Annotated in this window: 51 protein-coding genes and 2 tRNA genes (1 of these 53 running past the window's edge); 42 read left to right on the top strand and 11 right to left on the bottom strand. The window is 64.9% G+C overall.

All coding sequences use genetic code 11. The features are described from left to right. Window positions 1-17: 17 nt before the first annotated feature. The 7 genes from ABG80_RS02625 (at window position 18) to nagZ (ending at window position 5,709) form a co-directional block, all read left to right on the top strand. On the top strand, window positions 18-416 hold the full coding sequence (locus ABG80_RS02625; protein WP_235513726.1) for a DUF4845 domain-containing protein: 399 nt from the start codon (window positions 18-20) through the stop codon (window positions 414-416). 115 nt (window positions 417-531) lie between these two features. After that, window positions 532-1,329, top strand: a complete 798-nt coding sequence (rnc, locus tag ABG80_RS02620; RefSeq protein WP_083505747.1) for a ribonuclease III — start codon at window positions 532-534, stop codon at window positions 1,327-1,329. 109 nt (window positions 1,330-1,438) lie between these two features. Beyond that, window positions 1,439-2,416 (top strand): GTPase Era, encoded by a 978-nt coding sequence (era, locus tag ABG80_RS02615; protein WP_058086275.1) that lies wholly within the window; start codon window positions 1,439-1,441, stop codon window positions 2,414-2,416. 75 nt (window positions 2,417-2,491) lie between these two features. Next, a complete protein-coding gene (recO, locus tag ABG80_RS02610; RefSeq protein ID WP_235513725.1) occupies window positions 2,492-3,262 on the top strand; it encodes a DNA repair protein RecO in 771 nt (256 codons plus the stop codon). Continuing rightward, window positions 3,259-4,074 (top strand): pyridoxine 5'-phosphate synthase, encoded by an 816-nt coding sequence (locus tag ABG80_RS02605; RefSeq protein WP_083505745.1) that lies wholly within the window; start codon window positions 3,259-3,261, stop codon window positions 4,072-4,074. Before recO ends, ABG80_RS02605 begins: the two co-directional genes overlap by 4 nt. After that, window positions 4,071-4,484 (top strand): holo-ACP synthase, encoded by a 414-nt coding sequence (gene acpS / locus ABG80_RS02600; protein ID WP_058086208.1) that lies wholly within the window; start codon window positions 4,071-4,073, stop codon window positions 4,482-4,484. Before ABG80_RS02605 ends, acpS begins: the two co-directional genes overlap by 4 nt. A 154-nt stretch (window positions 4,485-4,638) precedes the next feature. Next, window positions 4,639-5,709: a beta-N-acetylhexosaminidase gene (gene nagZ / locus ABG80_RS02595; RefSeq protein WP_058086273.1), complete on the top strand. Its 1,071-nt coding sequence runs from the start codon at window positions 4,639-4,641 to the stop codon at window positions 5,707-5,709. A 39-nt stretch (window positions 5,710-5,748) separates the two neighbouring features. Here the strand turns inward: nagZ and ABG80_RS02590 are convergent, their stop codons facing one another. Then, entirely contained in the window at window positions 5,749-7,644 is a 1,896-nt protein-coding gene (locus ABG80_RS02590) for an AMP-dependent synthetase/ligase (RefSeq protein WP_152987422.1), read from the bottom strand. Window positions 7,645-7,831: 187 nt separating this feature from the next. Continuing rightward, window positions 7,832-10,714 (bottom strand): Rne/Rng family ribonuclease, encoded by a 2,883-nt coding sequence (locus tag ABG80_RS02585; protein ID WP_058086206.1) that lies wholly within the window; start codon window positions 10,712-10,714, stop codon window positions 7,832-7,834. Between the two features lie 767 nt (window positions 10,715-11,481). Here ABG80_RS02585 and ABG80_RS02580 point away from each other — a divergent pair. From ABG80_RS02580 to ABG80_RS02565, 4 genes are read left to right on the top strand one after another with little or no spacing between them, the layout of a single operon-like run. Further along, the gene (locus ABG80_RS02580; protein WP_083505743.1) at window positions 11,482-12,597 is read left to right on the top strand and encodes an RluA family pseudouridine synthase; all 1,116 of its coding nucleotides are present in this window, start codon (window positions 11,482-11,484) and stop codon (window positions 12,595-12,597) included. A gap of 26 nt (window positions 12,598-12,623) precedes the next feature. Further along, window positions 12,624-13,313 carry an HAD family hydrolase gene (locus tag ABG80_RS02575; protein ID WP_058086205.1) on the top strand — a complete coding sequence of 230 codons (690 nt, stop codon included), beginning with the start codon at window positions 12,624-12,626 and terminating at the stop codon, window positions 13,311-13,313. Then, window positions 13,306-13,686, top strand: coding sequence for a Rieske (2Fe-2S) protein (locus ABG80_RS02570; RefSeq protein WP_058086204.1), 381 nt, complete (start codon window positions 13,306-13,308; stop codon window positions 13,684-13,686). The genes ABG80_RS02575 and ABG80_RS02570 overlap by 8 nt, the downstream gene beginning before the upstream one ends. 18 nt (window positions 13,687-13,704) lie before the next feature. Then, window positions 13,705-14,655 (top strand): S49 family peptidase, encoded by a 951-nt coding sequence (locus tag ABG80_RS02565; RefSeq protein ID WP_083505742.1) that lies wholly within the window; start codon window positions 13,705-13,707, stop codon window positions 14,653-14,655. On the opposite strand, the gene ABG80_RS02560 is transcribed toward ABG80_RS02565, so the two are convergent. After that, complete coding sequence (locus ABG80_RS02560) at window positions 14,656-15,498, bottom strand: HDOD domain-containing protein (RefSeq protein ID WP_058086203.1); 843 nt, start codon at window positions 15,496-15,498, stop codon at window positions 14,656-14,658. 140 nt (window positions 15,499-15,638) lie between these two features. Beyond that, entirely contained in the window at window positions 15,639-16,220 is a 582-nt protein-coding gene (locus ABG80_RS02555; protein WP_058086202.1) for a chalcone isomerase family protein, read from the bottom strand. 210 nt (window positions 16,221-16,430) lie between these two features. Between ABG80_RS02555 and ABG80_RS02550 the strand changes: the two genes are divergently transcribed. Then, window positions 16,431-17,198, top strand: a complete 768-nt coding sequence (locus ABG80_RS02550; protein WP_058086201.1) for a type III pantothenate kinase — start codon at window positions 16,431-16,433, stop codon at window positions 17,196-17,198. 50 nt (window positions 17,199-17,248) lie between these two features. Here the strand turns inward: ABG80_RS02550 and ABG80_RS02545 are convergent, their stop codons facing one another. The 3 genes from ABG80_RS02545 to ABG80_RS02535 form a co-directional block, all read right to left on the bottom strand. Then, window positions 17,249-19,015, bottom strand: coding sequence for an STAS domain-containing protein (locus ABG80_RS02545; protein ID WP_058086200.1), 1,767 nt, complete (start codon window positions 19,013-19,015; stop codon window positions 17,249-17,251). Window positions 19,016-19,042: 27 nt separating this feature from the next. Further along, entirely contained in the window at window positions 19,043-19,747 is a 705-nt protein-coding gene (gene dksA / locus ABG80_RS02540) for an RNA polymerase-binding protein DksA (protein ID WP_200964242.1), read from the bottom strand. Window positions 19,748-19,931: 184 nt separating this feature from the next. Then, on the bottom strand, window positions 19,932-20,996 hold the full coding sequence (locus ABG80_RS02535; RefSeq protein ID WP_058086199.1) for a CobW family GTP-binding protein: 1,065 nt from the start codon (window positions 20,994-20,996) through the stop codon (window positions 19,932-19,934). A gap of 111 nt (window positions 20,997-21,107) precedes the next feature. Here ABG80_RS02535 and ABG80_RS02530 point away from each other — a divergent pair, with 111 nt between their 5' ends. The 6 genes from ABG80_RS02530 (at window position 21,108) to ABG80_RS02505 (ending at window position 28,419) form a co-directional block, all read left to right on the top strand. After that, entirely contained in the window at window positions 21,108-21,998 is an 891-nt protein-coding gene (locus ABG80_RS02530) for an HlyC/CorC family transporter (protein ID WP_058086269.1), read from the top strand. Next, window positions 21,991-23,577, top strand: a complete 1,587-nt coding sequence (lnt, locus tag ABG80_RS02525) for an apolipoprotein N-acyltransferase (protein WP_235513724.1) — start codon at window positions 21,991-21,993, stop codon at window positions 23,575-23,577. Before ABG80_RS02530 ends, lnt begins: the two co-directional genes overlap by 8 nt. 169 nt (window positions 23,578-23,746) lie before the next feature. After that, complete coding sequence (gene glyQ, locus ABG80_RS02520; RefSeq protein ID WP_058086198.1) at window positions 23,747-24,682, top strand: glycine--tRNA ligase subunit alpha; 936 nt, start codon at window positions 23,747-23,749, stop codon at window positions 24,680-24,682. Between the two features lie 3 nt (window positions 24,683-24,685). Continuing rightward, complete coding sequence (glyS, locus tag ABG80_RS02515; RefSeq protein WP_058086197.1) at window positions 24,686-26,866, top strand: glycine--tRNA ligase subunit beta; 2,181 nt, start codon at window positions 24,686-24,688, stop codon at window positions 26,864-26,866. A gap of 9 nt (window positions 26,867-26,875) precedes the next feature. Next, the gene (gene gmhB, locus ABG80_RS02510) at window positions 26,876-27,514 is read left to right on the top strand and encodes a D-glycero-beta-D-manno-heptose 1,7-bisphosphate 7-phosphatase (protein ID WP_058086196.1); all 639 of its coding nucleotides are present in this window, start codon (window positions 26,876-26,878) and stop codon (window positions 27,512-27,514) included. A gap of 5 nt (window positions 27,515-27,519) precedes the next feature. After that, the gene (locus ABG80_RS02505) at window positions 27,520-28,419 is read left to right on the top strand and encodes a M48 family metallopeptidase (protein WP_058086195.1); all 900 of its coding nucleotides are present in this window, start codon (window positions 27,520-27,522) and stop codon (window positions 28,417-28,419) included. Between the two features lie 42 nt (window positions 28,420-28,461). Here the strand turns inward: ABG80_RS02505 and ABG80_RS02500 are convergent, their stop codons facing one another. Beyond that, the gene (locus ABG80_RS02500; protein WP_058086194.1) at window positions 28,462-29,550 is read right to left on the bottom strand and encodes an MBL fold metallo-hydrolase; all 1,089 of its coding nucleotides are present in this window, start codon (window positions 29,548-29,550) and stop codon (window positions 28,462-28,464) included. 67 nt (window positions 29,551-29,617) lie between these two features. Here ABG80_RS02500 and can point away from each other — a divergent pair, with 67 nt between their 5' ends. Both can and aceK read left to right on the top strand, forming a co-directional pair. Beyond that, on the top strand, window positions 29,618-30,316 hold the full coding sequence (can, locus tag ABG80_RS02495; protein ID WP_058086193.1) for a carbonate dehydratase: 699 nt from the start codon (window positions 29,618-29,620) through the stop codon (window positions 30,314-30,316). A 5-nt stretch (window positions 30,317-30,321) separates the two neighbouring features. Continuing rightward, window positions 30,322-32,217 (top strand): bifunctional isocitrate dehydrogenase kinase/phosphatase, encoded by a 1,896-nt coding sequence (gene aceK, locus ABG80_RS02490; protein ID WP_083505757.1) that lies wholly within the window; start codon window positions 30,322-30,324, stop codon window positions 32,215-32,217. Here aceK and ABG80_RS02485 read toward each other — a convergent pair whose 3' ends face one another. After that, a complete protein-coding gene (locus tag ABG80_RS02485; protein ID WP_058086267.1) occupies window positions 32,218-33,042 on the bottom strand; it encodes an outer membrane protein assembly factor BamD in 825 nt (274 codons plus the stop codon). Between the two features lie 120 nt (window positions 33,043-33,162). Between ABG80_RS02485 and ABG80_RS02480 the strand changes: the two genes are divergently transcribed. From ABG80_RS02480 to ABG80_RS02390, 20 genes are all read left to right on the top strand, one after another. Next, window positions 33,163-34,272: an RluA family pseudouridine synthase gene (locus tag ABG80_RS02480; RefSeq protein ID WP_083505739.1), complete on the top strand. Its 1,110-nt coding sequence runs from the start codon at window positions 33,163-33,165 to the stop codon at window positions 34,270-34,272. Between the two features lie 339 nt (window positions 34,273-34,611). Further along, window positions 34,612-35,256 (top strand): SMC-Scp complex subunit ScpB, encoded by a 645-nt coding sequence (gene scpB / locus ABG80_RS02475; RefSeq protein WP_058086192.1) that lies wholly within the window; start codon window positions 34,612-34,614, stop codon window positions 35,254-35,256. Further along, on the top strand, window positions 35,253-37,328 hold the full coding sequence (rluB, locus tag ABG80_RS02470) for a 23S rRNA pseudouridine(2605) synthase RluB (RefSeq protein WP_058086191.1): 2,076 nt from the start codon (window positions 35,253-35,255) through the stop codon (window positions 37,326-37,328). The genes scpB and rluB overlap by 4 nt, the downstream gene beginning before the upstream one ends. A 110-nt stretch (window positions 37,329-37,438) precedes the next feature. Next, window positions 37,439-37,864: a nucleoside-diphosphate kinase gene (gene ndk, locus ABG80_RS02465; RefSeq protein ID WP_058086190.1), complete on the top strand. Its 426-nt coding sequence runs from the start codon at window positions 37,439-37,441 to the stop codon at window positions 37,862-37,864. A 44-nt stretch (window positions 37,865-37,908) separates the two neighbouring features. Further along, window positions 37,909-39,054 (top strand): 23S rRNA (adenine(2503)-C(2))-methyltransferase RlmN, encoded by a 1,146-nt coding sequence (gene rlmN / locus ABG80_RS02460; protein WP_058086189.1) that lies wholly within the window; start codon window positions 37,909-37,911, stop codon window positions 39,052-39,054. A gap of 54 nt (window positions 39,055-39,108) precedes the next feature. Further along, window positions 39,109-39,933, top strand: a complete 825-nt coding sequence (pilW, locus tag ABG80_RS02455; RefSeq protein ID WP_083505738.1) for a type IV pilus biogenesis/stability protein PilW — start codon at window positions 39,109-39,111, stop codon at window positions 39,931-39,933. Then, the gene (locus tag ABG80_RS02450) at window positions 39,926-40,921 is read left to right on the top strand and encodes a helix-turn-helix domain-containing protein (protein WP_058086187.1); all 996 of its coding nucleotides are present in this window, start codon (window positions 39,926-39,928) and stop codon (window positions 40,919-40,921) included. Before pilW ends, ABG80_RS02450 begins: the two co-directional genes overlap by 8 nt. Beyond that, entirely contained in the window at window positions 40,918-42,189 is a 1,272-nt protein-coding gene (gene ispG, locus ABG80_RS02445) for a flavodoxin-dependent (E)-4-hydroxy-3-methylbut-2-enyl-diphosphate synthase (protein ID WP_200964241.1), read from the top strand. Before ABG80_RS02450 ends, ispG begins: the two co-directional genes overlap by 4 nt. Window positions 42,190-42,234: 45 nt before the next feature. Further along, window positions 42,235-43,527, top strand: a complete 1,293-nt coding sequence (gene hisS / locus ABG80_RS02440; protein WP_058086186.1) for a histidine--tRNA ligase — start codon at window positions 42,235-42,237, stop codon at window positions 43,525-43,527. A 38-nt stretch (window positions 43,528-43,565) separates the two neighbouring features. Next, window positions 43,566-44,258 carry a YfgM family protein gene (locus ABG80_RS02435; RefSeq protein ID WP_058086185.1) on the top strand — a complete coding sequence of 231 codons (693 nt, stop codon included), beginning with the start codon at window positions 43,566-43,568 and terminating at the stop codon, window positions 44,256-44,258. 33 nt (window positions 44,259-44,291) lie between these two features. Then, complete coding sequence (locus ABG80_RS02430) at window positions 44,292-45,440, top strand: PQQ-binding-like beta-propeller repeat protein (RefSeq protein ID WP_058086184.1); 1,149 nt, start codon at window positions 44,292-44,294, stop codon at window positions 45,438-45,440. Window positions 45,441-45,525: 85 nt separating this feature from the next. Continuing rightward, window positions 45,526-46,863, top strand: a complete 1,338-nt coding sequence (gene der / locus ABG80_RS02425) for a ribosome biogenesis GTPase Der (RefSeq protein ID WP_058086183.1) — start codon at window positions 45,526-45,528, stop codon at window positions 46,861-46,863. Between the two features lie 78 nt (window positions 46,864-46,941). Continuing rightward, complete coding sequence (gene hfq / locus ABG80_RS02420) at window positions 46,942-47,181, top strand: RNA chaperone Hfq (RefSeq protein ID WP_058086182.1); 240 nt, start codon at window positions 46,942-46,944, stop codon at window positions 47,179-47,181. A 44-nt stretch (window positions 47,182-47,225) separates the two neighbouring features. Next, window positions 47,226-48,479, top strand: a complete 1,254-nt coding sequence (hflX, locus tag ABG80_RS02415; protein ID WP_083505737.1) for a GTPase HflX — start codon at window positions 47,226-47,228, stop codon at window positions 48,477-48,479. A gap of 158 nt (window positions 48,480-48,637) precedes the next feature. Then, window positions 48,638-49,840 (top strand): FtsH protease activity modulator HflK, encoded by a 1,203-nt coding sequence (hflK, locus tag ABG80_RS02410; protein ID WP_058086263.1) that lies wholly within the window; start codon window positions 48,638-48,640, stop codon window positions 49,838-49,840. 30 nt (window positions 49,841-49,870) lie between these two features. Then, a complete protein-coding gene (gene hflC / locus ABG80_RS02405) occupies window positions 49,871-50,761 on the top strand; it encodes a protease modulator HflC (protein ID WP_058086181.1) in 891 nt (296 codons plus the stop codon). 48 nt (window positions 50,762-50,809) lie between these two features. Continuing rightward, on the top strand, window positions 50,810-50,974 hold the full coding sequence (locus tag ABG80_RS21120; RefSeq protein WP_083505735.1) for a DUF2065 domain-containing protein: 165 nt from the start codon (window positions 50,810-50,812) through the stop codon (window positions 50,972-50,974). A gap of 68 nt (window positions 50,975-51,042) precedes the next feature. Continuing rightward, window positions 51,043-52,236, top strand: coding sequence for an ATP phosphoribosyltransferase regulatory subunit (locus ABG80_RS02400; RefSeq protein WP_058086180.1), 1,194 nt, complete (start codon window positions 51,043-51,045; stop codon window positions 52,234-52,236). A 33-nt stretch (window positions 52,237-52,269) separates the two neighbouring features. After that, window positions 52,270-53,625 (top strand): adenylosuccinate synthase, encoded by a 1,356-nt coding sequence (locus ABG80_RS02395; RefSeq protein WP_058086179.1) that lies wholly within the window; start codon window positions 52,270-52,272, stop codon window positions 53,623-53,625. A gap of 29 nt (window positions 53,626-53,654) precedes the next feature. Beyond that, window positions 53,655-54,176 carry a phosphoribosyltransferase gene (locus ABG80_RS02390; RefSeq protein ID WP_058086178.1) on the top strand — a complete coding sequence of 174 codons (522 nt, stop codon included), beginning with the start codon at window positions 53,655-53,657 and terminating at the stop codon, window positions 54,174-54,176. A 216-nt stretch (window positions 54,177-54,392) separates the two neighbouring features. Here ABG80_RS02390 and ABG80_RS02385 read toward each other — a convergent pair. Continuing rightward, window positions 54,393-54,477: transfer RNA gene (locus ABG80_RS02385), tRNA-Leu, on the bottom strand. A 71-nt stretch (window positions 54,478-54,548) separates the two neighbouring features. Here ABG80_RS02385 and ABG80_RS22375 point away from each other — a divergent pair. Further along, window positions 54,549-54,764 carry a hypothetical protein gene (locus tag ABG80_RS22375; RefSeq protein ID WP_160322415.1) on the top strand — a complete coding sequence of 72 codons (216 nt, stop codon included), beginning with the start codon at window positions 54,549-54,551 and terminating at the stop codon, window positions 54,762-54,764. A 24-nt stretch (window positions 54,765-54,788) separates the two neighbouring features. Here the strand turns inward: ABG80_RS22375 and ABG80_RS02380 are convergent. Further along, window positions 54,789-54,873: transfer RNA gene (locus tag ABG80_RS02380), tRNA-Leu, on the bottom strand. Window positions 54,874-55,035: 162 nt separating this feature from the next. Here ABG80_RS02380 and rnr point away from each other — a divergent pair. Next, on the top strand, window positions 55,036-56,529 hold the 5' portion of the coding sequence (gene rnr / locus ABG80_RS02375) for a ribonuclease R (RefSeq protein WP_083505755.1). It continues 897 nt past the right edge of the window; the window shows 1,494 of its 2,391 coding nt (coding positions 1-1,494); its start codon is at window positions 55,036-55,038; its stop codon lies off the right edge, out of view.

The following is a 56,529-nucleotide window of genomic DNA, read 5'->3' as shown; positions in this document are numbered from 1 at the left end:
TTTTCAGGATCACGCCCATGTTTCCTTCGACTGTCATGTCCTGTCAGCGTTCGGTCAAGCGGCTCCCGCGTGCTCAGCGTGGCATCACGATGATCGGCCTGCTGGCCTGGTCCTTCGTCATCTGTGTGGTCGCCCTGATCGGCATGAAGGTCACGCCCGCCTTGCTGGAGTACCAGACCATCACGGGCATGGTCAACAAGGCAGCCAAAGAGGGCGGCAGCACGGTGGCCGACATCCGAGCGTCTTATGACCGCGCCGCTCAGATCGAGTACGGTGTCGAGGCCATCAAGAGTGGCCGTGACCTGGACATCACCAAGGAAAACGAACAGATCGTCATCCGGTTTGCCTACGACAAGGAGATCGAGCTGGTCGATCCGGTCTACCTGGTGATCAAGTTCGAAGGGCAATCCAAGTGAGCCTGCAGGCCATCTTCGGATCCCTTGACGAACGGGCCTGGTTTCAGGCCCTTTGTCTTTGGGGTGTCTCCACGGGCCCGCGCTCTGGCGCGCTGCTCGCCTGATGGGGGCGCCGATGCCAACGCTGTCACCTGCTTTGCTGGCTTTGCAGCAGCGCTTGGGTCATGCCTTTGCCGAGCCAGGCCTGCTGCAGCGGGCGGTCACCCACAAGAGCTTCGGTGCCGATCACTACGAGCGCCTGGAGTTCCTGGGCGATGCAGTGCTGGAGTTGGGGGTGTCCACCTTGCTCTACGCGCGCTTCACGCAGGGCGCCGAGGGGGACCTGACGCGCGTGCGCGCTCACCTGGTGCGCCAGGACATGTTGCACCGGCTGGCGGTGTCCTTGGGCCTGCCCGAGGTCCTGCGACTGTCCGAGGGCGAAGCCAAAGGTGGTGGAGCGCAAAGGCCGTCCATCCTGGCCGACGCCCTGGAAGCCATCATCGGCGCCGTGTACGTGGACGCGGGTTTTGACGCCGCGCGCGCGCTGGTGCTGAGGTTGTTCGAGCCCGTGCTCGATGAAAGCGGCTCGCTCGAGGTCTGGGCCAAAGATGCCAAGACCGCCTTGCAGGAATGGCTGCAGGGGCGCAAGATGCCCGTGCCCACCTACGGCATCGAAGCAACGCGCGGCAAGGCCCACGAGCAGGTGTTCGTGGTGTCGTGCGCTTTGCCTGATCTGGGCATTCGGGTGAGCGGCGAGGGCACGTCCCGTCGGGCGGCTGAGCAGGCGGCGGCACAAGTCGCTTTGCAGCAGGCCATGGCCTTGCCGTCGGACCGTCTTGCCGCACCCAAAGCCGCGGCGAGTCAGGTGGTCGTGGTGCGCAAGCCGGCCAGGTCGCGCCCCGCCCGACCGCCAGGTGAACCCGACAAAGCCTGATCTCGCTCATCGTGGGGGGCGGCCGCAGCCCCATCCTCGCTCCGAACACCGCTACCAACCCGCCATGCCGAAAAAGCCCACCGAAGACCTCAACCCCTCGCTCGACCAGATGCTGGCCCAGTTGTCCACGGCCCGCTCTGGTGAAGGGGCGCAGGCCGTGCCGGCTTCCGAGCAGCGCTGCGGGCTGATCGCCATCGTCGGGCGGCCCAACGTGGGCAAGTCCACGCTGATGAACGCGTTGGTGGGGCAGAAGGTGTCGATCACCTCGCGCAAGGCACAAACCACGCGCCACCGCATCACCGGCATCTGCACCAAGGGCGACACGCAGTACGTCTTCGTTGACACGCCGGGCTTTCAGACGCGACACACGGTTCGCGGCACGGCGGCGCTCAACCGCAACCTCAACAAAACGGTGCAGGCCACGCTGTCCGACGTCGCCATCGTGCTGTTCCTGGTCGAGGCCGGGCGCTTCGGGCCCGACGATGCACAGGTGCTGGCCCTCTTGCCCAAAGACCGCCCGGTGCTGCTGGTGGCCAACAAGCTGGACATGGTCAAGAGCCGCGAAGAGCTTTTCCCGTGGCTGCAGGCCATGCAGGAGCGCTTCCCGTTTGCCGAGTACGTGCCGCTGACCGCCAAGCGAGAAGGCGACCCTGATCGACTGCTGGACATCGTCCGCCCCTACCTGCCCGAGCAAGGCTGGTGGTACGACGCCGACGCGCTGACCGACCGAACCGACCGGTTCCTGGCCAGTGAGATGATCCGCGAGAAGCTTTTTCGCCTGACGGGCGACGAGTTGCCCTACACCTCGACGGTGGTCATCGACCAGTACACCGACGAGCCGCCGCCTGCGGGCAAGCCCAAGTCCACGGGACTGGTGCGCATCGCCGCGACCATCATCGTCGAGCGCGAGCAGCACAAGGGCATGATCATCGGCGACAAGGGCGAGCGCCTCAAGCGCATCGGCACCGAGGCCCGCACCGAGCTCGAGCGCCTGATGGGCCGCAAGGTCTTCCTGGAGATCTGGGTGAAGGTGCGCTCCGGCTGGGCCGACGACGACGCCCGCTTGCGCACTTACGGCTACGAGTGAGGCCTGGTGACGGGGCCCCGGTCGTCGTTGCGCGGTGCTTCACACGGTGGCTCGAGGGGGCCATCGCCGGCCTATGTGCTGCACAGCCATGACTGGAGCGAGTCCAGCCTGATCCTGGACATGTTCTGCCGAGAGCAGGGCAGGGTGGTGGCCATTGCCAAGGGGGGCAAGCGGCCCTACTCACAGCTCAGGCCCGTGCTGATGCCGTTTCAGCGCATCACCGTGGGCTTTGGCTCCAAGCGCGGCGATGACGTCGAGGTGTTGCTGCTGAGGCAGGCCGAGTGGGCTGGCGGGCCGGCATTTTGTGGGGGCGGGGCCCTGTTGCCGGGCTTCTACCTCAACGAGTTGTTGATGAAGTTGCTGCCCCGGCAAGACCCACATCCGGTTCTGTTCGAGGCCTATGCCGACACCTTGCAGGCCCTGGCCGAGCCGGGTTTGCTGCACGCGGCGTTGCGGGCTTTCGAGTTGATCTTGCTGCGTCAACTGGGGCACCTGCCGGACCTGGCGCTGCAAACCCTTGATGGTCGGCCCGTGTTGGCAGGCGAGCCCTATGAGTTGCACCCGGAGCTGGGCGTGCGTCCCGCACATCACCTGGGTGAATCCACCGAGGGGCCCAACGTGCTCAATGGCAGCGTGTTGCTGGCGATGGAGGACGCGCTCTCGGATGGCTGGCTCAACGACCCAAGGCGCGTCAAACCCGGGCACTCGCCCTTGCCCAGCCTGATGGCCGCCTGTGTGCCAGCCTTGGTTGACCTCAAAGCGATCACGCGCTCGCTGCTTCACTATCATCTCGGCACGAACACGCTGCGCACCCGCCAGCTCATGATGGAACTCCAGCAACCATGACTTTCTCTGGCATGCACCTGACCGCTCACGATGCGCCCTTGCTGGGCGTCAACATCGACCACGTTGCCACGTTGCGCAACGCACGCGGCGGGCGCTTCCCCGACCCGGTCCAGGCAGCGCTGCTGGCCGTCGAGGGCGGGGCCGACATCATCACCTTCCACTTGCGCGAAGACCGCCGTCACATCCGCGACGACGACGTGGCGCGCCTGAAGGACGCCATCGGTGTGCCCCTGAACTTCGAGGCCGCGGTGACCGACGAGATGCTGGGCATCATCGAGCGCACGCGCCCCGAGCACGTTTGCCTGGTGCCGGAGCGTCGCCAGGAGGTCACCACAGAAGGCGGGCTCGATGTCATCGGGCAGTTCGAGCGCGTCAAGGACGCCTGCACGCGCCTGGCCGAAGCGAATTGCCGCGTGTCGCTGTTCATCGGTGCCGATCCGGCTCAGATTGACGCGGCGGCTCGCGCCGGCGCGCCTTGTGTGGAGCTCCACACTGGCCCCCTGGCGCATGCCTGGTGGGATAGCGATGCCGCAGCCTTGCAGGCCGAGCTGACGCGCCTGCGCCAAGGCTTGCTGCATGCGGCCAGCCAGGGCCTGCGAACCCATGCCGGCCATGGCCTGGCCCTGTGCCAGCCCGATCGGAAGGGCGACGACGCACCCAGCAGCACCGCTTTGGTGGCCGCCTTGCCTGACGTGCATGAACTGCACATCGGACACGCGCTGATCGGTCACTCGATCTTCGTGGGCATCAAACATGCCATTGCCGACTTCAAGGCCGAGGCCATCCGCGCCAGGCAGGCGGGGCGGGCATGATCGTCGGGATCGGCACCGACCTGTGCGACGTGCGCCGCATCCGCGACACGCTGGAGCGCCGTGGCGATCGCTTTGCCGAGAAGGTGCTGGGCGACCGCGAACTCGCCGTGTGGCGCGCCCGCACGGCCCGCTCGCCTGTGCGCGGCCTGCGCTACCTGGCCACGCGCTTCGCTGCCAAAGAGGCTTTTTCAAAAGCCATCGGTCTGGGCATCCACATGCCCATGACCTGGCGGCGCTGCGAGATCCTCAACGCCGAGAGCGGCCAGCCCCAGATCGTCCTGAACGACGAGCTGGCCACCTGGTTTGCTGCCAAGGGCTGGAAGGCCCACGTCACCGTCACCGATGAAGGCGATCTGGCTCAGGCCTTTGTCGTCGTCGAAACCGATCCTGCTTCGCCGGCAGTGCCTTGATCGGCACGCGTTATCAATTCGCCAGATCACACAGAACTCCGTCTGCCCCCCCCTCGCCAAGCCCATGTCCAAAGCCATCCAAGCCCCGAAAGCCGCCAAGGCGTCCAAGTCCCGTGCCATCGCCAAACCCTCGGCCGCAGGCGCGTTGGCCGACCTGCAGCACGCCCCTGTCGTGCTCGACATCGCGGGTCAGACCCTGAACGACGACGACCGCCGCCGCCTGGAACACCCGCTCACCGGTGGCCTGATCCTGTTCGCGCGCAATTGGGAGAGCCGCTCCCAGCTCACCGCTTTGTGCGCCGAGATCAAGGCCATCCGCCCTGACGTGCTGATCTGTGTCGACCACGAAGGCGGACGCGTGCAGCGCTTCAAGACCGATGGCTTCACCCACGTGCCGGCCATGCGCAAGCTCGGCGACATGTGGATGAGCGACGGCAAGGGCGGCGAGGGCGCAGGCGCCATGGCCGCCACCGACGCCGCCACCGCCTGTGGTTACGTGCTGGCCAGCGAGCTGCGCGCCTGCGGTGTCGACTTGACCTTCACGCCCGTGCTCGACCTCGATTGGGGCGAGAGCGGTGTCATCGGCGACCGCGCCTTCCACAGCGACCCGCGCGTGGCCACCGTGCTGGCCAAGGGCGTGATGCACGGCCTGCTGTTGGCCGGCATGGCCAACTGCGGCAAGCACTTCCCCGGTCACGGCTTCGTCAAGGCCGACTCGCACGTGGCCGTGCCGGTCGACAAGCGCTCGCTCAAGGCCATCCTGGCCGACGACGCCAAGCCGTATGAGTGGCTGAGCACCTCGCTGACCAGCGTGATGCCGGCCCACGTCATCTACCCCAAGGTGGACGCGTCACCGGCCGGTTTCTCGTCGCGCTGGCTGCAGGACATCCTGCGAGGCCAGTTGGGCTTCACCGGCGCCATCTTCAGCGACGACCTGAGCATGGAAGGCGCCAGCGTGGCCGGCAGCCAGACCCAAGGCGCCATCGCCGCGCTGAACGCCGATTGCGACATGGTGCTGCTGTGCAACCAGTCGCTCGACGGTGGCGCGCCGGTCGATGCCTTGCTCGATGGTTTGAGCGAAGCCCTGGCCCGTGGCGAATGGACGCCCAGCGCCGACAGCGAAGCGCGCCGCATCGACCTGCTGCCGCAGACCGCGCCCTTCACCTGGGACGAGCTGATGCACCACGCGCCTTACCTGCAGGCCCTCGCGAAGCTGCCACGCTGAACATCGCAGCGGGCAGGGCGGAGCAGCTCGCGAGTTGTCTCAGTCTCCGCTGCTGTAGAGCCTGTCCTGCAAGGCCGCGTGACGGTCGATCACCACCATGCGCTTGACCTTCAGCGTGGGGGTGAGTTCGCCTCCCTCGATGCTCAGCGGCTGGGTGAGCACGGCGAACTTGCGCACATGGGCCACGCGAGCCTGCGTGGCGTTGACGCGGTCGATCGCGCTTTGCAGTGCCGCCAGCACCCTGGGGTGATCGTGCATGGGCGCTCCGGCTGGCAGGCCTTCGCTGTTCGCCAGGGTCTTGAGGGCCTGCGCGTCCAGCGTCACCAGCGCCGTCAGGTAATGGCGGTTGTCGCCGCAAACCACCGCGTGCTCGATCAACTCGGCCTCCATCAGCGCCGACTCGATGTTGGCCGGCGCGATGTTCTTGCCGCCCGAGGTGATGATGATGTCCTTCTTGCGGCCGGTGATGTAGACGTAGCCATCCTGGTCGATGCGACCGACGTCTCCCGTGCGCAACCAGCCGTCATCGAACGCGTCGGCTGTGGCACCGGGTGAGCCCATGTAGCCCTGAAAAAGGTGTGGGCCGCGCACCTGCAGCTCGCCATCTTCGGCCACGCGGATTTCGGTGCCGGGCAAGGCCTTGCCGACCGAGCCGACGCGCGTGCTGCCAGGAAAGGACATGGTCGAGGGGCCGCAAACCTCCGACTGTCCATACAGTTCGCGCACGGGCAGGTCCAGTCCTGCAAAGAACCGCAGCTTGTCAGGGTGAATGGGCGCGGCGCCTGAGCTCAGGAAGCGGGCCTGGTCCAGCCCCAGGGCGGCTTGCACCTTGCTGTGGATCAGCTTGCGCGCCAGGCTCATCTGCAGGCCCAGCCACGGGCCACAGGGTTTGCCGGCGTGGTCGAGTTCGTGCCAGCGCTGACCAACGCCAATGGCCCATCGCGCCAGCGATGCCTTGGCGCCCGTGGCCTGGTTCAGCTTGGCCTCGATGCCCGCTTGCATCTTTTCCCACACACGCGGCACGCCAAAGAAGATGGTGGGGCGCACCTCCTTGAGGTGATCACCGAGCTCTTCGATGCTGCGCGCGTAGTACACACTCAAACCAGAGTGCGCCTGGTTGTGCATCGAACCCATCTGCTCGGCGATGTGGGCCAGGGGCAGGTACGACAGCATGCGGTCGCGTTCATCGACCTCGTAGAGCGAGGTCATGTTCTGACCCATCCACCACAGGTTTCCCTGGCTGAGGGCCACCGCCTTGGCAGGGCCGGTGGTGCCGGATGTGTAGATGAGCGTGCCAATGTCGGTGGGCAGGAGGCTGGCCAGGCGGTCGTTCAGCTGCTTGTCCAGTGCCGGTGTGCCCAGCGACAAAAAGGCATCCCAGCCCATGAGCTGGCGGCGTCCTTCGGGCGTGTTCAGCGCGCCATTGCCTGCTTGCTCTGGCGACGACAGCAGCACCACCGTGCTCAGGTGAAGCAACTCGGGGGCGACCTCTTCGACGGTGCGCAGTCGTTTGCTGTCATCGACCAGCAGCACGCTGGCGCGGCAGTGGTTGAGGATGTAGGCGATGTCCTGGCTGGAGCTGGTCCAGTAGATGCCTGCAGGCGTGGCGCCAATGGCCATGGCCGCAAATGCCATGGTGGCCCACTCAGGGCTGTTGAAGCCCAGGATCGCGACCGCGTCGCCGCGTTGAACGCCGAGTTGCAGCAATGCCCGGGCTGCCTGACGAACGGCCTCGCCGTATTGCTGCCAGGACGTGCCTTGCCAGGCGTCCGAGCCGCGCACGTGGTAAGCCGGGTGCTGACCCAGGCGACGAGCGGTCTCGAGCAGGATGCGGGGGGGAGGCACGAAGCCTTGCATCGGGTCCATGCCGAGGTGAGCCTGCCCTGCGGCGAGCGGTGCGGCGGCGATTCTGGCGTGCGCAGTCTTGGGGGGCAACGCGGTCTCCTGATGTTTGCCCCATTAGATTCAGTATTGACGTTAAGGTCAATTGCTTCGCGTATAGGTGAAACCCTTTGCTTTGCTGCCGTCGCAGAGGGGTGGCGCGGCCGGACAAAAGAAAAGCCCGGTCGTGGGACCGGGCTTTTCGGTGGGGCACGGAGCGCCGTTGGTGCTCAGGCCTGCGTCAGGCTTGCTGCTCGAAGGGCAGGCTCACCTGGCTGAGGTCCTTGCGGGTCTCGACCAGGACCAGCGGACCTTCGTCGAGCACCACGGCGGGCTTGCGCTCACGGGGCACGTGCACAGGCCGCGGCTCGTTGGCGATGGCCTCTTGCGCCGCCATGATTTTGTCTGCGTCAGAGTTCACCCATTCCAGGCCTGCGGCCTGGGCAATGCCCTGCAACTCGCTCAGCGGCAGCACATAAGGTGCTGCGGCCCGTGCGGGTTCCGGCGCAGCGACAGGCACCTCGATGGCCATTGCGGGAGCACTGACAGGCGCTTGGGAGGTGGCGACCGCCACATCGGGCGTTGCGGGCGCAGCGCTGTCTTGCGGGGCAAGGGGGGCGATGACCTCAGTTGGCGAGGCAGCTTGGGCTTCGAAAGCCTGTGTGGGCTGCGCACCTTCGGCGCCGATGCCGACATCTGCACCTTCCGCAACCTCGGCACGCTCGCGACGCTCGCCACCACGGCGACCGCGGTTTCGGCGGCGACGGCCTTCCTGGCCTTCGGAGGCGGCATCGCCTTCAACCTGGTTCTCGGAGGCGTCGTTGCCCTCGCTGTTCACGCCGGCATCTGCGTTCGCGGCTTCAGCTTCGTTGCCCACCGAAGACTCTTCGCGTTCACCGCGGCCACGGCCACCACGGCGGCGGCGACGGCCTTCGCGTTGTTGGTCGGCATCACCGGGCTGGCCTTCGGGGGAAAGCGACACGGCAGCTTCGGCACCTGTTGCGCCGGTTGCAGCCAGGCCCAGGGCCTGGGCTTCGGCGGCGATGGCCTCGCGGTTGATGGCCGGACGCTCGGTGTTTTCGCCACGGCGACCACGACCGCCGCGCTCGCCTCGTTCACCGCGCTCGGCGCGGTCGCGGCCACCATCGCGGCCTGCGGCGTTTTCGCTTTCGTTGCGCTCTTCGCGGGGGCCTTGGCGACGGCCACGGCCTTCGCCCTTGGCCTCGCTGCGCTCACCACGCTCGGAGCGCTCCCCACCGCGACCGCCTCCTCGGCCACTGCGGGCCTGGCCATCGCGACGGCCGCCACGGCCCTTGTCGTCCTTGCTTTCTGCGGGTGCGGGCGCAGCGACCGGCGTCACCACGGGCGCGGGGGCAGGGGCCTCGCCGCCAAAGCCCAACAGGCGCTTGACCCAGCCGAAGAAGCCACCCGAGGCGGGCACGGGGGCCTGAACCGGTGCGGGCGGCGCCAGCGGAGCAGCGGCCACGACAGGCACTTCTTCCTTCGGCGGGGCGATCGGGGCCGGTTGGTCGGGCAGCACACCCTTGATGACCGGCTCCTGCTTGGCCTTGGCCTTCTCGCGGCGGGTGATGCCCACCTCGTCGTCCGGCTCCTCGATCATCGTGTAGCTGGCCTGGATGTTTTCCAGACGCGGGTCGTCGTGACGCAGGCGTTCCAGCTTGTAGTTCGGGGTCTCGAGGTGCTTGTTTGGCACCAGCAGCACGGTCACGCGCTGTTTGAGCTCGATCTTGGTGATCTCGGTGCGCTTCTCATTCAACAGGAAGGAGGTCACTTCCACCGGCACTTGCACGTGCACGGCCGAGGTGTTGTCCTTCATCGACTCTTCCTGGATGATGCGCAGGATCTGCAGCGCCGAGGACTCGGTGTCGCGGATGTGGCCGGTGCCGTTGCAGCGAGGGCAGGTGATGTGGCTGCCTTCGCTCAGCGCCGGGCGCAGGCGTTGACGGGACATCTCCAGCAGGCCGAACTTGCTGATCGAGCTGAACTGCACGCGGGCGCGGTCGGTGCGCAGGGCGTCACGCAGGCGCTGCTCCACCTCGCGGCGGTGCTTGCTGTCCTCCATGTCGATGAAGTCCATGACGATCAGGCCGCCCAGGTCGCGCAGGCGCATCTGGCGGGCGATTTCGTCGGCCGCTTCCAGGTTGGTGCGGAAGGCGGTTTCCTCGATGTCGCTGCCGCGGGTGGCGCGCGCCGAGTTCACGTCCACCGACACCAGCGCTTCGGTGTGGTCGATCACGATGGCGCCGCCCGAGGGCAGGTTCACCGTGCGGCTGAAGGCCGTTTCAATCTGGTGCTCGATCTGAAAGCGTGCGAACAGCGCCGCGTCATCGCGGTAGCGCTTCACGCGGTTGGCCTGATCGGGCATGACGTGCAGCATGAACTGCTTGGCCTGCTCGTAGATGTCGTCCGTGTCGATCAGGATCTCGCCGATGTCGGACGTGAAGTAGTCGCGGATGGCGCGGATGACCAGCGACGATTCCTGGTAGATCAGGTAAGCGCCCTTGCCGGCGGTGGAGGCCTCGTCGATGGCCGTCCACAGCTTGAGCATGTAGTTCAGGTCCCACTGCAGCTCGGCAGCAGAGCGACCGATGCCGGCGGTGCGGGCGATCAGGCTCATGCCCTTGGGGTACTCGAGCTGATCCATCGCCTCCTTGAGCTCTTCGCGCTCATCGCCCTCGATGCGACGGCTGACGCCACCGCCACGCGGGTTGTTGGGCATCAGCACCAGGTAGCGGCCGGCCAGCGAAACGAAGGTGGTCAGGGCAGCGCCCTTGTTGCCACGCTCTTCCTTTTCGACCTGGACCAGGAGTTCCTGGCCCTCTTTGATGACGTCCTGGATCTTGGCCGAGCGGACGTCAGCGCCTTCCTTGAAGTACTGGCGCGAGATTTCCTTGAACGGCAGGAAGCCGTGGCGGTCTTCGCCGTAGTCGACGAAACAGGCTTCCAATGAAGGCTCGACGCGTGTGACGACGGCCTTGTAGATGTTGCCCTTGCGTTGTTCGCGACCTTCGATTTCGGTTTCGAAGTCGAGCAGTTTCTGCCCGTCAACGATGGCCAGGCGGCGTTCTTCGGCCTGCGTGGCATTGATCAGCATGCGCTTCATGGGTGCTCCATTTCTGCAACGGAGACAGCTCGGGATGGCACCGAGACATGTCTCCAGTCGCCCCCGACCCGAAGGTCAGCGGCAGCTTGCATGCGCGAGCAACGACGAAGAACCGAAGGAATTGCCTTGGACGTCAGGCCCGCCAGAGCGGGTCGGACGTCAGGGGCGCGTGTGCCGGGGTGAAGGACAGGGTCTGGCGACAGCCGGATGGCGTCCGCCGGCTCCATGCCTTGGGCATGGGGGCGCGGACATGGAAAGGGGCGGCTGCCTGGACGCCCACACGATGCGCCAGCCACCGGCCGCACAGCACACCAACGGCCGGATGGCGGGCGTCTTGCTGCGAGCGGGTGGAAAGGGCGGTGTGCGAAACAGTCCGGGACACGTGTGATTCACTCGACACGGGCCTCAGCGTGCGGCACCGGCAAGCCGGCGAAGCGGGCGCTGGGGCCCAACAACCTTGAACGTGGTTCGATCGACATTGGCTCTGACAGCCACTCGACCCGACAAATTCACACCTTGGGTGAACCTCTTCAGGGAGGGCGACTGCTGCATGGCCATACTGGTGGCGGGACACCCCGCCGGGCCCCATCGTGGCACCTGCAGCAACCGGCTCGTCGGTAAAATGCGGTTTGCTGCGGCAAGCGCCTGGGTGAGAGATTGACTGGCGAAACTCGCTGAACGCAGATTCCGCAAACAAACCCTCACACAAGACACACAACGTGGCTCAAACCATTATAGGTGCGAAAAAAGCAACCGGGCGCTCGGGAATGGCCGCGAAAAAGGCGGCACGAAAACCCACCGACGCAACCCCCTCCCGTCCTGTTGCCGAAACCCTGGCAGCCAGTTCTCCCCGCCCGCAATCTGTCGCCAGCGTCCAGCGCCTGGTCATTGACGAAGGCAGCGCCGACCAACGCCTCGACAATTTCCTCATCAAGGTGCTCAAGGGCGCCCCGAAAACCCTCGTCTACCGCATCATTCGCAGCGGCGAGGTTCGCGTGAACAAGGGCCGCGCCTCGGCCGACACCCGCCTGGCCCTGGGCGACGAGGTGCGCGTGCCCCCATTGCGCCTGACGGAAAAGCCGACCGACGAGGCCTCGGCTGTGCCCGCCCGAGAGTTCCCGGTGTTGTTCGAAGACGATGTCATGCTGGTCATCGACAAGCCGGCCGGTGTCGCCGTGCACGGTGGCAGTGGGGTGAGCTTCGGCGTGATCGAGCAACTTCGCCGAGCCCGCCCGCAGGCCAGGCTCCTGGCGTTGGTTCACCGCCTCGACAAGGAAACCTCGGGCGTGTTGGTCATCGCCAAAAAGCGCAGCGCGCTCGTCACCCTCCAGGATTGCTTTCGCCACCGCACAGCCCACAAGACCTACGCGGCGCTGGTTTGTGGCCAGTGGCCCGAAAAAAAGAAGGTGGTCGATGTGGCGTTGCACAAGTTCCTGACGGCGGAAGGCGAGCGGCGGGTCAAGGCCGTGGCGGGCGACGACGATGATGGCCGACGTTCGATTTCGCTGGTCTCGGTGGTCAAGCGCTTCGACGCTTTCAGCCTGCTCGATGTCACCATCAAGACCGGTCGCACCCACCAGATTCGCGTGCACCTGTCGCACGAAGGCCACGGCATCGTGGGGGACGAAAAATACGGTGACTTCGTGCTCAACAAGGCCCTGGCGCGTGGCGGCGAAGGTGCGGTGCCCGGGGTGGACCGACTGCGCCTGCCCGATGGCCGCTGGGACCGCATGTTCCTGCACGCCCGCTACCTGCGCTTGCCGCACCCCGTCAGCGGCGACGAGTTGACTTTTGAAGCGCCTTTGCCGCCTGCCTGTCTGTCCCTGCTGGCTGCCTTGACATCGGCCAAACCGGCAGCCAAGCCCGGGGTGTCACGCGGCTGAGCCCCGCAGGCGATACAGTCGCGAGCATGAGCTCTACCAACGGCACCGACAGCGGCCTGAGACCGCGCGCCTATGACCTGATCGTCTTCGATTGGGATGGCACCCTGTACGACTCCACGGCCCTGATCGTGCGCTGCATCCAGTCCGCCTGCGCCGACCTGGGGTTGCCTGTGCCTTCGTCGCAAGCTGCGGCTTACGTGATCGGCCTGGGCCTGCACGATGCCCTGGCCCATGTTGCGCCCACCCTGGCGCCCGAGCGCGTGCCTGAGTTGGGCCTGCGCTACCGGCACCACTACTTCAACCGCCAGCACGAGCTCAGTCTTTTCGAAGGCGTGCTGCCCATGCTGCAGGCCCTGAAAGCGCGAAATCATTGGCTGGCCGTGGCCACCGGCAAGTCGCGCTCCGGTCTGAACGAGGCCCTGGGGCATGTCGAGTTGCATGGCATGTTCGATGGCACCCGCACCGCAGACGAGACCGTCTCCAAGCCGCACCCGCGCATGTTGCTGGAGCTGATGGCCGAGTTCGGCGTCGAGCCTGAGCGCACCTTGATGATCGGCGACACCACGCACGACTTGCAGCTGGCGGTCAACGCCGGGGCGCACAGCATCGCCGTGAGCTACGGGGCGCACGAGCCGGCCGCTTTTGCAGATTACCCGACCCGCTTCGTTGCCCACGCCACGGCCGAGCTTCACGATTGGCTGGCCCGGCATGCCTGAGCCCAAGTGCCTCGAGCCGCAACCGCTTTGCGCCTCCGGCGAGCTCAAGGAGCGCGGTGACGCGGTCACCTTCGACATCCTGGAGTTCGGGCGCAGCGCCCAGGCCTTTGCCTTGCGCTTCAATGGGGTCGCGGTGGCCTACGTCAATCGCTGTGCCCACGTGCCAGCCGAGATGGATTGGCAGCCCGGCCAGTTCTGGGATCAGGAACGTCGCTTCATCATCTGCTCGGTGCACGGCGCGCTGTACGAGCCGCCCAGTGGGCACTGCGTCATGGGCCCCTGCCGCGGCGCACGGTTGCACGCCATTGAACTCAAGGAGGAAGGGGGCCAGGTGCATTGGTATCCTTCCGATCGCATCCAACCGCCGCTCTGACGACGGCCAACCCAGACCATGTCCATGGACACCCAAGATCCCAAAGCTCAGGCCCAGGCGGCCTTGTTCACCGACCTTGCTCGCGCCTACCTGGCGCAACAGAAGCGGGATGCCCGCTGGCGCTGGTTGTGGCGCCTGATCTGGTTGGGCGTCGCGTTCTCGGCGGCCTGGGCCGCTTGGGAGTCCGGCTCCGCTGCGCACACGCCGGTCACGCCTCACACAGCCTTGGTCGAGGTGCGCGGTGAAATCGCCAGCGAGACCGAAGCCAGCGCCGACAACCTCATGACGGCACTTCGCAGCGCCTTCGAGGACGCGGGCGCGCAGGCCGTCGTCTTGCGCATCAATTCACCCGGAGGCAGCCCAGTGCAGGCCGGGCTGGTCAACGACGAAGTGCGCCGACTCAAGGCCTTGCACAAGAAGAAGGTGTATGCCGTCTGCGAGGAAATGTGCGCCTCGGCTGCCTACTACATCGCCGTGTCGGCCGATCGGATCTTCGTGGACAAGGCGTCCATCGTCGGCTCCATTGGCGTGTTGATGGATGGTTTTGGCTTCGTCGGCACGATGGAAAAACTGGGCATCGAGCGGCGTTTGATGACCGCAGGCAGCAACAAGGGCATGCTCGATCCTTACTCGCCACTCAAGCCCGAGCAGGCCGAGTTGGCGCAGACCATGCTGGATCAGATCCACCAGCAGTTCATCAAGGTGGTGCGTCAGGGGCGTGGCAAGGCGCTCAAGGAAACCCCAGACACTTTCTCGGGCCTGTTCTGGAATGGCGAAGAAGCTGTGAACCAGGGTCTGGCCGATCAGCTGGGCAGCCTGGACCATGTCGCGCGCGACGTGATCAAAGCAGAAGACATCGTTGATTACACACAGAAGGAAAACCTGGCCGAGCGCCTGGCCAAACGTTTTGGTGCGGCCATCGGCGGCGGTGCCGTGCAGGCGATGCGAGGGGCCGCGGGCGTGCGCTGATCAGGCGTCCAATCCCCGGATGAGGCGATGGGCCGCTTCCGGGGCGATGTTGAGCAGTTGCCCGACGTCTCGGGCGTCGTCTGGCAACGCAGCCAGACAATGTGGGTCGTCCCAGCCGTGCTGCGTGTGGCGCGCGATGCGCACACCCAGCGTGACATTGCGCACCTTCGGGTCGTTGGCCAAACGCTCGTCAGAGCAATGGATCAGCAGATCCGGCAACTGCCAGCGCCGCATCAACTCTTGTGCGAGGTCGTCGATCCGGATGCCCAGCACCTCTTGCTGGACCGCAGCTGAGCGCAAGGTGTGATCGGTTTTGAGCCGATGGGTGATCTCCAGCATCAGCGAGGAGGCGTGACACCAAAGCAGCATCTCCGCGAATGCGTGCAGCAGGGCGGCCTCCTGGATGACGACGACGTCCTGGTCCTGGCGTTTGAGTGCGAAACCCAGGGCGAAATGGGCTGCTCGGCGCGAGCGTTGCACCACCTGCGCCAGGCCTTCGATGGCCTCTGGTCGATGGGCCAGCGCGGTCTCGACATCCAGTGGCTCGGAGAAGACGCTGAAAAACGGCCCCACGCCCAGCATGACCAGGGCGCCCACCAGCGTCTCGGGTGGCTCGACGCTCAGGCGGGTGCAATAGCGCGAGACGTGCACGAGCACCCTCAGGGTGGTCAGCGGGTCGTTTTCCAGGCTCTCGGCGATCGTGTGGGCATCCATGTTGCCCCGCGCTTCTTCGATCTCGCTCAGCAGGGCGATCTCGGAGGCCGATTCCGACAGGATGGGGATGTCCGCGTTCGCAAAGGCCTCCACCCAGGCTGCCAGGGTGGGGAGCGGCTGCTGGATCATGGTCGGGCCTTGGGTGAGTTTTGGGCTAGGTTAGCCTTTGCGGGCCCGACTGGTGCACCGAAATAAGGCAAAAGGCCGATGCAGTTCTCACCGCACCGGCCATTTCGCAAGGCCCCCTCATGCGCGAGCCTGTGTCTGGTTCACTTCGCGCTCAGCAAACCCGTCTTGAGGTCGTCGTCAACGGGCTTGGCGCCCAGCCAGATTTTGAGCAAGGCAGCATAGAAATCATCGCCCTGGATGTCCGAGCCCTTCTGAGCTCCGTCCACCAGCGTCCGGATGCCGGCGCCAGGCACGAGGTTGAGCTGGATCGCCGTGCCTTTCTTGACGGTGCCAAAGGACACCATCGTCTTGCGCAACTCGTCCAGCCGGCCTTGGAATCGGGCCACGTCGGCATCCGAGTTGTTCTTGTGAAAGCCTTTGATCATGGCGTCGGCGAAGTCTTCGCCGGTGAGGTCGCGCAACAGCACGATCTGCATGCTCTTGGCGCCGGGCTGGCTGAGCAATGCCTGCGCAGAAGCGTCGCGCTTGCCCACGTACAGGCCGGCGGCGTAGACGTCGATGATGACCTTCACTCGCACGCCCGCGCCATTGAGCTGCAAAGCTTGTCCAGCGACGGTGGTGGTATCGGCGAATTTGACGCCGCGCACTTCCACGGCGGCGTGGGCTTGGAAGGTGAGGGCGGACAGCAGGGCCAGGGCCCATGCGGGGATCAGCTTGAACATGCGGGTTCCGGTTGGCGGTTGATCGGGAAAGGCGTTGCGCCGCCGGGCCATCAGACATCACGCGTGGTCATATTTCACGACAGCGGCGAAGCGCGGGTGGGAGTATGCGCCATCTCTTGATGAGGCTTGCAAGCGGTTGTCACAGCCACCATGCGCGACAATGGCGCTCTGTCCTGTTTCTGTGGGCCTGCCGGGCCTGCGCCCTTTTCCATGTCCTTCCTCGTCATCGACATCGGCAACACCCGTTTGAAATGGGGCCTCTACGACCGACCCGCCCCTGGTTCCGATTTGCTGGCGCATGGTGCGGTGGTCCTGGAAGACATTGATCACCTCTGGGATGAACACTGGCGCCAGCTGCCGGTGCCTCGGGCGATGCTGGGCTGTGTGGTGGCTGGGGAGGCCATCAAGCGACGGGTGGAAGAGCAGCTCACCGAGGGCTGGGGTTTGCAGGCGCAGTGGGTGTCGTCGTCTCGCCTGGGTGGTGGGGTGATCAATGGATACGAGCACCCTCAACGGCTGGGCGCCGACCGCTGGGCAGCGATCATCGGCGCGCGCCAGCGGGCATTGTTGTGTGCCCCCAACGACGTGCCGCCTGTTCTGGCGGTGATGGTGGGCACCGCCGTCACGGTGGATGCCGTGGACGCGGGGGGACGCTTTCTGGGTGGGTTGATCCTGCCGGGCTTCGGCTTGATGTACCGGGCCCTGGAGAGTGGCACGGCTGGTCTGAAGGTGCCCACCGGCGAGGTGCGAGACTTTCCCACCAACACCAGTGATGCCTTGATGAGTGGCGGCACCGACGCGATCGCGGGCGCCATCGAGCGATCGCTCAGGCGCCTGCGGGTGCGCACCGGGCGCGATCCCCTGCTGATCATGTCAGGCGGGGCTGTGTCGCGGCTGACGCACGTCGAGGAACTCCAGCCCATGGTGGTGGAGAACCTGATTTTCGAGGGCTTGCTGACGCTGGCCGCTGCGCGTTGACCGGACCCTGGTGCGGCGCACAGGGGTGCGCGGCTTCCGGGGAAGCTGGGTCAAACCATCTGGAGCTTGACGGTGGCGTGCTCGTTGATGCCCATGGCGCCGAAGAACAGCGCCACCAACCTGTGCGGGTTCAGGAAGCACACCTGACGTTGCTCCGCACGACGTGAGAGCACCCAGTTCAGCAGGTCGCCAGCGGCGATGAAGTCGACGCGCAGCAGGTGGCTGCAATCGACTTCCAGCGAAACGCTGCCCCCGAGCTGATCGTCCAGGCGCTGCAGGGTGGCGCCGATGTCGCCCACCAGCTGGCCGGACAGGTTGAGTGCGGCCACCTGCACATAGGAGATCTCCTGGTGCAGTTGCGACTCGACGAAGCTCGTGGTGACATCGCTGACGTGCGACATGGGAGCCGTGGGTGCGCTGACCGCATCTTGTTGTTCGCGCACGGTGCAGCGTGTGGGCTCCCAGGATGGCGGCGACAGCTCGTAGGTGACGCAGTAGTCGATCGCAACCTCGTCGAACACCACTGGCTGGTTGACCATGCGAAGCAGGTCCAGGCGCAGCATCCAATGGGCGGGGTCGGCGTCGCGGCTGCCGGTGGGGGTCAGGTCTTCCAGCAGGTTCAGCAGGTGCGGCCCCCCCACCCAGATCAATTCCATGGGCTCCTTGGCCCATTGCTGCAGCAACTGGCTGAGTTGGTGCGCCGCTTCTGGGGTGACCTGGTTGACCCCTTGCCAATCGATGCGCCACGGGCGAGGCAACTGAAGCAGGGCCACGCGCAGCTGCGCAAGCGCTTCCGGGTCCACGACGGAGGGCGCGATCCAGCCCGGCTGGGGGGCGTCCCATTCGCGCCCTTCGGTGACAGGGCCGCTGCCTTCGTAGTCGGTCGATTCGAGCGTCTCGCTCAGGCTGGGGCGACCAGCCGAGGCATCCGTTGGCTCGGCGTGGGCCGATTCGGATTCGATCAAGTCGGCGACGCGCTGTGGCAGGGAGTACCACTGAGGGGCGGACACGCCGAATTGCTGCGCGTAGGACACAGCCAGGTTGTCGAATTTGTGGGGCAGGTCAAGGGCGCGGTAGAAATCGAACAGCACCAGCCAGGTGTCGGCGTGTTCGTGGCGGCTTGAGCCTGGGTGCACCAAATTGAGCAGGCACTGTTCGCACTGGTCGAAGTCGGCATTCGCGAAGGCAATGACGGCCTCGTCAAGCTCCGGGTCGTGGGCCATCTCGGTGACGTGAACGCCGATGCCGCCTGGCAGCGTGGCGCCGATGATGGGCAGGGCGGCTGCTTGAGGCGCGTACGCAGGTGTCTCCGCCCTGAGAGGCTCCATGACCGTCGGTGCATGTTCGACGAATGGCAGGGTGGGCGGGTTCAGCCGGTCAGGTGCGGTGATGGGCAGGTCAACCGATCCCCCGGGCACCGTGGGCAGGCCTGCAGCCTGTGACGGTGTCACGGGGGCGGGGCGGGCGCTGATGCCCACCATTTGCAGCTCGATCTCGTCGATCTTGGCCTTGACGGCGATGTCGGAGCGTGCGCCGCTTTGGGGGCGCGACTCCGGGTCGAGGTTGGAGGCGCCGCCGAGCGCCAGCGCGGCATCCGGGTTCAGCCCTTCCCGACGGATCTTGCGCAGCATGTCGAGCTCGCGCTTGCGCACGAAGTCGTTGCGTCGCTTGCGCTCGATCATCGCCTTGATCTCGGTCTTGGCGTAATCGCTTTCGCCGGCGTCAGAGGGGGGCGCGTCCAGGTCCGACCAATCCGTTGTCGGATTGGTGACGAAGCGCGCCACCTTGCGCAGGAAACTGCCGGATTCCTTGCTCATCTCGGTCCTGGTCGGATGTTCGGGGGCTCAGTCCCCGAACATCTTCTGCTTGAGTTCGCGACGCTGCTGGGCTTCCAGTGACAGGGTGGCGGTGGGGCGGGCCAGCAGACGACCCAGGCCGATGGGCTCCCCGGTTTCGTCGCAGAAGCCGTATTCGCCATTGTCGATGCGAACCAGGGCTTGCGAGATCTTCTTGAGCAGCTTGCGCTCGCGGTCGCGGGTGCGCAACTCCAGGGCGTGCTCTTCCTCGATGGTGGCGCGGTCGGCCGGGTCGGGCACGATGGAGGTGTCCTCGCGCAGGTGTTCGGTCGTTTCGCCGGCGTTGGACAGCAGGTCTTCCTTCTGGCTTTCCAGGCGAGCGCGGAAGAAGTCGAGCTGCTTGTCGCTCATGTACTCGGCGTCCGGCATGGCCATGAGTTCGGCTTCGCTCAGGTCGCGACCGGCCTTGGATTTCCAGGCGCTGGCGAGTTTGGTGTCGACCTTGGTGGTGGCTGCAGGCATGTCGTTTTGGGTGCTACTGGTTTTCTTGGCCGGCTGTTTGGCCGTGGCCACGGTACGGGACTTGACGTCTGCTTCGGCAGGGGCCGCTGCAGCTTGAGGAGATTCGGTGGCGACTCGGGAATCGGACTTGGCTGGGGCCGCCTTGCGCGCAGCGGTCTTGGCTGGAGCAGCCGACTTGGCGCCGGCCGACTTGGCGGCAGCCTTGGTGCCAGAGGCGGTGGTTTTCGTCACAGGATCCTCCTTCCCGAATTGCGTGATCCACAGACAGGGGGGTGACCGGATTCAGGCTCCTGGTGTGGGGCCTGCTCCAGACTGAAGTGCCAACCGTCGGGTTTGTCCACCCTTGGGAAGCGCGCGGATTGTAGCCATGGTCTTTGACTGGACTCCCCAGGCTATCCCTAGAAACCAAGCCTGATCAGGCCAGGCATTGATCCAGGCCTGCCTTGAACAGGTCCTGGGGGATGTCGATGCCGATGAAGACCATCTTGCTCTGTTTGGTCTCGCCGGGCGCCCACTTGGGGCCGGTGTCGCTGCCCATCAACTGGTGCACGCCCTGAAAGACCACCTTCTTGTCGATACCCTTGACGTACAGCACACCTTTGTAGCGCAGCATCCGAGGGCCGTAGATCTGCACCATGGAACCCAGGAAGTCCTCCAGTTTGGTGGCGTCGAAGGGCTTGCTGGCCTTGTAGACGAAGGACTTGACGTCGTCGTCGTGGGCGTGGTGGTGCGGGTGGTCGCAGTGCTCGCCGTGGGCGTGGTCGTGGCCGCAGTCATGGTCGTGGCCGTGCCCGTGGTCGTGCTTGTGAGCGTGACCATGGCCTTCGGTCAGGAAGTCCGGGTCGATGTCCAGCTTGGCGTTGAGGTTGAAGCCCTTGAGGTCGAAAACCTCTTTGATGGGCACCTCGCCGAAGTGCACGCGCTTTTGCGGTGCACGCGGGTTCATGTGCTTGATGCGGTGTGACAGGGCGTCGACTTGTGCGCCATCGACCAGGTCGGACTTGCTCATGAAGATCAGGTCGGCAAAGCCCACCTGACGGCGCGCTTCCTGGCGGGTGTCGAGTTGCTGGTCGCCGTGCTTGGCGTCCACCAGGGTGACGATGGCATCGAGCAGGTAGTGCTCGGCGATCTCGTCGTCCATGAAGAAAGTCTGGGCCACGGGGCCAGGGTCGGCCAGGCCGGTGGTTTCGATGACCACGCGCTCGAAATTCAGGGTGCCGGCCTTTTTTTGCTTGACCAGGTCGGACAGCGTTTCCCGCAGGTCTTCCCGGATCGTGCAACAGACACAACCGTTGCTCATCTGGACGATGTGCTCTTCGGTGTCGGCCACGAGGATCTCGTTGTCGATGTTTTCTTCGCCGAACTCGTTTTCGATGACGGCGATCTTCTGGCCATGGGCTTCGGTGAGCACGCGCTTGAGCAGGGTGGTCTTGCCGGCGCCCAGGAAGCCGGTGAGGATGGTGACGGGGATCAGGCTCATGGGGCTAGTGTAGGCCGGTTTGGGCCCACCCTGGCGGGTGTCACCAGGGTGCTGACGCCGCCCGGTGTCGATGGGTTATTCTTGCGGCATCCCAACCACGACACCCCTGCCGTGTCCGAACCTTCCCCTAGTCGACCGCCTCGGGTCGACCGGCGTCCCCTTGCGCGGGACCCCCGCAGCCTGTTTGTCCGCCTCGTCGAGTTCATCTCGCCAGGACCGGACTCCACGGCTGAACTCATCCGCACCCTGGCCGAAGCCGAGCACCGCGAGCTGATCGAGCCCGAGTCCCGGGTCATGCTCGAGGGCGTGATCCGCATGGCTGGCATGACGGCTGGCGACGTCATGGTGGCCGTGCGTCGCATGGACATGCTCGACATCGACGCGCCGTACGAGGAGCTGCTGGCGTCCGTCATCGACACGGGTCATTCTCGCTTCCCGGTCTACCAGGACAGCCGCGACAACATCATCGGCCTGCTGATGGCCAAAGACCTGCTCAAGTTGCAGCGCTCGCCGGACTTGAACCTGCGCACGCTGCTGCGGGCGCCTTACTTCGTGCCCGAATCCAAGGGGCTCAACGAGTTGCTGCGTGAATTTCGCTCCAACCGCAGCCACCTGGCCATCGTCATCGACGAGTTCGGCAAGACGGCCGGTCTCATCACCATCGAAGACGTGCTCGAGGAGATCGTCGGCGAGATCGAAGATGAGTTCGACGACGACGACGGCGAGTCGAGCATCTTCACGCTGGCCGATGGCAGCCAGCGGGTGGCGGGCGATGCGCTCATCGCCGATGTGAACGAGGCCTTCCAGGCACAGTTGTCCCAGGACGATTTCGACACGATTGGCGGCCTGGTGGCGCATGAGTTGGGGCGGGTGCCTCGCCGAGGCGAGGTGGTCGAGCTGGGTGGCTTGCGCTTCTCGGTGATGCTGGCCCGTGGTGGTTCCGTGCGTTGGTTCAAGGTGACGCCTGTCTCCGGGCCGGCCGATGCGGCCGAGCATGCCTGAGGTGGCGGGTTCGGTCTTTTTCGGGCAGGCGCGCGATCGGTTGACGGCGTCTCGCTGGTGGCTGGCCCTGCTCTCGGGTGGGCTCCAAGCCCTGGCCTTGTCGCCGTGGGTGGCTGGCTTGCATGCGGCCTTGCCGGCGGTGCTTCAAACGGCTGCAGCGGCTTGGCTGGTGTGCCTGCTGGCCGGGCAAACGAAGGTGCGCGCAGCGGCGTTGGTGGCCTGGCTGCACGCGAGTGTCTGGCTGGTGGGCGCGACGGGTTGGATGTTCGTCAGCCTCCACCACTTTGGTGGCCTGCCTGCCTGGTTGTCGGCGCTGGCGGTGGCCCTGCTTTGCCTGGCGCTGTCGGGCTACATGGCACTTGCCGGGGCCGTGTGGCAACGTTTTCGGTGCGGCTCGCCCTGGCGCGATGCGACGCTGTTCGGCGGGCTTTGGCTGCTGGCCGAGTTGGCGCGGGCGCTGATATTCACCGGCTTTCCCTGGGGGGCCAGTGGCTATGCCTTGATCGACACGCCCTGGGCCCTTCTGGCGCCCTGGGTGGGTGTCTACGGCTTGGGCTGCATCTGGGCCACGTTGGTGGCGTTGGCCGCTCTGGGCGCATTTGGCACGCCCCGGCACACGAAGGCCCGCTGGCTGATGCCCTTGCCCTTGCTGGGCTTGAGCATCGGGCTGGCCGCCTGGTCGCCTGCGCCACACACCCACCCGCATGGGCAACCCTTGAAAGTCGCGTTGCTGCAGAGCAATGTCGCCCAGGACGAAAAGTTCGATGCCCGGATGCTCGGCAACATGCTGGTCTGGCATGGGCAGCAGTTGCAGCAGGTGCAAGCCGACCTGGTGGTGGCGCCCGAAACGGCGATCCCGCTGCTGCCGGAGCAATTGCCCGAGGGCTACTGGGATGGCCTGCGTGCGATGTTCGGGTCAGGCCAAGGGCGCGCAGCGCTGATCGGGATGCCGCTGGGCAGCCTGGAATCGGGCTACACCAACTCGGTGGTGGGGCTGTCGCCGGAGCTGGCTCAGCCATATCGCTACGACAAGCACCACCTGGTGCCATTTGGTGAATTCATCCCGCTGGGCTTTCGCTGGTTCGTCAACATGATGAACATGCCTCTGGGGGACTTTTCTCGCGGCCCGCTCTCGGCACCATCCTTCGTGGTCAAGGGGCAGCGCGTTGGCCCCAACATCTGCTACGAGGACTTGTTTGGCGAGGAGCTTGCGAGTCGTTTCGTGCACGCGGAAACTGCCCCGACGATGCTCGCCAACGTGAGCAACCTGGCCTGGTTCGGTGACACGGTGGCCATCCATCAGCACCTGCAGATCGCGCGCATGCGCTCGCTGGAATTCCAGGTCCCGACCATTCGATCGACCAACACGGGGGCGACCGTTGTCATCGATCACCTGGGACGCGTCGTGCAACGCATGCCAGGGCAGACGCGTGGCGTGCTGTTGGCCGAAGTGCAGGGGCAAGCCGGCGTGACGCCATACGCCGCATGGGCGGGCCGGGCGGGGCTTTGGCCGCTCGTGGTGTTGGGTTTGCTGGTGGTGGTGTGGCGGGCGTGGCCCGCCCTGCGTTGCCGCCCCTGAGTGCAATGTGGCGCGCACCGAGTGCGCGGCGCCAACGATCTTCTTCACTAGAATCGGGGGTTTGGCTTTTCGCGTTCGCGCTGCCCAAGTCATGGGCGCGGTTTGCGTCATCCCCACACTGGTTGCTTGCGCAGGTCATGCCTGGGCGTGCAGCCCACAAGGTTTCAACATGCTGACCTTCCAGCAACTCATCCTCCGTTTGCAAAGCTACTGGGACGCCCAGGGCTGCGCGCTGCTGCAACCGTACGACATGGAAGTGGGCGCCGGCACCAGTCACACCGCCACCTTCCTGCGCGCCCTGGGCCCGGAGCCCTGGAAGGCCGCCTACGTGCAGCCCAGCCGTCGCCCGAAAGACGGCCGCTATGGCGAGAACCCCAACCGCCTGCAGCACTACTACCAGTACCAGGTGGTGCTCAAGCCCGCACCGGCCAACATCCTGGAGCTCTACCTGGGCTCGCTCGAAGCCCTGGGCTTTGACCTCAAGAAAAACGACATCCGCTTCGTCGAAGACGACTGGGAGAACCCCACACTGGGCGCCTGGGGCCTGGGCTGGGAGGTCTGGCTCAACGGCATGGAGGTGACGCAGTTCACCTACTTCCAGCAGGTCGGCGGCATCGATTGCAAGCCCATCACCGGCGAGATCACCTATGGTCTGGAGCGCCTGGCCATGTACCTGCAGGGCGTGGAAAGCGTGTACGACCTGGTCTATTCCAAGGACCCGGCTGGCAACGTCGTGAAGTACGGCGACGTGTTCCACCAGAACGAGGTCGAGCAGTCGACCTACAACTTCGAGCACAGCAACGTCGAGTTCCTGCTGGGTGCGTTCACCAATTACGAAACGCAGGCCCAGTACCTGATGACGCAGCAGCTGGCCCTGCCGGCTTACGAGCAGGTGCTCAAGGCCGCGCACACCTTCAACCTGCTGGACGCGCGTGGTGCCATCTCGGTGACCGAGCGCGCCGCCTACATCGGCCGCATCCGCAACCTGGCGCGCAGCGTGGCCGCGGCCTACCTCGACAGCCGTGCCCGCCTGGGCTTCCCGATGGCCCCAAAGGCCTGGGCCGACGAGGTCATCGAGCAACTGAACAACAAGAAGGCGGCTTAAAGCATGTCCGACACCCGCACCGCCAACCTGCTGGTTGAACTCTTCGTCGAAGAGCTGCCCCCGAAGGCACTCAAGAAACTGGGCGAGTCCTTCGCCTCCGTGCTGGCCGATGGCCTCAAGGCTCAGGGCCTGGCCTCGGCCGATGCCGCCGTCACGCCCTACGCCTCGCCGCGCCGCCTGGCTGTTCACGTGACGGGTGTGGTCGGCAAGGCCGCCGACCAGCCCGTGCAGCACAAGCTCATGCCCGTGACCGTGGGCCTCGACGCCAGCGGTCAGGCCACGCCCGCGCTGCTCAAGAAACTGGCTTCACTCGGCCTGGGCGTCGAGGTCGTGCCTTCGCTCAAGCGCCAACCCGATGGCAAGGCCGAGGCCCTGTTCCTCGACACGGTCAAGGCCGGTGCTTCGCTGACCGAAGGTCTGCAAAAAGCGCTCGATGAATCGCTGGCCAAGCTGCCGATCCCCAAGGTCATGACCTACCAGCTGGAGCAAGGCGATGGCGCCGGCTTCCAGCCAGGCTGGACCAGCGTGAACTTCGTTCGCCCTGCGCATGGCCTGGTGGCCCTGCATGGCGACCAGGTTGTGCCGGTGCAGACCTTGGGGCTGAAGGCCGCACGCGAAACCCATGGTCACCGCTTCGAGGCCAAGGTCTCGCCCGTGGTGCTGCGCGACGCCGACAGCTACGCCGCACAACTGCGCGACGAAGGCTCCGTGATCGCCAGCTTCACCGAGCGCCGTGCCGAAATCGCCTCGCAACTGAAGTCGGCCGCGGGCCGCGCCGGCAACCACCTCAAGCCGATTGAAGACGAGGCCCTGCTCGACGAGGTCACCGCGCTGGTCGAGCGCCCCAATGTGCTGATCGGTCGCTTCGAAGAAGCCTTCCTGGCCGTGCCGCAGGAGTGCCTCATCCTCACGATGAAGGCCAACCAGAAGTACTTCCCGCTGCTCGACGCCGACGGCAAGCTGACCCACCAGTTCCTGGTGGTCAGCAACATCCATCCGTCCGACCCGAGCGCGATCATCGAAGGCAACGAGCGCGTGGTGCGCCCGCGCCTGGCCGATGCCAAGTTCTTCTTCGACCAGGACCGCAAGAAGACGCTGGCATCGCGTGTGCCGGGCCTGGCCAAGGTCGTTTACCACGGCAAGCTGGGCACCCAGGGCGAGCGCGCCGAGCGCGTGCGCGCCATCGCCCACGCCGTGGTCAACCAGCTCAGCCTGCACACCGTTCCGTTCTCGGTCGACGACCAGGACCACTTCAAGGTGCTCGACAGCAAGGCCCAGGAAGCCGCGTTGCTGGCCAAGACCGACCTGCTGACCGACATGGTCGGCGAGTTCCCCGAGCTGCAAGGCATCATGGGTGGCTATTACGCCCGCCACGAAGGCCTGCGCGACGGCGTGGCCATCGCCATCGAAGACCACTACAAGCCGCGCTTCGCGGGTGACAGCCTGCCGCGCAACCACACCGGCACCGTGTTGGCCCTGGCCGACAAGCTCGAGACCCTGGTGGGCCTGTTCGGCATCGGCCAGTTGCCCACCGGCGACAAGGACCCGTTTGCGCTGCGCCGCCACGCGCTGGGCGTGATCCGCCTGCTCATCGAGAAGAACCTGCCGCTGTCGCTGCCCGAGCTGTTCGACGCAGCCGCCGCCCCGTTTGGCGAGCTGATCAACAAGCCGACCGAAGCCCTGCTGGGCTTCTTCGCCGACCGCCTGGCCGTGTCCCTGCGCGAGCAGGGCTACAGTGCCCAGGAGGTCGACGCCGTGCTGGCCCTTCAGCCAGCCCGCCTGGGCGACGTGCCGCGCCGCCTGGCTGCTGTGCGTGCGTTCGTTGCGCTGCCCGAGGCCGCTTCGCTGGCCGCGGCCAACAAGCGAGTCAGCAACATCCTGAAAAAGGTGGAAGGCGACGTCGAGGCCAAGGTCGACGCCGTGCTGTTCAAGGAGGCTGCAGAAGGCGCCCTGTACGAAGCCCTGCAAGCCGTGGCTCCGAAAGCCCAAGCGGCTTTTGAGCAAGGCGACTACACTGGGTCCCTGCAAGCGCTGGCGGCCCTCAAGGCCCCGGTGGACGCTTTCTTCGACGGGGTCATGGTCAACGCCGAGGACCCCGCCCTGAAAGCCAACCGCCTGGGCCTGCTGGCCACCCTGCATGCTGCGATGAACCAAGTTGCCGACCTGTCCCGACTGGCTGCCTGATCCACACACATGCTGTCTCGTCCCCACCCTGGTGAGGCCATCAAGCTGGTCATCGTTGACCGCGATGGCACCATCAACCATGAGCGCGAGGACTACATCAAGTCCGCCGACGAGTGGGTGCCCCTGCCTGGGGCCCTGGAGGCCATCGCCCGCCTGAATCACGCAGGCTGGCATGTGGTCGTGGCCACCAACCAGTCCGGCATCGGTCGGGGCCTGTTCGACATGGTCTCGCTCAATGCCATGCACGCCAAGATGAACCACATGCTGGCGCGCGTGGGCGGGCGGGTGGAAGCGGTGTTCTTCTGTCCGCACACCCCTGAAGACCATTGCACTTGCCGCAAGCCTTCGCCAGGGCTGTTTCAAATGATCGGCCAGCGTTTTGGTTGTGACCTGGCTGGCGTGCCCATGGTCGGTGATCTGCCTCGTGATGTGCTGGCTGCCCAGTCTGTGGGCTGCGAGCCTCACCTGGTTCGCACCGGCCAGGCTGCCACCATGAGCGAGGCGGAACTGCAAGATTTGCGTCGCCGGGTGCCTGACCTGACGATCCACCCTGATCTGTCTGCTTTCGCCGACTTCATCGTCCTGCGAGACCGGCGTGCCCACGGAGACGATGCGCCCGTGGCCACCCACATGGGAGAGTTGACTTGAGTTCGATGCCCGCTGCGCAGCAGTTGCAGCTCTGGGATGACGAGGCGCCCGCCGAGGGGCTCGCAGGCGACTCAGACCGATTGGGCCACCAGGCCGCCAACCACTGTGCCGAAGCCCGCGCCAGCGTGCCAGAGGCGGCCCTGCTTGGCAGCTTGCCGGTGTTTCGCCACCCTCGCGCGGTGCGTGAAATTCGCCTGGGCAAAGCCCTGGTGGGTTATGAATGCACCCGAGTGCAGCGGCGCAGCATTGGCATGGTCGTCAGCGACGAGGGCTTGTCTGTGCGGGCACCCAGCTGGGTGTCCTGGGCGGACATCGAGGTCGCCTTGCGTGCCAAAGAGCGCTGGATCTGCAACAAGCTGGTTGACCAACGGGAGCGCGCACGCCGCCAGGTGTCGGCGCAGATCGACTGGAGAGCCGGCTGCCAACTGCCCTTCATGGGTGAGCCGGTCACCGTCATCCTCGATCCGACGCAAACCGGGGCGCGCTTTCAGCCCGCGTCGCTCGATGCCGCGCCCTGCCGCCACACGCTCAGATTGGGCCTGCCTCACGATGCGGTGGGCACGCAGATCCGCGATGCCGCCGAGGCGTGGCTGCAGCGTGAAGCCCGGATGCTGTTTGCCGAACGCGCGGAGCACTACGCTCGCAAGCTGGGTGTGGTCGTCAAGCGTGTGAGCCTGTCGTCTGCGCGCACGCGCTGGGGCAGCGCCAGCGCCGACGGCTCCATCCGCCTGCACTGGCGGCTGATGCACTTCAGCCTGGACATCATCGACTACGTCGTGGCGCACGAGCTGGCCCACCTGCGCGAGATGAATCACAGCCCCGCTTTCTGGGATGTGGTGCGCTCCATCCTGCCGGAGTACGAGCCCGCACGCGATCACCTGCGTCGGGTGGTCATACCCGAGTGATCGAGCCGGGCCGCCGGGCTGTGCGCCCGTGCGTGCGCTGCTTCAGCGCGCTGCAAAGCGCCAGACGCCCGCCTGGTCCTGTTTTCGGCTGAGCTCCCCTCGGTGCCACAGGTGGTTGAGGTGAGCGATTGCCTCGCCCATGGCGAAGGTGGTCTGGTGCAGATCGAGTGGGCGTTTGAACAGCACCGGCAACATGTCTGCAGCCGAGGAGGGGGCTTGCGTGCAGGCTTGCATCACCTCTGCCAGGCGGTCCTCGTGGTGCCGCTCAAGCTGACGGATGCGCGCATGGATGCCCGTGAAAGGGCGCCCGTGTGAGGGCAATGCCAGGGTGTCGGCAGGCAGCGCCAGCATCTCTTTGATCGAGTCGAGGAACAAGCCCAGTGGGTCGCCCTCGGGCTCCATCTCGTAGACGCTGATGTTGGTTGAAATCGATGGCAGCAGCATGTCGCCCGAAATCAGCAACCCATCGCGCTCGCTGTGCAACGCGATGTGCTCCGGGCTGTGTCCGTATCCGGCTATGCATCGCCAGCGCCGATCCCCGATGTCGATCTGCATGCCGTTGATCAACCGGTGGTGCGCACGCGGCACCTTGGGCACCAGGGCGCGGTAGTAGCCGTTGCGCTCCCGGATCTTGGCGAGATCTTCTGCGCGGTGCAGGCCGTGGCTGGCAAAAAAGATGGCCGCGCGCTCTCCGCCTTGGGAGGAGGTGGCCTCGCAAGCCTGCAAGGCTGCCAGGTGATCGGTGGCGCTCATCCAAAGGCGCGCGGGCTGGCCTGGTGCGCTGAACTGCTCGATCAACCAGTCCGCATTGCCCACGTGGTCGGGGTGCATGTGGGTCACCAGCATGCGCCGCAGAGGAGCGCTGGCCAGCGGGCCTTGCCACAGCGCCTGCCAAGCCTGGCGGATCGGCTCGGAGGCGATGCCCGCGTCCACCACCATCCAGCCCGATTGTCCGGGCACCGCATCGTCCAGCACCCACAGGTTGATGTGGTTGAGCGCGAAGGGCAGGGGCATGCGCAGCCATTGCAGTCCCGGGCGAAGCGTCATCAGCTCGCCTGTTGGCGGCAGGGTGTCGCCCCAGGGGTAGGCGATCGGGGCGTCAGTCGGGGGCAGGTGGTTGCTCAGGCTCATTCGGTCGATTGTGCCCCGGCGTCGCGGTCAGCTTGCCTCACCCGCAGGCTTGTCTACACTGCGGGTCATGAGCGATCAGCATTCCCTTCCCCATCTTTTCGACAGCAACCGTGCCTGGGCCCGAGACATCGAGCAGCGCACCCCGGGTTTTTTCAGCCGCCTGCAGAAGCAGCAGTCGCCTCAATACCTCTGGATTGGCTGCAGCGACAGCCGCGTGCCGGCCAACGAAATCTGTGGCTTGCTGCCAGGCGAGCTGTTCGTGCACCGCAACGTGGCCAACGTGGTCGTGCACACCGACCTCAACTGCCTGTCGGTGATGGAGTTCGCCATCGACTCGCTCAAGGTCAAGCACATCATGGTCGTGGGTCACTATGGCTGCAGCGGCGTCAACGCCGCCATGAACGACATCCGCATTGGTTTGGCCGACAACTGGTTGCGCCACGTCAAAGATGTTCGCAACTCACACCAGGAGTGGCTGCAAACTGTGCCGGATGGGCCAGCGAGGCTCAACGCCCTGTGTGAGCTCAACGTGCTGGCGCAATGCCGAAACGTTTGTGAAACCACCGTGGTGCAGGACGCCTGGCAGCGAGGACAGGAGGTGGTCATCCATGGCTGGGTATACGGCTTGCATAATGGTCTGATCAACGATTTGCGCATGACCGTTGCATCCTCAGATCAGGTGCAGGCCGTGTTTGATAAAGCACTGTCCAGCCTGCAGCAACGCCACACGCAGATCGTACCTGCCACCCCCACCGAGTCACGCTGATGACGATGTTCCCGCAACAACTCACCGACTCCCGGGTCTTCGAGATCGCTCGCGCCCTGCTGGATGGCTTCGATCGCCACTACAAGATCTTCTCCGAGACCACGGCCCAGGCCAAGAAGCGTTTCGAGGAGGCCGACTGGCACGGGCAGCAAACCGCGCAGCGCGTTCGCATCGAGTTCTACGACCTGCGTGTGGAGGAGTCGGTCGAGCGGCTGGAGCAGGACTTTGGCGCCAGCACCTTGCCCATGGAGGTCTGGCACCAGATCAAGCTGTTCTACATCGGTCTGCTGACCGGTCACAAGCAACCGGAGCTGGCCGAGACCTTCTTCAACTCGGTCACCATCAAGATCCTGCACCGCAAGTACTACCGCAACGACTTCATCTTCGTGCGACCAGCGGTGTCCACCGAGTACATCGACGACGAAGACGAGGGCACTGGCGGCACCTTCCGCGCTTACTACCCCACGCGCGAAAACCTGCGCCAGATGCTCAAGACCATCGTCGAGAGCTATGAGCTCGAACTCGCTTTCGACGACCTAGACCGAGACATCGGCTTCGTCTACGAGGCCTTGCTTGAGCAGGTTGGCTCCGTGCGCCTGCGCACCAATTTCCAGATTCAGGTCCTCAACTCCCTGTTCTTCCGCAACAAGGGGGCCTACATCGTGGGCAAGGTGGTCAACGGTTTCCGCAGCCTGCCATTTGCCATCCCCATCCTGCATAACTCCAAGAGCCGCCTCTACATCGATGCGGCGCTCTTCGGCGAAGACGACCTGCTGGCATTGTTCAGCTTCGCGCGCGCCTACTTCATGGTCTACATGCCGGTGCCATCGGCCTACGTGCAGTTCCTGCGCACGCTGATGCCGCGCAAGCCCCGTGGGGAGCTGTACAGCGCCATCGGTCTGCAAAAGCACGGCAAGAACCTGTTCTACCGCGACTTCCTCTTCCACCTGCGCCACTCCAGCGACAAGTTCCGCATCGCGCCGGGTATCAAGGGCATGGTGATGCTGGTGTTCGACCTGCCGTCCTACCCCTTCGTCTTCAAGGTCATCAAGGACTACTTCCCTCCGCAGAAGGAAACCACCCGCGAAGGCATCATGAGCAAGTACCTGCTCGTGAAACACCACGACCGCGTGGGGCGCATGGCCGACTCGCTGGAGTTCACCAACGTGGCCTTCCCGCGCAATCGCTTCGACGACGAGTTGATCGAAGAGCTCAAGAAGTTCGCGCCCAGCGTGATGGAAGAAGACGAGGACGGCCAGGTGCTGATCCTCAAGCACCTCTACATCGAGCGCCGCATGGTGCCGCTCAACATCTACATCCAGGAAGCCGAAGGCGAGTCGCTCGAGCATGCCGTCATCGAGTACGGCAATGCTTTGAAGGACCTGGTGGCTGCCAACATCTTCCCTGGCGACATGCTGTGGAAGAACTTCGGCGTCACGCGCAACGGCAAGGTCGTGTTCTACGACTACGACGAGATCGAGTACGTCACCGACTGCAACTTCCGCAAGGTGCCCGAGCCGCGCAACGAAGAGGAAGAGATGTCAGGCGAGATCTGGTACTCGGTCGGCCCGCACGATGTGTTCCCGGAGACTTTTGGGCCATTCCTGCTGGGCGATCCGCGCGTCAGGCACATCTTCATGCAGCACCACGCGGATTTGCTGGACCCCGGATTCTGGCAAGAGCGCAAGGAGCGCATCCAGGCTGGCTACGTGCACGACGTCTTCCCGTACGACCGCTCCCGCCGATTCATTCACCAGATCCAGCCGAACCTCGCTCTGGAAGGCTCTGCCGAGATCGCACCGGTCGAAGAGCCAGTGGAGGTGCAGCCGCTTGGTCCGAAGGTGCACGATCAGGGGCGGCTCACCGGCTTCACCAGTGGTGATGCCGGATCCGGTGACTGATCACCACAGCTGCCACCAGGGCTTTTTGGATTTGTCGGAGGTGATGCCTCCGGCCATGCCTGCGGACAGGAACTCGCTGTTCGGGAAGCTCTGGCGCAGCACCCGCAAGGTGTCGTCACGCAATGGCACCAGGCCCAGCTTGTCGTAAGCCTGCGCCATGATGAAAAGGCCTTCCTCTACCGCAGGCGACTGGCTGTATTCCTTGACGGCCTGCTGGGCGCGGTTGGCCGCAGCCAGGTAGGCGCCACGGCGCAGGTAGTAGCGGGCAACGTGGACCTCGCCTGCGGCCAGCGAGTTCACCACGTGGTTCATGCGCAGGCGCGCGTCTTCGGCGTAGCGCGATTGCGGGAAGCGCTCGACCACCTGCTTGAACGACTCGTAGGCATCGCGCGAGGCTTGCTGGTCTCGCTCGGCCAGGTCCTGCCGAGACAGCTTGCCGAACAGGCCCAGGTTCTCGTTGAAGTTCACCAAACCTTGCAGGTAAAAAGCGTAGTCCAGCGCCGGGCTGGTGGGGTGCAACCGGATGAACCGCTCGAGCTTGGCCAGAGCCTGCGCCTTCTCTCCAGTGCGGAAGTAGGCATAGGCCAGGTCGATCTGGGCTTGTTGAGACAAAAGGGTGCCAGAAGCTCGGGCTTCGACCTTTTCAAGCTTCTTGATCGCCAGCTCGAAGTTGCCTTCGGCTGCGTCGTCCTTGGCGTCTGCGTACAATTTGTCGGATGCGATGTTGGCGAACTCGTCCTGGGGCGTCGAGCCACAGGCCACCAACATCACGCTCATGCACATCGCCAGGAAGGCGGCCAGCAAGCCTCGAGAGGATTCGGTCATCGGGGTCTTCGGGTTGGTCTTGAGCAGTTTCACGTTGTGTCAGGGGCGGTTTGTGCCGCCTTCAATCCCGCCTTGCAGCGCCAGAGTGCGCAGTATAGAAGCTAGTCGCCCACGCTCTCCATGTCTCGACGTCGTTCCGCATCCTCCGTTGCCTCCAGGGGCCCGTCTCAGACCGAGTCGGGTATTGACCTGGGTGACGACATCCTTGATGACGAAGAGGAATCAGAGGAGGGTGGGGCCCCGCAGAATCAACTCGCCGATGAGCCGCAGCCGACGGGTAGCAGGCAACTCCGGGTGGCTGCCGAATCCCATGGGCAGCGCCTGGATGCCTGGTTGAGCGGTTGCATTCCCGCCTATTCCCGCAGCCACCTCAAGGGTCTGATCGAGGCAGGGGCGGTGCAGGTGGCGGGCCAAGTGGTCACGTCGGCTTCACGCAAGGTTGCGCAAGGGCAGGTCGTCGACATCGTCCTCAGGGCCACGGCCCAGAGCCAGGCCTTCGTTGCCGAGGCCATGGCTTTGCCCATCGTTTTCGAGGACGAGCACTTGCTGGTGGTCGACAAGCCTGCTGGCCTGGTGGTTCATCCAGCGGCGGGGAACTGGTCGGGCACGCTGATGAACGGCCTGCTGGCGCACCACGCACAAGCTTCGAGCCTGCCTAGGGCGGGGATCGTGCACCGGCTGGACAAGGACACCAGCGGCCTCATGGTGGTGGGCAAGACGCTGGAGGCCGTGACGGCACTGAGCCGCGCCATCGCGGCGCGTGATGTCAAACGCCAGTACCTGGCGCTGGCGCACGGCCAGGTGCCCGAAGCGGTGAGCATTGCTTCGTCGATCGGTCGCGACCCGGTCACCCGCGTGCGCATGGCGGTGGTGCCTTCCGGCAAGCCAGCTCGAACCGATGTGCAGCGGCTCCTGTGTGGGCAGGTTCAGCCTGTGCTGGCTGGGCGGCACGATGACGACCGCCCTGCGCGATGGGTCAGCGGTGTGTTGTGCACGCTGCACACCGGCCGCACGCACCAGATTCGGGTGCACCTGAGCAGTCGCCGCCACCCGTTGGTGGCCGACACGCTTTACGGCGGCGCCCCTTTGCTCGGGATGGCCCGGCAGGCTTTGCACGCCGCGCGCCTGGGTTTCGCTCACCCCCATACCGGTCAAGCCATGCAATTCGAAGCGCCGTTGCCAGCTGACATGGCCGCCGCCTGGGCTGAGCTCGAGGGCGCGCCGAAATGACGGGCTCGCAAGCTAGATCTCAAACTGGTGTATAGTGGTTCAACCACGACAGGTTCCTGTCATGACATGGCTGATTTGCCTGCTGTGTCGGACGGGCCAATCCGGCAGACGCAGGTTGCGTCAGCGAGGGTCGCCCGCCATTCGCCTACCAGGCACCCCCTGATTTTGATTTGATCGCAGGCCGTTGAGCGGCCGAACTCAAACAGCGCTTTGCCATCGGCTTGCCCGTTTTGCGCTCTTTTGCGCAAAGCTGAACAAGTGGTTGCTCCAGCGTGCTGTGGCACAGCCCAATGCTGCCCTGAGGCCGCCGCGATGCGGTCGGCAGTTCACATCGCAAAGATGGACATCCTTGAAACGCCGGATGCGATACGCATCCTTGAAGCCGCGCTCCTGTGCTCGCACCAGCCCATGTCGCTGCGCGAGATGCGGCAGCTTTTCGACGACACGGTCTCCGCCGATGGTGTGCTGGCCATGTTGGGGGGCATCCGTGAGCAATGGTCGGGGCGCGGGGTTGAATTGGTCGAGGTGGGAACCGGCTGGCGTTTTCAAACCCGCCCGGACGTCCAGGCTCACCTGGATCGCCTGACTCCCGAAAAACCGCCGAAGTACTCGCGGGCCACGCTCGAGACGCTGGCCATCGTTGCCTACAAGCAACCCGTGACCCGGGGCGACATCGAAGACATCCGTGGTGTGACGGTGAGCTCGCACATCGTCAAGCAACTCGAAGACCGAGGCTGGGTCGAGGTCATCGGGCATCGCGATGCGCCGGGGCGTCCCGCGCTGTTCGCGACCACCCGCCAGTTCCTGGACGACATGGGCCTGTCCTCCCTGGCTCAGTTGCCGACGCTGGACGGTCTGCCGGTCAGTCAGGCCCTGCTGCCCGGTCTGGACCCCGAGTCCGAGTCCGCCCCTGCCTCTGTGGAGGTCGCCGCCAGCGAGTTGGCGCCTCCTGACACCATCGAACCCTTTTCCCCCTCCCCATGACCACCGACTCCCTGCCCATGCCTGACGCACAAGACAGCGCACCCGCCTCTGAAGAGGCGGTCAAACCCAAACGTGCACGCCGCACCAAGGCTGCGGAGGTCGCTGAGGCGACCCCTGAGCAAGTCGCCGCAGCAGCGGTGCCTGTCGGTGATGCCGAGTCGCCCAAGCGCGCGCCTCGGCGTCGCAAGGCTGACGCAGAAGTGCCCGACACCGCTGAAGCGGCTCCGAGCGACCAGTTGGTGGCAAAGGAGCCGGCTGCTCCGGCGCGCAAACGCGCCCCTCGCCGCAAGGCGGTCGAGGAGGTTTCCGGAGTGCCAGCGGGTGAGTCGGCGCAGGACGCCTTGCCCCCCGAGGTGGCGTCGGAGTCTGCGCTTGTCTCGATCCGTGATGACGTGGCGGGCGACGCTCCGGTGGGCGTCTCGGGTTCCGACGAGGGTGGCGCCGAAGGGCGTGAAGACCGCGAGAGCCGCTCGGGTCGTGGTGATCGCCGCCGTCGCAACCGGGATCGCGATCGCGGCCCGCGCCTGGACGGTGGCATCCAGCAAGCTGGCGAGGGTGCTGATTCGGGTGAGGGTGAGGCGGCGCTTGCCGAAGGCGAAGACGACGGAACGGAATTGCGCCTGAATCGCCGCGCGGCCATGGCCGAGCAGCAGGCCAGCGAGGTGTTTGCAGAGTTGCTGTCGGGCGAATTCGACCAGGCGCACGAGGAAGAGGCGGAGGGCGTTGAAGCCGACCCGTCCGGTCCTTACAAACGCGTTCTGCGCCCAGAGCCGGATGCCCCCAAGCTCCAAAAGGTGTTGGCCCAGTCGGGGGTGGGTTCGCGCCGCGACATCGAAAAGATGATCGAAGAGGGGCGCATCGAGGTCAACGATCAAGTCGCTCACGTCGGTCAGCGTATTTCGCATGGCGACCGCGTCAAGGTGGCTGGCAAGCCGATCAAGGTGCGCATTGCGCCGCCAGCGGCCCGCATCCTGGCCTACCACAAACCGGTGGGCGAGGTCGTCACCCACGACGATCCACAAGGCCGCCCGACGGTGTTCCGTCGCCTGCCTCGCTTGCAAAACGGCAAGTGGATGTCGGTGGGCCGCCTGGACCTCAACACCGAAGGTCTTCTGCTGTTCACCAACTCGGGCGAGCTGGCCAACCAGCTCATGCACCCCCGCTTCGGCGTGGAGCGCGAGTACGCTGTGCGCGTGCTGGGCACCTTGGACGAGCCTTCGCGCGAGCGCCTGCTCACCGGGGTGGAGATCGAAGGTCAAGCGGCCTCTTTCGTGTCCATCAGCAAGAGCCAAGGTGAGGGCGTCAACCAGTGGTATCGAGTCGTCATCACCGAAGGGCGCAATCGCGAAGTTCGCAAGCTGTTCGACGCCGTTGGTTTGACCGTCAATCGCCTGATTCGCGTTCGATACGGTGCCATCGTGTTGCCGCATGGCTTGCGCCGTGGTGTTTGGGCTGAGCTTGGCGAGTCGGATGTGCGTGCCGTGAAGTCGCTTGCCGGCATGGACCGTCAAGATCAGGACCGCGGTGGCAACGGCAGGGGCAAGCCCCAGGGGCAGCAGGGTCAGGGTCAGCACAAGAGTCAGCAAGGCCAGCGTGGTGGGCAGCAAGGTGGCCAACATCAGCAGGGGCAGCAGGGCCAGCGTGGCGGCAAGCAAGGCCGTGGCAACGGGCAGCACGCCAACAACCAGGGTGGCCGTCCTCAGCAGGGGCAGGGCCCCCAAGGTGGTCATCAACAAGGGCAGCGCCCTCCGCGCAGTCACGGGGCCGACCGCGCGCCACAGGGGCCGCACGATCACGACGAAGACGATCATTTCGGGCCCATCCCCAACCCGCTGGAGCAGACCTTCGATCGCCGTTTTGTCAAGAGCGGCTCCAAGCGCATCACCTCCGGTTTTGGTCGCCCTGACCAGGATCAGGGTGGCCAGCAGGGCGGTGGCAAGCAGCAAAAGGGTCCGCGTCAGCCTGACCCCATGCAGACTTCCGTGGGCTACATCGGGGCCGATGCCTATTTCGGTGGTGGTCGCGGCAACCGGGGCGGTGGCGGCGGCGGTGGTCGTCGCGGTCGCCGTTGATCGCACACCCGCAGGTCGGGTGCGTGGATCATGGGCTGCGCGCCTGTGATTGACGCATTCGAGCAGTACAATCTAGGGTTTTGCCCTTATCAGTTGAACCTGGAGAAACCATGGCCATCGAACGCACCCTCTCGATCATCAAGCCCGACGCCGTTGCCAAGAATGTCATCGGCCAAATCATCGCCCGCTTCGAAGGCGCCGGCCTGAAGGTCGCCGCTGCCAAGCTGGTGCAACTGTCGCGCGCTGAAGCCGAGCAGTTCTACGCTGTCCACAAGGAGCGTCCTTTCTTCAAGGACCTGGTCGACTTCATGATCTCCGGCCCCGTGTTCGTGCAAGTGCTCGAAGGCGAAGGCGCCATCCTGAAGAACCGCGACCTGATGGGCGCCACCGACCCCAAGAAGGCTGCGGCTGGCACCATCCGCGCTGACTTCGCCGAGTCGATCGACGCCAACGCAGTGCACGGCTCCGACGCCGCCGAAACCGCCGCCGTCGAAGTCGCCTTCTTCTTCCCCGGCCTGAACGTCTACAGCCGCTGAGCGGTTGCAACGCCCGCCCGCTGTCCTGTCATCGAGTGGTTCCCATGACCGATCGTGTCAACCTGCTTGATTTCGACCTGGACGGCCTGGCGGCGTTCTGCGAACAACTGGGTGAAAAGCGCTTTCGCGCCACCCAGCTGTTCCGCTGGATCCATCAAAAAGGCGCATCCGATTTCGATCAGATGTCTGACCTCGCCAAGTCCCTGCGCGGCAAGTTGCAGGGCAAGGCCGTCATTGAAAGCCTGAGCGTCATCAGCGAGCACGTGTCGTCCGACGGCACCGTCAAGTGGCTCTTCGATGTCGGGCAGGGCAACGCGGTCGAAAGCGTCTTCATCCCGGAAGATGACCGTGGCACCTTGTGCGTGTCTTCCCAGGCCGGTTGCGCCGTGGGTTGTCGTTTCTGCTCGACCGGGCACCAGGGTTTCAGCCGCAACCTGAGCACGGGGGAAATCATTGCCCAGCTCTGGTTCGCGGAACACACGCTGCGCAAGCGCTTCAACACCACCGAACGTGTCATCAGCAACGTCGTCATGATGGGCATGGGCGAGCCGCTGCAAAACTACGCAGCGTTGGTTCCAGCCTTGAAGACCATGCTGGACGACCACGGCTATGGCCTGTCGCGTCGCCGTGTCACGGTCTCCACCTCGGGTGTGGTGCCGATGATCGAGCGCCTGCAGCGCGATTGCCCGGTGGCTCTGGCCGTTTCCTTGCACGCATCCAACGATGCCCTGCGCGATCAGCTTGTGCCGCTGAATCGCAAGTACCCCATTGATGAATTGCTGGCTGCCTGCAAAGGCTACCTGGCGGATGCGCCGCGCGATTTCATCACCTTTGAATACTGCATGCTCGACGGCGTCAACGACAGCGACGAGCACGCACGTGAACTGATCGCCCTGGTGCGCGATCGCTTGCATTGCAAGTTCAACCTGATCCCTTTCAACCCGTTCCCGGCGTCCGGGCTGCATCGTTCCAAAAACGAGCGTGTGCAGGCTTTTGCGCGCATCCTGGCCGATGCCGGCATCGTTACCACCGTCCGCAAAACCCGTGGTGACGACATCGATGCGGCGTGCGGCCAGCTGGCCGGCGAGGTGCAGGACCGCACGCGCGCAGAGCAGCGCATGTTGCGCCAGCCTGTCGTGGTGCATCCCGTTGCCGTGTCTTCGTCCCCCAACAAACCCCAGGGGCGATGAGCCGCGGCCAGCCTCGCTCGCGCCTAAACTGTGCGTCCTGAAGGAGACCGCTGCATGACGAAGACGAGTTCAGTGTGGAGGGCCAATGGCCTGTCCGCCTGTCTGCTGCTGATGAGCTTGCTGGGGCTGCATGGTTGCGCTGGCCAGATGCCCGCAGCGCCCCGCGATGGCCAGGACATCGTCACCGCATCCGATGAGGGCGATCTGCGTCGCCGTGCACGCATCCGACTGGAGCTGGCGTCCACCTACTACAGCCAGGGGCAGTTCACCACCGCCCTGGATGAGCTCAAGCAAGCCATCGCCATCGACCCGCGCCTGCCAGCCGCGCATGAGATGCGGGCTCTGATTTATGACGCGATGGGCGATGCCACCCGTGCCGATGAGAGCTTCCGTCAAGCCCTGGCCGTGGACCCGAACAACGGTAGCGTGCTTCACAACAACGCCTGGTCGCTGTGTCGTCGTGGGCAGTACCAGGCCGCGGATGCCTTGTTCGCGCGTGCGGCTGCGCTGCCGCAGTCCGGACTTGGCTCCAAGACCTTGCTGGCCCGCGGCGTCTGCCAGCAGCGCGCCGGCGACCTGAAGGCCGCCGAAATCACCTTGCTGCAGGCTTACGAGCTCGACCCGAGCAGCCCGGCAACGGCCTTCAACCTGGCGTCTGTGTTGCTGAAGGAAGGTGAACTCGATCGAGCACGCTTCTACATCCGCCGCGTCAACAACGTTCCCTCCCAGGTGACGGCGGAGTCACTTTGGTTGGCCGCGAGGGTGGAGCACCGCCTTGGCAACTTCAACGGTCGCGACGACCTGGCCGAGCAGTTGCGCCGCCGCTTCACCGGCACCCGCGAGGCCACGGCACTGGAACTGGGGCGATTCGATGAGTGAGAGCCCGTCGCCCTTTGGCTTGAGCGTTCCGGACGCCAGTGCACGCGCGCCGGGTGAGGTCTTGCGTGCTGCCCGCGAGGCTCAGGGCTTGAGCCTTGATCACTTGGCTGCAACGCTCAAAGTCACGCCGGCCAAATTGGCGGCTCTCGAGGAGGGGCGCCTCGACCAATTGCCGGATGCCAGCTTCGCGCGCGCACTGGCCCAGACGGTGTGCCGCGTCCTCAAAATCGATCCGACAGCGGTGCTGGCTGGGTTGCCGGCCGCCCGCGTGGCACCCTTGGCTGGAGACAAGCCTGCTCTGAATCAGCCGTTCAAGGAAACGCGACTGGCGCCCAAGATGTTCGAAGGTGGCGGTGCTGGAGGTTGGTCGCGCTTGCTGCGCCCACAATGGCTGGCGCCAATGCTGCTGCTGCTGGCGGCTGCGGTCATCTACTCGTTGCCCGAGTCGTTCGAGTGGCCCCGCTGGCAGGGTGCGAGCCATCCTGTCGGCGCCGACTCGCAGGCATCGGCCCCAGAGCAAACAGCGGATGGCGTCTTGTCCCAGCCGGCTGCGTCGGATGCCCTGGTGCTGGACCCTGCAGCGTCGGCTGCGCCTGCGGCTTCGCAAGCTTCGGCCGAGCAGCCCGCGAGCGAGGCATCTGCGGTCGGCATCGTGACGCCGGCCACAAGCTCATTGCCTGCGCTGGCGGCATCCGTTCCTGCGCAGGCCCAAACTTCGACCTCGATCGCTCAGCCAACGGTCTCCGCCACAGATGGCCCGGTGTACTTGTCCGTGACGGAAGACTCGTGGGTCGAGGTCATCGACGGCTCGGGCAACACGCGCCTGTCGCGCATTGTTCGCGCAGGTGAGTCGATGGCCATGGGCGGGGTGTCTCCCTGGCGCATGCGCATTGGCCATGCTGGAGGCGTGAAGGTTTCCATGCGTGGACAGCCGGTTGACCTGACACCTTTTACCCGCAATAACGTGGCCCGCCTTGAACTGAAATGACGCTGGCGAACTGCACCCTCATCGACGTGGCTCAACCGGCCGCGCGCCGCTCCCGCCAGGCCCGTGTGGTCTGGGGCTCTCGTGTGATCACCATCGGCGGTGACGCGCCTGTGCGCGTGCAGTCGATGACCAACACCGACACGGTCGATGTCATCGGCACGGCCATCCAGGTCAAGGAGTTGGCCCTGGCTGGCTCCGAACTGGTTCGCATCACCGTCAACAACGAAGAAGCCGCCAAGGCCGTGCCGCACATCCGCGAGCAGCTCGACCGCATGGGCATCGACGTGCCGCTGGTGGGCGATTTCCACTACAACGGCCACCGCCTGCTGACCGATCACCCGGCTTGCGCCGAGGCCTTGTCCAAGTACCGCATCAACCCAGGCAACGTGGGCAAGGGCGACAAGAAGGACCGCCAGTTCGCACAGATGATCGAAGCCGCCATGCGTTTCGACAAGCCCGTGCGAATCGGCGTGAACTGGGGCAGCCTCGACCAGGAGCTGCTGGCCTCGCTGATGGACGAAAACGCCCGCAGCGACGAACCGTGGGATGCCAAGCAGGTCATGTACCAGTCGCTGATCAGCTCTGCGCTGCAGTCGGCCAACCTGGCTGTCGAGCTGGGCATGAAGCCCGAGCAGGTCATCCTCTCGTGCAAGGTCAGCGGCGTGCAGGACCTCGTCAGCGTCTACCGCGGGCTGGCCGCGCGCTGCGACTTCCCGCTGCACCTGGGCCTGACCGAAGCCGGCATGGGTGCCAAGGGCACGGTGGCCTCGGCCGCGGCCCTGTCCATCCTGCTGCAAGAAGGCATCGGCGACACCATCCGCGTCTCGCTCACACCGCAGCCGGGTGAGGCCCGCACGCAGGAGGTGGTCGTCGCCTTGGAAATTTTGCAAGCGCTGGGCCTGCGCGCCTTCGTGCCCAGCGTCACCGCCTGCCCCGGCTGTGGTCGCACGACCAGCACCACTTTTCAGGAGCTGGCCAAGCAGATCGACGATCACCTGCGCGCGCAGATGCCGGTCTGGCGCAAGCAGTACCCAGGCGTCGAGAACCTCAAGGTGGCCGTCATGGGCTGCATCGTCAACGGCCCCGGTGAAAGCAAGCATGCCGACATCGGCATCAGCCTGCCCGGCAATGGCGAGTCGCCCGCCGCACCCGTCTTCATCGACGGTGAGAAGGCCATGACCCTGCGCGGTGACCGCATCGCGCAAGAGTTCCACGAGATCGTGCAGAACTACATCGAGCGCCGGTTCGGCCAGACCCATTCGGCCTGAACCCGCGATCCCCACAAGAACAACGACAAGAAGCATTTCCCAGACATGGCCGAACAGCTCAAAGCCATCAAAGGCATGAACGACATCCTGCCGCCGGAATCGGCGCGCTGGGAGTGGCTGGAAGACAAGGTGCGTCAGCTGATGCGCCGCTATGGCTTTCAGAACATGCGCACGCCCATCGTCGAGCCCACGGCCTTGTTCGTGCGCGGCCTGGGCGAGGTCACCGACATCGTCGAGAAGGAGATGTACTCCTTCGAAGACAGCCTCAACGGCGACAAGCTCACGCTGCGCCCCGAAGGCACGGCGGGCGCGGTGCGCGCCATCAACGAGCACAGCTTTTTGTACGAAGGCGGCAAGCGCCTGTACTACATCGGCCCCATGTTCCGCCACGAGCGCCCGCAAAAGGGTCGCTATCGCCAGTTCCACCAGGTGGGTGCCGAGGTGCTGGGTTTTGCCGGCCCCGATGTCGACGCCGAACTCATCTTGATGACGGCGGCCCTGTGGCGTGACCTGGGCCTGAAGGTGGGTGAAGACGTCACCCTGCAGCTCAACAGCCTGGGCCAGCCCGAAGAGCGCCAGGCTCATCGCCAGGCCCTGATCGCGCACCTCGAAGCCCACGCCGATTTGTTGGACGAGGAGGCCAAGCGCCGCCTGCACACCAACCCGCTGCGCATCCTCGACACCAAGAACCCGGCCATGCAGCCCGTGGTCGAAGCGGCCCCCAAGTTGATCGATTTCCTGGGTGACGCCTCGCTGGCGCACTTCAACTCGGTCAAGGCCGTGTTGGACGCGGCCGGCGTGCCCTACGAAGTCAACACGCGCCTGGTGCGCGGCATGGACTACTACAACCTGACGGTCTTCGAGTGGGTCACGACCCGCCTGGGCTCGCAAGGCACCGTCTGCGGCGGTGGCCGCTACGACGGCCTGATCGAGCAACTCGGCGGCAAGCCCAATCCAGCTGTGGGCTGGGGTTTGGGCATGGAGCGCCTGCTGCTGCTGCTCGAAGAGGTCGGCACGCTGCCGGCCCCAGCCACGCCTGACGCCTTCGCCGTCGTCTTCCCCGGCGTGCCCCTGGCCCCGGTGATGGTGGCTCTTGAAGGCCTGCGCACGGCCGGCGTCAGCGTTGTGCTCAACCCCGCGGGCAAAGAAGGCCCCGCCAGCCCCAAGTCGCAGTTCAAGAAGGCCGACGCCAGCGGCGCGCGCTTTGCCCTGGTGTTCGGCTCCGATGAGGTTGCCCGTGGCGAGGTGTCCGTCAAGCCACTGCGCGAAGGTGGTGAGCAGGTGCTGCGCCAGCTGGCCGCTGTGGCCGATTGGGCTGACACCTTGCAAGCCCGCTGAGCCGGTCATAATCCCGAGATTCCATCCGACGACACAACATGGCCACCTTCGACCTCGAACAGCAGGAACAACTTGACCAGGTCAAGCACTTCTGGAAGCAGTACGGCAACCTGATCACCTGGACTCTGGTGCTGGTGCTGGGCGCCTACGCGGCCTGGACCGGTTACCTGTACTGGCAGCAAAAGCGCTCGCAAGGCGCCACCGGCCTGTACGACGAACTCGACAAGGCTGCCGTGGAGCGCAATGCCGATCGCGTCCGCCAGGCCTTTGGAGACCTCAAGTCGCATTACGCTGGAACGACCGCGGCAGAGCAGGGCGCCTTGCTGGCAGCCAAGGTGGAGGCCGATGCGGGCAAGGCCGATGAAGCCCGCGCCACCCTGCAGTGGTTGGTTGATTCCGGCAAGAACGAAGGCCTGGTCGCCGTGGCTCGCTTGCGCCTGGCGGGCATGCAGCTCGACGCCAAGCAGTTCGACGATGCGCTCAAGACGCTTGGCGCCAAGGTGCCCGACGAGTACGCCGCCTTGGTGGCCGACCGGCGTGGCGACGTGTTCCTGGCGCAGGGCAAGAACAAGGAAGCCATCGAAGCCTTTCAGGTTGCCTGGAAGGGCTTGGAGCCGACGGTCGAGTACCGCCGATTCATCGAAGGCAAGCTGACCGTGCTGGGTGCTCCTCCGGAGCCCTTGAAAACGCCCGGTGCGCCTGCCTTGCCCACCGCTCCCGCTGCGCGCTGATCGCGACTCAGCGTTTCTTGCGAAGCCTCACTCATGGATCGCCGCAACGTGACCCTCCCCATCCGCCTTCTCAGTCATTTCGCCGCGCTGGCCCTGCTCGGCGCTTTGACGGCCTGTGGATCCAGCAAACCCGTGCCAGCCCCGCTGGAGTCTCTGGATGCTCAGTCCGCCTCGGCGCGTGCCACGATCGCCTGGTCCGCCCGCATTGGCGAGGTGGGGCCCACCGCCACGCTGGCGCTTGCCGGTGGGCGGGTGGCCGTTGCGAGCGCCGATGGCAACCTGGTGGTGCTCGATGCATCCAGCGGCCGCGAGGCCTGGCGGGCCCAGGTCAAGGGCAATGTCTCCGCTGCCGCCGGTTTTGACGGACGCTACGCTGCCGTCGTGACAGATGCCAACGAGCTTCAGGTTTTTGACCAAGGCAAGCTGCTCTGGCAAGAGCGGCAGCCCGGTCGGGTCATGACGGCCCCTGTGGTGGCGGGCGAGCGCGTGTTCCTGCAGGCGGTTGACCGCAGCGTGCGTGCATACGATGTGCTCGACGGCCGCTGGCTCTGGTCTTACCAACGGCCTGGCTCCGAGCCGCTCGCATTGGGCGCGCGCCTCCTGATCCAGCCGTTCCGTGACACCTTGCTGGTCGGGCAGGGCAATCGCCTGGTTGGCCTCGACCCGCTCAAAGGCACGCCCCGTTTCGACGTGAACGTGGGCACCCCGCGCGGCAGCAACGAAGTCGAACGCCTGGCCGACTTGGTGGGGCCCTTGGCCCGTGTCGATGACGAAGCCTGCGTGCGGGTCTTCCAGTTCTCAGTCGCCTGCCTCGAACTCAACCGCGGCAGCGTGCGCTGGAGCCGTCCGCAAGCTGGCACGCAAGGCGTTGCCGCTGACCTGCGCACCGTCGTGGGCGCAGATGGCGCCGATCGCTTGACCGCCTGGAAGGCCGACAACGGCGACTTCCTCTGGCGTGTCGATCGATTTGTCCACCGAGGGCTGGGCACGCCCGTCATCTGGGGCGAACGGATCGTCGTTGGCGATGCCAAGGACTACGTTCATTTTCTGTCCAAGGCCGATGGCCGCACCCTGGGTCGCATCGAGCTCGACAGCCCGCTGGCCGCTCCGCCGGTGGCCTCCGGTGACGTGCTGCTGGTGCTCACCCGCAAGGGCACGGTCTCGGCCTTGCGCATCAACTGACGCCGACGCTGATCGGCACCGCCCGGGCGCCCGGTATCTGGCGCCCGCTCAAGGAGCGCCGGCTGACCGCCGGCGTCTGACGTTCATGAAACCTGTCATTGCACTGGTCGGTCGTCCCAATGTCGGCAAGTCGACCCTGTTCAATCGACTGACCAAAAGCCGCGACGCCATCGTTGCCGATTTCGCCGGCCTCACCCGCGACCGCCATTACGGCGAAGGGCGCCTGGGCAGCCACGCCTTCATTGCCATCGACACCGGCGGCTTCGAGCCCGAATGCAAAGAAGGCATCTTCAAGGAGATGGCCAAGCAGACGCGCCAGGCTGTCACAGAGTCCGATGCCGTGATCTTCGTCGTCGACCTGCGCAACGGCCTGTCAGCCCAGGACCACGACATCGCCAACTACCTGCGCACCACCAACAAGAAGGTGCTGCTGGTGGCCAACAAGGCCGAGGGCATGCAGGACTCCCCCTTGCTGGCCGAGTTCTACGAACTGGGCCTGGGTGAGCCGATGGCCGTGTCAGCGGCGCACGGTCAGGGCATTCGCAGCCTGATCGAGTTGGCGCTGGAGGACTTCATCGATCCCGATGAAGACGAAGACGAAACCCCCGAAGAAGATCGCCCCATCCGCCTGGCCGTTGCCGGCCGCCCCAACGTGGGCAAGTCCACCCTGATCAACACATGGTTGGGCGAGGAGCGACTGGTGGCCTTCGACATGCCGGGCACCACCCGTGATGCCATCACCGTGCCTTTCGAGCGCGACGGTCGCCGGTTCGAGCTCATCGACACGGCTGGCCTGCGCCGCAAGGGCAAGGTTTTTGAGGCCATCGAAAAGTTTTCGGTGGTCAAGACCTTGCAAGCCATCTCGGACGCCAACGTCGTGCTGTTGCTGGTCGACGCCACGCAAGGCGTGACCGAGCAGGATGCCCACATCGCCGGCTTCATCCTGGAGTCGGGCCGCGCTGTGGTCATCGCCGTCAACAAGTGGGATGCGATCGACAGCTACCAGCGCGAGATGCTGCAGCGCTCCATCGAACACAGACTGTCGTTCCTGAAATTCGCGCCCGTCTACCACATCTCCGCCATCAAGCGCCAAGGCCTGGGGCCCCTGTGGAAGGCCATTGCCGATGCCTACGCCTCGGCCACGCGCAAAATGCCCACCCCGGTGCTCACCCGCCTGCTGGCCGAAGCCGTTCAGTTCCAGCAGCCCAAGCGTGCAGGCAGCTTCCGGCCCAAGTTGCGCTACGCCCACCAGGGCGGACAGAACCCGCCGGTCATCGTCATCCACGGCAACTCGCTGGAGCACGTCTCAGATGCCTACAAGCGCTTCCTGGAGAGCCGCTTCCGAGAGCACTTCAAGCTCAGCGGAACGCCTTTGCGCATCGAAATGAAATCTTCACAGAACCCCTTCAACGAGAAGGAGTGATGGGTTGGGGCGCGCGCTCGGCACGGACTGTGTTAAGGTAAGCCCTGATTCTTTTTATTTTCCAACACGGAGCATATCGTGAGCAACAAAGGGCAACTCCTACAAGACCCGTTTCTGAACCTGCTGCGCCGCGAGCACGTGCCGGTCTCCATCTATTTGGTGAACGGCATCAAGCTGCAGGGTCACATCGAATCGTTTGACCAGTACGTGGTCCTGCTTCGCAACACCGTCACCCAGATGGTCTACAAGCACGCGATCTCCACCGTTGTGCCTGGCCGCGCGGTGAACTTCCACGCCAACGAAGGCGAGGAAGGCTGAGCGGCGTTTGCTGCATCTGCCTGAATTTTCTTTCAGCGTCGAACTTGCCAGCGCCTGCCCCCGAAATCCCCGTCTCAGGCGATCCTCGTGTTGTCCTGGTCGGGGTGGACTTCGGTCCCTCACATCCTTTCGACCCCACGCTGGACGAGCTGGCTTTGCTTGCTGAGTCGGCTGGGGATGTCCCCGTCGCCAAAGTCACGGCCAAGCGCCGTGCACCCGATGCCGCTTTTTTTGTCGGCTCAGGCAAGGCCGACGAGATCAAGTCGATCGTCACCCTCTACCAGGCCCACGGCGTTATCTTTGATCAGGCGCTGTCGCCAGCCCAGCAGCGCAACCTTGAGCGCCACCTGGGTGTCGAGGTGCTTGACCGAACGGGCCTCATCCTTGAGATCTTTGGCGCACGAGCCCGCAGCCACGAAGGCAAGCTGCAAGTCGAGCTCGCTCGCCTGCAGTACCTCTCGACTCGTCTGGTGCGCCGCTGGAGTCACCTGGAGCGTCAGCGTGGCGGCGTGGGGCACCGTGGTGGCCCGGGCGAAACCCAGATCGAGCTCGACCGGCGCATGATCGACCAGAAGATCAAGTCGCTCAAAGAGCGATTGGCCAAGGTCAAGCGGCAGCGCAACACCCAGCGCCGATCGCGTGAACGCGCCGAAACCTTCCGCGTCTCGTTGGTGGGCTACACCAACGCCGGCAAGTCGACTTTGTTCAATGCATTGACCAAGGCCGGCACGTACGCGGCCGACCAGCTGTTCGCCACGCTGGACACCACCACCCGCCAGATGTTTCTGGCGCAGGCCCAGCGCAGCGTCACGCTCTCTGACACCGTTGGCTTCATCCGCGACCTGCCACACAGCCTGGTCGAGTCCTTCGAGGCCACGCTGCAGGAAGCCGCAGAGGCCGACGTGCTTTTGCACGTGGTGGACGCAGCCTCTCCCGTTTTGCACGAGCAGATCGACGAGGTGCTGCGTGTGCTGGACAGCATCGGGGCGGGTCAACTGCCTCAGGTCCTGGTGTTCAACAAGTGCGACGCCTTGCCAGAGCACCAGCAACCCCGTCATGCCCGCGACCTGTACGAATTGCCTGACGGCCGTCGATGCGAGCGCATTTTTGTCAGCGCCCTGAGGGGCCAGGGCCTGGACGTGTTGCGCGAGGTGCTCGCGCAAGCCGCCACCGGCAGCCTGTTTGGTGATTGCCGCACACTTCAAGCGTCCGATCCCCGATTCGACATGCACAATGCGCTCGACGAGGCGCCGCCATCGGGCGACGACCCTCTTTCCTCTCAATCTGTCCGAACATGAACATGCATGCCATCGATGAGGGCCAATCGCCCGCCAGTCGCTCCGGTTCTCCCGCTTCGGTCCGCCTGACGGTGGCAGCGGGCGCCGTGTTCGAATTCCTGGGTGGGGCAGGGCGCCGTGCGTCCTGGATCCTGCGTGGCCGTCCGGCGCCTTCCGTCATGTACAACAACCGCAACGACGGGCCTCCCGATCTCGATGAGCTCTGGCGCGACTTCAATCGCAAACTCAGCGGCCTGTTCTCCGGGCAGGGCGGTGGCGGAGACAACCAAGGCAACGGCTCGGGCGGCGGCTTCACGCCGGACCCCACCGGTGCTGGCATCGGGGCTGGCTTGATCGTCGGGCTGGTTGCCCTGGTCTGGTTGGGCAGTGGGTTTTTCATCGTGCAGGAAGGCCAGCAGGCTGCGGTGATGTCGTTTGGCCGCTTCAGCCACACGGTGGATGCCGGCTTTCAGTGGCGTGCGCCGTACCCATTCCAGAGCCATGAAATCGTCAACCTGACGCAGTTGCGTTCGATCGACGTGGGCAGCAACTCCGTCATGCAGGCCACTGGCTTGCGTGATTCGTCGATGCTCACGCGCGATGAGAACATCGTCGACATCCGCTTCACGGTGCAGTACCGCCTGGCCGACGCCCGTCAGTACTTGTTCGAGAACCGCAGTCCCGACGAGGCTGTCCTCCAAGCGGCCGAGTCCGCGGTGCGCGAGATCGTCGGCAACAGCACGATGGACTCGGTGCTCTACGAACAACGTGATGCCATCGCAACCGACCTCGTCAAGTCCATTCAGGCGCAGCTCAACAAGCTCAAGGCAGGTGTCGTGGTGGCCAACGTCAACGTGCAGAGCGTGCAGGCGCCTGAACAGGTGCAAGCCGCCTTCGACGATGCCTTCAAGGCCGGCGCAGACCGCGAGCGCCTGAAGAACGAAGGCCAGGCCTACGCCAACGACGTGATCCCCAAAGCCCAGGGCACGGCCGCGCGCCTGCGTGAAGAAGCCGCCGGCTATTCCGCTCGCGTCGTGGCTCAGGCCGAGGGTGATGCGCAGCGTTTCAAGGCTGTGCTGGCCGAGTACCAGAAAGCGCCAGCCGTCACACGTGACCGGCTCTACATCGACACCATGCAGCAGGTCTACAGCAACGTGACCAAAGTCATGGTTGATTCGCGCCAGGGCTCCAACCTCCTGTATCTGCCGCTCGACAAGCTGATCCAGTCGACCGCACCAGGAGCCGCCCCCGTGGGTTCGCTGGCACCTGCCGGCGCTGCGAGCCAGCCCACCGATGCGCCCGCCCCCCTGGCCAGTGGCAACGCCACCCCGGACCCGCGCTCTCGCGATGGCGGCCGCAGCCGCGACCGCGACGGCCGCTGACCCGCACACGCCCTACATCAGGAACCAGACATGAATCGCATCGGCTCCATCCTCATCGGCGTCCTGCTCGTCATCATCCTGGCCGCGTCCACGTTGTTCGTGGTCGATCAGCGTCAGTTCGCCGTCGTCTATGCCCTTGGTGAAATCAAGGAAGTCATCAGTGAACCCGGCCTCAAGGCCAAACTGCCGGCTCCTTTGCAGAACGTGGTCTTCCTTGACCGCCGCGTTCAGACCCTCGACAGCCCCGAGTCGCGTCCCATCTTCACCGCTGAAAAGAAGAGCCTGGTCATTGACTGGCTGGTGAAGTGGCGCGTCACCGACCCCAAGCAGTTCATTCGCAACAACGGCGTCGACATCCGCAACCTCGAGAACAAGCTCGCGCCTGTTGTTCAGGCCGCGCTCAACGAAGAAGTGACCAAGCGCACCGTCGGTGCCGTGTTGTCTGCAGAGCGCGAGAAGGTCATGCAGGGTGTGGTCAAGCGCCTGGCCGATGAAGCCCGCAGCTTCGGCATCGAGGTGGTGGACGTGCGCATCAAGCGCGTCGACTTCTCGGCTCAGATCACCGACTCGGTCTACCGCCGCATGGAGTCCGAACGCAAGCGCGTGGCCAACGAGCTGCGCTCGACCGGTGGTGCTGAAGGCGAAAAGATCCGTGCCGATGCCGATCGCCAGCGAGAAATCATCGTGGCCGAGGCTTACCGTGATGCGCAGAAGATCAAGGGCGAGGGCGACGCCAAAGCTTCGGCCTTGTATGCCGAGTCTTTTGGTCGCGACCCTCAGTTCGCCCAGTTCTACCGCAGCCTTGAGGCCTATCGCGCCACCTTCCGCAGCAAGTCGGACGTGGTGGTGATGGATCCGAGCAGCGACTTCTTCCGCGCGATGCGTGGAGCAGGTGCTGCGTCGGCGCCGGCCCGCAAGTGATCCGCGCCAGGCGCTAGCGTCGCTGTGCCAGCGTCTGAGGCCATCTGGATGGCGGTGGCCCTCGTGCTGGTGTTCGAGGGGCTGCTGCCAGCGATCAATCCCAGCTCCTGGCGGCACCTGTTCGAGCAGATGCTGCAACTGCCGGATCATCAGATCCGAGTCTTCGGTTTGGCCAGCATGGTGGCCGGGCTCGTGATCTTGTGGGTGCTTTGAGCCCGGAATTGTCGAATCTGCCGTGATCACCCGGTAGAATCTCCGTTTTAATCCCCACCCGTTTTCTTATGTCGTCTGCTTGGCTGTTGCCAGAGCACATTGCTGACGTCTTGCCTGCTCAGGCGCGACGCTTGGAAGAGTTGCGACGCGTCTGGCTTGACGTGGCGCGCGGCTACGGCTTCGAGCTGGTCATGCCGCCGCTGCTCGAACACCTCGATTCGCTGCTGTCTGGCACGGGGCATGCCCTGGACCTGCGCACCTTCAAGCTGGTGGATCAGCTCTCGGGCCGCTCACTGGGTGTGCGGGCCGACGCAACGCCTCAGGTCGCTCGGATCGACGCGCACCTGCTCAATCGCCAAGGTGTGACCCGCCTTTGCTACTGCGGGCCGGTTTTGCATGCCCGTGCGGCCAGCCCGCACGCCAGTCGCGAACCGCTCCAGCTGGGTGCCGAAATCTACGGGCATGCTGGCCTTGAAGCCGATCTGGAGGCCGCCGAGCTGGCGCTCGATGGCTTGCAGTCGGCGGGCCTGTCCGGCCTCGTCATGGATCTGGCAGATGTGCGCCTTGTCGATGGCGTGCTGGCTGGCTTGGGCGTGGCAGACCTGCCCGCAGCCGAGCGCGATGCCCTGATTGCTGCCTTGTCCAGCAAGGATGTCGGCACGCTGCGTCAGCTGGCTCGCCAAGGTCGGCTGGCCACATCCAGCCAGGCCGAAGCTGTGTTGGTCGCGTTCACGCGCCTGTACGGCGATGAATCCGTGCTCGCTCGCGCTCGCGAGGTGCTGCCAGCACATGCCCTGGTCACCTCGGCTCTGGACGACCTCGCCTGGCTGGCGGAGCACCTGCGTGCCGTGCGTCCCGAGGTCCAGGTCGGCTTTGATCTGTCCGACCTCAGCGGCTACTCGTACTACAGCGGCACCCGTTTTGCGGTCTATGGCATGGCTCACCCCGATGCCCTGGTCCGCGGCGGGCGCTACGATGAGGTCGGTGCCGTTTTTGGTCGTCGCCGGCCTGCCGTGGGCTTCAGCCTTGACCTCAAGGTCCTGGGCGATGTCCTGGCCGGTCGCCAGACCGCTACCACGCGCATGGCCATCCGCGCGCCCTGGGGCCAGGCCCCGGCGTTGCGTCAGGCCGTTCGCGACCTGCGCGGGCAGGGGCACACCGTGGTGTGTGTGCTGCCCGGACACGAACACGATGTCCAGGAATTCGAGTGCGACCGTGAACTGGCGCTCGTCGATGGACGTTGGCTGGTGCGCCCTCTCTGAGGCGCCCAATCCCTCCCGATACAGGAATCCGCCATGCAAAGCCCCACCGCGTCGGCACGCGCCGAATCCGCTCCCGCCCGCAACGTCGTCGTCGTCGGCACCCAGTGGGGTGACGAGGGCAAAGGCAAGGTCGTCGATTGGCTGACCGATCATGCTGCCGCCGTCGTGCGCTTTCAGGGTGGTCACAACGCCGGCCACACCCTGGTCATCAACGGCAAGAAGACCGCTCTGCAACTGATCCCCTCCGGCATCATGCGCGAGGGCGTGGCCTGCTACATCGGCAATGGTGTGGTGGTGGATCCGACCCACCTGCTGTCCGAGATCGAGCGCCTGGAAGCCGCTGGCCTGAACGTGCGCTCGCGCCTGTTCATCAGCGAATCCTGCCCGCTGATCCTGCCTTTCCACGTCGAGGTCGACAAGGCGCGCGAGGCGCTGCGTGAGACCAGCGGCTCCGGCAAGATTGGCACCACCGGCAAGGGCATCGGCCCGGCTTACGAAGACAAGGTGGCTCGCCGTGCCCTGCGCGTTCAGGACCTCAAACACCCTGATCGTTTCGCCAAGAAGCTGACGGAGTTGCTGGAGCTGCACAACTTCGCACTGACTGGCTACCTCAAAGGCGGAGCGCTGGAATTTCAGCCGATCTTCGACCAGGCCATGAAGGCGGCCGAGCAAATCCTGCCCATGCTGGCAGACGTTGGCGTGAAGATCCATGGGCACACCCTGGCGGGTGGTTCGGTGCTGTTCGAAGGTGCACAAGGCACGCTGCTGGACATCGACCATGGCACCTACCCCTATGTGACCTCGTCGAATTGTGTGGCCGGCAACGCCGCAGCAGGTTCAGGCGTGGGTCCCGACAAGCTGCACTACATCCTGGGCATCACCAAGGCTTACACCACGCGCGTGGGCAGTGGCCCATTCCCGACTGAACTCGATTGGGAGGCCCCGGGCACGGTTGGCTACCACCTGTCCACCGTGGGGCAGGAGCGCGGCACGGTCACTGGCCGGGCACGTCGTTGCGGTTGGCTCGATGCGGCCGCCCTCAAGCGCTCGGTGCTGATCAATGGCATCTCTGGCATCTGCCTGACCAAGCTCGACGTGCTCGATGGCCTGTCGGAAATCAAGGTCTGCACCGGCTACAGGCTGCGTGGCGAAACCATCGACATCCTGCCCCTGGATGCCGACGACATCGTGGCCTGCGAGCCCATCTACGAAACCTTTCCTGGCTGGGAGGGCACGACCTTTGGCCTGACCACCTGGGAACAGTTGCCGGCCAATGCCCGCGCCTACCTGGAATGCGTGCAGAAGCTCATCGGCGCGCCCATCGACATGGTCTCGACCGGCCCTGATCGTGATCACACCATCTTGCTGCGCCACCCTTACAAGGGCTGAGCTCGGCTGTTCTGAAGCAGAGGAATCACATGCTCACCGACGATGGCAAGCACCTGTACGTGTCCTGGGATGAATACCATCACCTGATCGAGAAGCTCGCCCTTCAGGTTCACGACTCGGGTTGGGAGTTCGATCAGATCCTGTGTCTGGCCCGTGGTGGCATGCGACCAGGCGACGTTCTCTCGCGCGTGTTTGACAAGCCTTTGGGCATCATGTCGACCAGCTCCTACCGTGCCGAAGGCGGCACTTTGCAGGGGCGCCTGGACATGGCTCAGTACATCACCATGCCCAAGGGGCAGCTGGCCGGTCGCGTGTTGCTGGTCGATGACCTGGCCGACTCGGGGGTGACCTTGCGCGCCGTGGTCGATCGCCTGCGTGCGATGCCGGCCATCGAGGAGTTGCGCAGCGCGGTGATCTGGGTCAAGGGCGTGTCCTCATACACCCCCGAGTACTACGTTGACACCTTGCCCACCAGCCCCTGGATCCACCAGCCCTTTGAGGCATACGACTCGATGCGGCCTGAGGCCATTCGCAAGCGCCATCAAGGTTGATGATGTGCTGACAGTCAGAAGGGCGCTCAGGCGCCCTTTTTCACGCGTCGACGCATCTCGAGTTTGTTCGCGCAGTCGTTGGTGTGGTGCTGGCGCCCAAGCCGTGCACGGGACAGGTGGCGCGCATCGCCAGGTTTTCTGAGCCTTTTGAAGGCGATCGCGTGCGCTTGAGCAATGAAAAAGCCGCTTGACCTTTCGATCAAGCGGCTCTTCAATTGGTGCCCAGGAGAGGACTCGAACCTCCACGGAGTTACCCGCTAGTACCTGAAACTAGTGCGTCTACCAATTCCGCCACCTGGGCAGGTACTTGTTTGACTTGCTGCACTGCCTTGTTTGAAAGGCCCTGCAACGAATCAAGAACGCTAGTCTAGCATGTCTTTGAAAGCCAAGTCCAGCGCTGTGTCGTTTCGTGCACAGATTGATGGGGTGGCGCGTTTTGTCGCCTGCTTGCGACACCCATCGGCGAGGGCCCAATGGTGTAACGTGTGGGCATGCCCGGAACCTGTGGTGGAGTCTGTTCAGTTGGTCGTTGCGACGGCCAGGGCGATGGTCGCCGCGACCCATCACGGCAAGAAAAAAGCCGCTTGATCATCGACCAAGCGGCTTTTCATTTGGTGCCCAGGAGAGGACTCGAACCTCCACGGAGTTACCCGCTAGTACCTGAAACTAGTGCGTCTACCAATTCCGCCACCTGGGCAGGTACTTGTTTGCTGTTTGCTTCATTTCCGCAGGGCATGCGCAACCGCTTTCGCAGTCGCTGCAGGCATCCAAGAAATTTGTTTTGCAAATCAGCGAAGAATTCGATTCTAGCATCAAAATCTCAAGCATGACAACACCCCCCGCCCAATTTGTGAGCCTGATGAGTGAAATCGTCGGAGCCGTTCAGGGACATCGAGATGGCCACGGCTTTGTCGTCAGCGACGACGGCGAGTCCAGTGTCTACCTTCCGCCGCAAGAGATGCGTTCGGTTTTGCACCGCGATCGCGTGAAGGTGAGGGTGGTCCGCCTCGATCGGAAGGGGCGTCCCGAAGGTTTGGTGCTCGAGATTGTCGAGCGTCGCAAAACACCGATCATTGGCAGGTTGCTCAACGAGGGTGGGGCTTGGCTGGTCGCGCCGGAGGACAGGCGCTTTGGTCAGGACATCCTCATTCCGGCCAAGGCCACCGCAGGCGCAGAGGCCGGACAAGTGGTTTCTGTGGAGTTGACCGAGGTGCCATCGCTCACTGCTCAACCCGTCGGTCGGGTTGTCGAGGTGTTGGGCGGCATCGATGACCCGGGCATGGAGATCGAGATCGCGGTGCGAAAGTACGAGGTGCCGCACCGCTTCCGCGATGACGTGCTGGCGCAGGCCGCCAAGTTGCCCGAGAAGGTGAGGGCGGCCGACAAGAAGGGGCGCATCGACCTGACCGATGTGCCCCTGGTGACCATTGACGGCGAAGACGCGCGTGACTTCGATGACGCGGTCTATTGCGAGCCTGCTGTGATCGGTCGCGGCAAGACCCCGAACGCCTGGCGCTTGATCGTGGCCATCGCCGACGTCAGTCACTACGTCAAGCCCGACGAGCCTCTGGACCGGGACGCGTATGAGCGAGCGACCTCGGTCTACTTTCCTCGGCGCGTCATCCCGATGCTGCCGGAGAAGCTCTCCAATGGCTTGTGCTCGCTCAACCCCGAGGTCGAGCGACTGTCGATGGTTTGCGACATGCTGGTCACAGCCGAAGGTGTGTTGCATGCCTACCAGTTCTTCCCGGCGGTCATCAATTCGCATGCCCGCCTGACCTACACCGAAGTGGCGACCATCCTGGGCAACACGCGCGGCCCCGAAGCTCAGCGCCGCGCTGCGCTGGTGCCACATTTGCTGCACTTGCACGAGGTGTACCGCGCTTTGTTGAAGGCTCGTTCCAGCCGTGGTGCCGTGGATTTCGAGACCACCGAAACCCAGATCGTTTGTGACGAGAACGGGCGCATCGCGCGCATCGTCCCGCGTGTGCGCACCGATGCCCATCGGCTCATCGAGGAGTGCATGCTGGCGGCCAACGTCTGCTCGGCCGACTTCATCATGCGTGGCAAGCACCCATCGCTTTACCGGGTGCACGAGGGGCCCACGCCCGAGAAGCGCAGCACCTTGCGCAACTACTTGAAGGCGCTGGGCCTGGGGTTGGGCATTGGTGAAGAGCCCACGCCAGGAGAGTTCCAGGCCATCGCGCAGGCCACGAAGGAGCGGCCCGACGCCATGCAGATCCACACGATGCTGCTGCGCTCGATGCAGCAGGCCATCTACACGCCCACCAACAGCGGGCACTTCGGCTTGGCGTACGAGGCTTACACGCACTTCACCAGCCCGATTCGCCGT

Source organism: Aquabacterium parvum (assembly GCF_001447195.1).
Taxonomy (GTDB): domain Bacteria; phylum Pseudomonadota; class Gammaproteobacteria; order Burkholderiales; family Burkholderiaceae_C; genus Aquabacterium; species Aquabacterium parvum.
Note: the sequence above shows the minus strand (reverse complement) of the source record. Positions and strands in the feature narration are given on the sequence as shown.

Excerpts from the sequence above, each read along its gene's own strand:
- ABG80_RS02625 (WP_235513726.1), top strand. The coding sequence starts at position 18 with ATGTTTCCTTCGACTGTCATGTCCTGTCAGCGTTCGGTCAAGCGGCTC.
- rnc (WP_083505747.1), top strand. The coding sequence starts at position 532 with ATGCCAACGCTGTCACCTGCTTTGCTGGCTTTGCAGCAGCGCTTGGGT.
- era (WP_058086275.1), top strand. The coding sequence starts at position 1,439 with ATGCTGGCCCAGTTGTCCACGGCCCGCTCTGGTGAAGGGGCGCAGGCC.
- ABG80_RS02605 (WP_083505745.1), top strand. The coding sequence starts at position 3,259 with ATGACTTTCTCTGGCATGCACCTGACCGCTCACGATGCGCCCTTGCTG.
- acpS (WP_058086208.1), top strand. The coding sequence starts at position 4,071 with ATGATCGTCGGGATCGGCACCGACCTGTGCGACGTGCGCCGCATCCGC.
- ABG80_RS02585 (WP_058086206.1), bottom strand. The coding sequence starts at position 10,714 with ATGAAGCGCATGCTGATCAATGCCACGCAGGCCGAAGAACGCCGCCTG.
- ABG80_RS02580 (WP_083505743.1), top strand. The coding sequence starts at position 11,482 with ATGGCCGCGAAAAAGGCGGCACGAAAACCCACCGACGCAACCCCCTCC.
- ABG80_RS02575 (WP_058086205.1), top strand. The coding sequence starts at position 12,624 with ATGAGCTCTACCAACGGCACCGACAGCGGCCTGAGACCGCGCGCCTAT.
- ABG80_RS02570 (WP_058086204.1), top strand. The coding sequence starts at position 13,306 with ATGCCTGAGCCCAAGTGCCTCGAGCCGCAACCGCTTTGCGCCTCCGGC.
- ABG80_RS02565 (WP_083505742.1), top strand. The coding sequence starts at position 13,705 with ATGTCCATGGACACCCAAGATCCCAAAGCTCAGGCCCAGGCGGCCTTG.
- ABG80_RS02560 (WP_058086203.1), bottom strand. The coding sequence starts at position 15,498 with ATGATCCAGCAGCCGCTCCCCACCCTGGCAGCCTGGGTGGAGGCCTTT.
- ABG80_RS02555 (WP_058086202.1), bottom strand. The coding sequence starts at position 16,220 with ATGTTCAAGCTGATCCCCGCATGGGCCCTGGCCCTGCTGTCCGCCCTC.
- ABG80_RS02550 (WP_058086201.1), top strand. The coding sequence starts at position 16,431 with ATGTCCTTCCTCGTCATCGACATCGGCAACACCCGTTTGAAATGGGGC.
- ABG80_RS02545 (WP_058086200.1), bottom strand. The coding sequence starts at position 19,015 with ATGAGCAAGGAATCCGGCAGTTTCCTGCGCAAGGTGGCGCGCTTCGTC.
- ABG80_RS02535 (WP_058086199.1), bottom strand. The coding sequence starts at position 20,996 with ATGAGCCTGATCCCCGTCACCATCCTCACCGGCTTCCTGGGCGCCGGC.
- lnt (WP_235513724.1), top strand. The coding sequence starts at position 21,991 with ATGCCTGAGGTGGCGGGTTCGGTCTTTTTCGGGCAGGCGCGCGATCGG.
- glyQ (WP_058086198.1), top strand. The coding sequence starts at position 23,747 with ATGCTGACCTTCCAGCAACTCATCCTCCGTTTGCAAAGCTACTGGGAC.
- glyS (WP_058086197.1), top strand. The coding sequence starts at position 24,686 with ATGTCCGACACCCGCACCGCCAACCTGCTGGTTGAACTCTTCGTCGAA.
- gmhB (WP_058086196.1), top strand. The coding sequence starts at position 26,876 with ATGCTGTCTCGTCCCCACCCTGGTGAGGCCATCAAGCTGGTCATCGTT.
- ABG80_RS02505 (WP_058086195.1), top strand. The coding sequence starts at position 27,520 with ATGCCCGCTGCGCAGCAGTTGCAGCTCTGGGATGACGAGGCGCCCGCC.
- ABG80_RS02500 (WP_058086194.1), bottom strand. The coding sequence starts at position 29,550 with ATGAGCCTGAGCAACCACCTGCCCCCGACTGACGCCCCGATCGCCTAC.
- can (WP_058086193.1), top strand. The coding sequence starts at position 29,618 with ATGAGCGATCAGCATTCCCTTCCCCATCTTTTCGACAGCAACCGTGCC.
- aceK (WP_083505757.1), top strand. The coding sequence starts at position 30,322 with ATGTTCCCGCAACAACTCACCGACTCCCGGGTCTTCGAGATCGCTCGC.
- ABG80_RS02485 (WP_058086267.1), bottom strand. The coding sequence starts at position 33,042 with ATGACCGAATCCTCTCGAGGCTTGCTGGCCGCCTTCCTGGCGATGTGC.
- ABG80_RS02480 (WP_083505739.1), top strand. The coding sequence starts at position 33,163 with ATGTCTCGACGTCGTTCCGCATCCTCCGTTGCCTCCAGGGGCCCGTCT.
- scpB (WP_058086192.1), top strand. The coding sequence starts at position 34,612 with ATGGACATCCTTGAAACGCCGGATGCGATACGCATCCTTGAAGCCGCG.
- rluB (WP_058086191.1), top strand. The coding sequence starts at position 35,253 with ATGACCACCGACTCCCTGCCCATGCCTGACGCACAAGACAGCGCACCC.
- ndk (WP_058086190.1), top strand. The coding sequence starts at position 37,439 with ATGGCCATCGAACGCACCCTCTCGATCATCAAGCCCGACGCCGTTGCC.
- rlmN (WP_058086189.1), top strand. The coding sequence starts at position 37,909 with ATGACCGATCGTGTCAACCTGCTTGATTTCGACCTGGACGGCCTGGCG.
- pilW (WP_083505738.1), top strand. The coding sequence starts at position 39,109 with ATGACGAAGACGAGTTCAGTGTGGAGGGCCAATGGCCTGTCCGCCTGT.
- ABG80_RS02450 (WP_058086187.1), top strand. The coding sequence starts at position 39,926 with ATGAGTGAGAGCCCGTCGCCCTTTGGCTTGAGCGTTCCGGACGCCAGT.
- ispG (WP_200964241.1), top strand. The coding sequence starts at position 40,918 with ATGACGCTGGCGAACTGCACCCTCATCGACGTGGCTCAACCGGCCGCG.
- hisS (WP_058086186.1), top strand. The coding sequence starts at position 42,235 with ATGGCCGAACAGCTCAAAGCCATCAAAGGCATGAACGACATCCTGCCG.
- ABG80_RS02435 (WP_058086185.1), top strand. The coding sequence starts at position 43,566 with ATGGCCACCTTCGACCTCGAACAGCAGGAACAACTTGACCAGGTCAAG.
- ABG80_RS02430 (WP_058086184.1), top strand. The coding sequence starts at position 44,292 with ATGGATCGCCGCAACGTGACCCTCCCCATCCGCCTTCTCAGTCATTTC.
- der (WP_058086183.1), top strand. The coding sequence starts at position 45,526 with ATGAAACCTGTCATTGCACTGGTCGGTCGTCCCAATGTCGGCAAGTCG.
- hflK (WP_058086263.1), top strand. The coding sequence starts at position 48,638 with ATGTACAACAACCGCAACGACGGGCCTCCCGATCTCGATGAGCTCTGG.
- hflC (WP_058086181.1), top strand. The coding sequence starts at position 49,871 with ATGAATCGCATCGGCTCCATCCTCATCGGCGTCCTGCTCGTCATCATC.
- ABG80_RS21120 (WP_083505735.1), top strand. The coding sequence starts at position 50,810 with ATGGCGGTGGCCCTCGTGCTGGTGTTCGAGGGGCTGCTGCCAGCGATC.
- ABG80_RS02400 (WP_058086180.1), top strand. The coding sequence starts at position 51,043 with ATGTCGTCTGCTTGGCTGTTGCCAGAGCACATTGCTGACGTCTTGCCT.
- ABG80_RS02395 (WP_058086179.1), top strand. The coding sequence starts at position 52,270 with ATGCAAAGCCCCACCGCGTCGGCACGCGCCGAATCCGCTCCCGCCCGC.
- ABG80_RS02390 (WP_058086178.1), top strand. The coding sequence starts at position 53,655 with ATGCTCACCGACGATGGCAAGCACCTGTACGTGTCCTGGGATGAATAC.
- ABG80_RS22375 (WP_160322415.1), top strand. The coding sequence starts at position 54,549 with ATGTCTTTGAAAGCCAAGTCCAGCGCTGTGTCGTTTCGTGCACAGATT.